Genomic DNA, 57,671 nt, shown 5'->3' with positions numbered 1-57,671 from the left:
CCAGCACCAGCGCGGCTTTGCCCCCTTCCTGCTGCGCCTTGTCGAACTTACGACGCGCAACCAGAGTTGCCAGCCCAAGAGCCAGCGGAGGAACCATGCCTGCCGCCATAATCGCCGCCATCGGCGCATAAGTCTGGGTACTCAGCAGACCAACACCGAACGCATACGCCGCTTTGTTAACCGGGCCGCCCATATCAGTACACATCATACCGCCGAGGATCGCGCCCAGCAGTACCGCATTCGCCGTCCCCATCGTTTGCAGCCAGTGAGTCAGCCCTTCCAGAATGCCGGCAACCGGTTTACCGATAAGGTAAATCATCGCCAGACCGACAATCAGACTGGAAATCAGTGGAATGATCAGGATCGGTTTCAGCGCTTCCATACTCTGCGGAAGTTTTAGTTTAGTGCTGATAAGTTTCGCGACATAACCGGCCAGGAAGCCCGCGATAATACCGCCGATAAAGCCAGATCCGGTGCTCACCGCCAGCATACCGCCGATAAGACCCGGCGTCAGGCCTGGACGATCCGCAATGGAAAACGCGATATATCCCGCCAGCACTGGCACCATTAGCGCGAAGGCGGAACCGCCGCCGATCTGCATCAGCGCCGCAGCCAGCGTACCTTCTTCTTTAAACGCCTCAATACCAAACGCAAAGGAGAGCGCGATACACAACCCACCCGCAACCACCATTGGCAGCATGTAGGAAACGCCCGTCAGCAGATGGCGATATGCGCCAGCGCTCTCTTTTTTCCCTTCTGTCGCAGCGGCCTGCGCTTTGCCCGTAGGCGCATACGGCGTCGCTTCCGCTACGGCTTTGTCCAGTTCCTGCGCGGTTTTCTTCAGCGCCAGGCCGGTTGATGTACGGTACATCGGTTTTCCGGCAAACTTCGCCAGATCCACTTCGATGTCAGCCGCCACGATCACCAGATCCGCTTCCGCAACCTCTTCCGGCGTGATGGCATTGCCTGCGCCCACGGAGCCACGGGTTTCGACCTTCACCCACCAGCCACGTTTTTTCGCTTCGGTTTCAATCGCTTCAGCCGCCATAAAGGTATGCGCGACGCCTGTCGGACACGCCGTCACCGCCACGACGCGTTTCGGGCCGCTGGCCGCTGCCGGGGCGGCAACCGCTGTCGGCGCGCTGTATGGCGTCGCGTGTCCTTTCGCTTCATTGAGGAACAGTTCCGGGTGCGCCACGGCACGGGCAATATCGCCCAACCAGACTTTTTTACCGTTCAGCGCGCTGTCGTTCGGCACAGCGTCAGCCAACACAATGGCTAACTCTGCGTCATTCGGATTGTCGATAATTTCCAGATTTGCTTTATGTGCCGCCGCGCCGAGCAGGGTCTTCGCCATGTAAGCGCGAGCCTGGCCGAGATTGGCGTCAATAATCAGCAGCGTTTTCATTATGCCTCTCCTGCTGTCAGTTAAACGGTTTTAAGTCGACGCGCGCCATCATTGCGGCCAACTGAGGACGATCGGTAATGCCCACATTGCTCTGGCTTACCGCAAGCGCGGCAACGGCTGTCGCCAGACGCAACGTATGTTCACTGGATTCACGCATCAGCAGGCCGTAAATCAGACCGCCAACCATAGAATCCCCTGCACCTACGGTACTCACCACATCAACGGACGGTGGCTTCGCGATCCATTCGCCGGATGCGTTCACCCACAGCGCCCCTTCCGCACCGAGAGAGATCACCACATGCGCAATACCTTGCTCACGCAGGGCGTGCGCCGCGTCGATCACATCTTTCATTTCCGGCAGCTTACGGCCTGCCCAGATTTCTAATTCACGGCGGTTCGGTTTCACCAGCCACGGCGCCGCTTTCAGACCCGCCACCAACGCTTCGCGACTACTATCAAAGATAATGCATGGGCACTGGCTACGCAGACGCGTCATCCAGTCGGTAAACGCTTCCGGGCTGACGCCTGTCGGCAAGCTGCCGCTGACGCAGACCATATCGAACTGACCCAGCCAGCTCAGCGAATCGTTCACAAAACGTTCCCAGTCAGCCGGAGTCACGTCAAAACCGGAGAAGTTAAAGTCGGTCACTTCACCGTCTTTTTCCGTCAGCTTAACGTTGATGCGGGTGCGCCCCTGCACCACCTGAAAACGGTTGGCAATGCCCAGCTCGCTGAACAACTGCTGGAAACCGTCCTGGTTGTCTTTACCCAGGAAACCGCCAACCGTGACATCAATACCTAAATCTTTCAGAACCCTGGCAACGTTGATGCCTTTACCCGCCGCATGCAGACCCGTGGTTTTCACCAGGTTCACTTCGCCGCGTTCAATCTCCGGGCAGAAACCGACCAGGTCGTATGCCGGATTAAGGGTGATAGTAGCAACACGTCTGCTCATTACGCGCCCTCCCCAAGACCAGCGGCAATGGCGTCGCCAATCGCTTTCAGCGCCTGTTCAGCATCTTCGCCCTGCGCCGTAAAGCGCAGGCGATGGCCTTTCTTCACGCCCAACGCCACCACTTTCATCAAACTACGTCCATTTGCCGGTTTTCCGGTTCCATCAAGGTTTGCCACGGTAATTTCGCTATTAAATTGTTTAATGGTATTCACCAGCATGGTGCCCGGACGGGCGTGTAAGCCATGCTCATTGCGCACGACAAATTCGGCGCTCAGCACGTCGTCAGTCAATGCTTCATCACTGGTCAGCAGCGCCAGCACGGTGGCGGCATCCGCTTTCAGCAAACGGTCAGCTTTATTGTTCAGCAGCAGATCGCCAAGGCGCTTCAGCACGGCGACGGGCTGATCGTCATTCATCGCGACGGTCACCAGCAGCGCAGCCGCTTCGCCCTCTACGTCAAACGCCGTAGCCGCACGGCTCACAGCGATAGCGCTGCGCAGGTTGCCGTCCGCGCTGTCGTTCAGCCAGATGCCCTGGCCGAGATTCATCGGCTGTTCATTGATGGTTCTGGCGACAAACGCGGCATCCACAGCGCCTGCTTCTTTCAGGCGCGCGGCGTTCAGCGCCTGTAGCGTCACCAGGTCGCTGGCCGTCACATCCAGCGTCAGGGTGTCGTTATCCAGCTTCAGCTGTTCGCTCTGCTTTTCACCCATCAGCAACGCGCGCAGTTCTTCTGCCGTCGTGGCGGATTTCAGCTGTTCAGCCACAGCGTCATCGCTTAATACGTGCGTCAGCTGACGCAGCAACCCGAGATGCTCATCGGAGCTGGCGGCAATACCAATCGCCACATAGGCCACTTGCCCTTCGCCCCAGGTTACGCCCTGCGGAAACTGGAACACCTGCACGCCAGTTTTCAGCACCTGATCGCGCGTGTCGGTCGTTCCGTGCGGAATGGCGATACCGTTGCCAAGGAAAGTGGATGTCTGTTGCTCACGCGCCAGCATGCCGTCGACATAGCCGTCTGCGACGTTGCCCGCCTGCACTAACGCAGCGGCAACCTGGCGAATGGCCTCTTCTTTGTTTCCGGCCTGTTCGCCCGGATGAATGTCCTGAACCGATAACTGGAACATAGTTCTCCTCTCCTGCTGAACTTGAAACGATTCAGCTAACATGAGAAAAAAGGCGCTAATCTGACTTGTAACCAAAAACAAAATAGCGCTGAAACGTTTCAAGAAGTCTTGCGCTTTCTGCTTCAGCACGCAAGTAAAGTCGTAAAATTGATGACAGAATTTAGAGATAAAGCACACTTTTCATTCAGGCAGGTAATAAATGCTGAAGTGAATTGCCCGTAAAACGATCTGTTTCAGCACCGTCAGCATCTTCCCTTCATAGACTGAAATGCTATTTTGATTTTTTGTGGCGATTTTGATTTGGGCACCTGTTTATTTCCTGACGAGCAGCGTAAACTCCGCGTCTCTTCACACCACTGATACAGAAACATGCATAACACCCCCGTTGCCGCCACACCAAAAACGTTTGATTTGACGTCTTCGGCATTCCTGCTCGTCGCGTTTCTGACGGGTATCGCCGGTGCGTTACAGACGCCGACGCTCAGTCTTTTTCTGACGGATGAGGTACACGCTCGTCCGGGGATGGTTGGCTTCTTTTTTACCGGCAGCGCCGTTATCGGCATTCTGGTGAGCCAGTTTCTGGCCGGGCGCTCCGACAAAAAAGGCGATCGCAAAAGCCTGATCGTTTTTTGCTGTGTGCTGGGCATGTTGGCCTGCGTACTGTTTGCCTGGAACCGCAACTATTTTATTTTGCTGTTCGTCGGCGTTTTCCTGAGTAGTTTTGGTTCGACCGCGAACCCGCAAATGTTCGCCCTTGCCCGCGAACATGCCGATCGCACCGGTCGCGAAGCCGTGATGTTCAGCTCGATATTGCGCGCCCAGGTTTCGCTGGCGTGGGTGATCGGGCCGCCGCTGGCCTATGCGCTGGCGATGGGGTTCAGCTTTACCGTGATGTACCTGAGCGCGGCGGCGGCGTTTGTCGTCTGTGGCGTAATGGTCTGGCTGTTTTTACCGTCAATGCGTAAAGATGCGCCACTTGCTGCCGGAACCCTTGAAGCGCCGCGCCGTAATCGCCGCGATACGCTGCTGCTCTTTGTTATCTGCACATTAATGTGGGGAACCAACAGCCTCTATATCATTAATATGCCGCTGTTTATCATTAACGAACTGCATCTGCCGGAAAAACTTGCCGGCGTCATGATGGGGACTGCCGCCGGGCTGGAAATTCCCACCATGTTGATTGCAGGCTATTTTGCTAAACGTCTGGGGAAACGCCTGCTGATGCGGATCGCCATCGTGGCGGGGTTCTGCTTTTACGCGGGTATGCTGCTGGCGCACTCGCCTGTCGTTCTGCTCGGCTTGCAGTTGCTGAACGCAATTTACATCGGCATTCTCGGCGGCATCGGGATGCTCTATTTTCAGGATCTGATGCCCGGCCAGGCGGGTTCAGCAACCACGCTGTATACCAATACCATCCGCGTAGGCTGGATTATCGCCGGATCGCTGGCGGGGATTGCGGCGGAAATCTGGAATTACCACGCCGTATTCTGGTTTGCGCTGGTGATGGCCCTCGCGACGATGGTTTGTCTGGCACGCATTAAAGACGTTTAAGGCGCAGTAAGCGTTTCCAGTTCAATGAGGTAGATCATTGCCTGCGCCCTTGTCTGACCGCACATATCGGCGCTGGGTTGCAGGCCTGCGCAGACCTTTGGACGCAGCGGCGAACCGAAGATCTTACAGCGTTGATGTTCATCAAGCTGGACACACGGCGTGTTTGCGGGTTTACCGTCAGGCATACCCGGAATGGGGCTGGAGATTGAAGGCGCGGTGCAACATGCTCCGCAATCCGGGCGGCATTCCATACAGTATTCTCTATTCGTAAGCCACCGGACTGAAAGTGGGCGAACAGTATACACAAAATCATCCGGGATATGTGAATTCCACTTGCCTGAATCGCCCGGCGCGAGTAGTTTGACGCGATATTTTAGACATTCTCTACAACAGGATTTTTTCGATGCCAAGAGCGAACGAAATTAAAAAAGGTATGGTACTGAACTACAACGGCAAGCTGCTGATTGTAAAAGATATTGATATTCAGTCACCGACCGCCCGCGGTGCCGCGACGCTGTACAAAATGCGTTTTTCCGACGTCCGTACGGGTCTGAAAGTCGAAGAGCGTTTCAAAGGCGACGACATCGTTGATACCGTCACCCTGAGCCGCCGTGGCGTCGATTTCTCTTATATCGACGGCAACGAATATGTGTTCATGGATAAAGAAGACTATACCCCGTATACCTTCACCAAAGATCAGATTGAAGAAGAGCTGCTGTTTATTCCTGAAGGCGGAATGCCGGATATGCAGGTGCTGACCTGGGACGGTCAGTTGCTGGCGCTCGAACTGCCGCAGACGGTTGATCTGGAAATCGTGGAAACCGCACCGGGCATTAAAGGCGCGTCAGCCAGCGCCCGCAACAAACCCGCAACGCTGAGCACCGGTCTGGTGATTCAGGTGCCGGAATACCTGAGCGCCGGTGAAAAAATCCGTATTCACATTGAAGAACGTCGCTACATGGGCCGCGCGGACTAAGCGCCCGTTGCCGACGCACCAACAAAAAAGGACAGCCCTGGCTGTCCTTTTTTATGACCAACAGGTGTTACAGCAAATCGCGGAACTGGGTCTTTTTCAGCGCCAGTTCAACGCCACGAATTTCCGCCAGCCCTTTCAGACGACCAATAGCGGAGTAGCCGGGGTTGGTTTTCTTATGCAGATCGTCAAGCATCTGATGACCGTGATCCGGGCGCATTGGGATCGGACGCAGATCGCCTGCCAGCTTACGACGCTGTTCTTCCGTAAGAATTGCGGTAATCACCGCGACCATATCGACATCCCCTTGCAAATGCGCGCCTTCGTGGAAGGTTTTCGGGTTATCTTCACGGCAGGTTGAGCGTAAATGGGTAAAGTGAATGCGGTCGCCAAACGTCTCGATCATTTTCACCAGGTCGTTATCCGCGCGTACGCCGTACGAACCGGTACACATGGTGAACCCGTTGTTAATGCTGTCTACGGTTTCTTTCAGCCACTGCATATCTTCAATGGTAGAAACGATGCGCGGCAGGCCGAGGATGGGGCGCGGCGGATCGTCAGGATGCACCGCCAGGCGCACGCCGACTTCTTCTGCCACCGGCACAATCGCACGCAGGAATACCGCCATATTTTCGCGTAAATCCTCTTTGCTGATACCGTTATATTCCGCCAGACGCGCACGGAACTGATCCAGCGTATAACCCTCTTCAGCGCCAGGCAGCCCGGCGATAATATTCCGGGTCAGTTTTTCGATATCCGCAGCGCTCATGGCGTTGAAGTAGTCCAGCGCCTGGCGCTGTTCTTCTTCGCTGTAGTCCGCTTGCGCGCCGTCACGCTTCAGGATGTGCAGTTCGAAAGCCGCAAAGGCAATCTGATCGAAACGCAGCGCTCTGGAACCATCGGGCAACGGATATTCAAGGTCGGTACGCGTCCAGTCGAGAATCGGCATAAAGTTGTAGCACACGGTATCAATACCGCAGGCGGCCAGATTACGGATGCTTTGCTGATAGTTTGCAATCCAGGTCTGGTACTGCCCGGAGCGGGTTTTAATCTCTTCATGCACCGGAATACTTTCGACAACAGACCAGGTCAGCCCTTTCTCAGCCAGAATGGCCTGGCGCTTTTTAATCTCTTCAACCGGCCACACATCACCGTTCGGAATGTGGTGCAATGCCGTCACAACCCCCGTTGCGCCAGCCTGACGCACATCATCAAGCGATACCGGATCGTTAGGCCCGTACCAACGCCAGGTTTGTTCCATTGCTTCACCTCACAAGTTGTTATACCAAATTAGTTTACCTGAGTGATGACTACCATACAGGTATCGCGTAAATGGTCAACGCAGGGCGCATGATTGATTGATCCAGCTCACAATCCCCGGATAAATTCGGCATACCAATTCAATTTGGTGTCATATAACTTTACACTACCATTGTTAATTAATGGTTAATCAGGTGTGTTCTTAATGAAGACTATTGCCTCTGCCCCACTCCCGGAAGGCGTACTGACGCCCCGCTACGATCGACAACAACTACAAACCCGGATTGTGCACTTCGGTTTTGGCGCGTTTCACCGCGCCCATCAGGCATTATTGACCGACAGAGTGCTGAATGCGCAAGGCGGAGACTGGGGGATCTGCGAGATCAGCCTGTTCAGCGGCGATCGCCTGATGAGCCAGCTTCGCGAGCAGAATCACTTGTACACCGTGCTGGAAAAAGGCGCGAACGGCAATCAGGCGATTATCGTCGGCGTGGTCAAGGAGTGTCTGAACGCAAAGCTGGATTCGCTTGCCGATATTATCGAAAAGTTCTGCGAGCCGCAGGTGGCGATAGTGTCACTCACTATCACCGAAAAAGGATATTGCATCGATCCGGCAACCGGTTCGCTCGACGTGTCAAACCCTCGCATTATTCACGATATGCAACACCCCACGGAGCCGCACTCGGCGCCGGGGATTCTTGTGGAGGCCCTGCATCGTCGGCGTGAGCGCGGGTTGTCACCTTTCACGGTTCTCTCCTGCGATAACATCCCGGATAACGGCCATGTGGTTAAAAACGCCGTTCTGGGCATGGCGGAAAAACGCGCGGCGGAGCTGGCGGCGTGGATTCAGCAGCACGTCAGCTTCCCGGGAACGATGGTAGACAGAATCGTGCCTGCCGCCACAGAGGAATCACTGGACGAAATTACCCGCGAGCTGGGCGTCGCCGATCCCTGCGCCATCAGTTGCGAACCGTTTATACAGTGGGTCATTGAAGATAACTTTGTGGCAGGCCGCCCGCAGTGGGAAGTCGCTGGCGTGCAGATGGTTGATGACGTGCTGCCCTGGGAGCAAATGAAACTACGCATGCTCAACGGCAGCCATTCGTTCCTTGCGTATCTCGGCTATCTGGCCGGGTTCCAGCACATCAGCGATTGTATGCAGGACAGCGCGTTTCGCGAGGCCGCTTACCGCCTGATGATGAATGAACAGGCGCCGACATTGCGCATCACCAACGTCGATTTATCCCGCTATGCCGCCAGCCTGATTGAACGCTTCGCCAATCCGGCGCTGAAGCACCGGACCTGGCAAATCGCGATGGACGGCAGCCAGAAATTACCGCAGCGGATGCTGGAAGGCATTCGCGAACATCTGGCGCGTGGGAGTGACTGGCCGCTGCTGGCGCTGGGCGTCGCAGGCTGGATGCGCTACGTCAGCGGCGTGGACGACGCTGGTGCAACGATTGATATTCGGGACCCGCTCAGTGAAAAAATTCGCCTGCTTGTTGAAAGCAGCAGTGACGCGGAGCGGGTTAGCGCGCTGCTGTCGTTGCAGGAGGTTTTCGGCACGGATCTCGTGAAAAATCCCCTGTTTGTGCAGGCCATTGAGCAAGCCTGGCGGCGCATTGCGCAACATGGCGCGCATCAGGCGGTCATTGATACGTTAAAAAATTAACAATTTCTGTCTTTCCAGCGGATGAAAAAATTCTTCGTCCGCTCTGCCCTTCTCTTTTTCGTTTTTTTTCGCCAGGATTAGCACGAGCCGTTACGGCATATCATTATTCTGGAGCAGACGTGACCAAAACCAACCTCATTACCGGCTTTCTCGGCAGTGGAAAAACAACCTCTATTCTTCATCTGTTAGCCAACAAAGATCCTGCGGAAAAATGGGCCGTGCTGGTCAACGAATTTGGCGAAGTGGGCATTGACGGCGCACTGCTTGCGGACAGCGGTGCATTGCTGAAAGAGATCCCCGGTGGTTGCATGTGTTGCGTGAACGGATTACCAATGCAGGTGGGGCTAAATACCCTGCTGCGCCAGGGCAAGCCGGACCGCTTGCTGATCGAACCGACAGGACTTGGCCATCCGAAACAGATCCTCGATTTGTTAACCGCGCCGGTTTACGAGCCGTGGATCGACCTGCGCGCCACGCTGTGCATCCTTGATCCGCGTTTACTGCTGGATGAAAAGAGCGTCGCCAACGAAAACTTCCGCGACCAGCTGGCTGCCGCCGATGTCATCGTCGCGAATAAAACCGATCGCGCTACGCCGGAAAGCGAAAGCGCCCTGCAAACCTGGTGGCAACAGTACGGCGACAATCGTCAACTGGTTCATGCCGACCACGGGCAAATCAACGGACAGCTGCTGGATTTACCGCGCCAGAACCTGGCGGAACTGCCCGCCAGCGCCGCCCACACGCACCAGCATGCCGAAAGAAAAGGGCTCGCCGCGCTTAGCCTGCCGGCGCAACAGCGCTGGCGTCGCAGCCTGAACAGCGGCCAGGGGCATCAGGCCTGCGGCTGGATTTTTGATGCGGATACCGTGTTCGACACCATCGGCCTGCTCGAATGGGCGCGCCTCGCGCCGGTTGGACGAGTGAAAGGCGTTATGCGCATTAAGGAAGGTCTGGTGCGTATTAATCGTCAGGGTGACGATCTTCATATTGAGACCCAAAACGTCGCGCCGCCGGACAGCCGCATCGAACTCATCTCAGACCGTGAAACAGACTGGAACACATTACAGACCGCATTGTTGAAGCTTCGTTTAGCCGAGGACGCGTAAGGTTGCCTCCGTTTTACTGAATGGCGAGATGATAATGAAAACCCGGTATCCCCTCATACTGCTGATTAACGCTGCGGGTCTGGCGTTGTTTTTGTCGTGGTATATTCCAGTCAATCACGGATTCTGGTCTCCTCTCGACGCGAACATTTTCCACTTCTTTAACCAGAAGCTGGTTGAAAGCCGCGCATTTCTCTGGCTGGTGGCGATCACCAATAACCGGGCGTTTGATGGTTGCGCGCTGCTGGCGATGGGCTGCCTGATGCTGAGTTTCTGGTTAAAAGAGACCCCGGCGGGCCGTCGGCGTATTATCATCATCGGCCTGGTGATGCTTTTATCTGCGGTTGTGGTGAATCAGTTAGGCCAGGCGTTTATTCCGGTCAAACGCGCCAGCCCTACGCTGACGCTTGAAAATATTCACCGCGTCAGCGATCTCCTGCATATTCCCACCAAGGATGCGTCAAAAGACAGTTTCCCTGGCGATCACGGAATGATGCTGCTTATTTTTTCCGCATTTATGCTGCGTTATTTCGGAAAAGTCGCAGGTTTCATCGCCCTTATTATATTTGTGGTTTTTGCCTTTCCGCGCGTAATGATCGGCGCCCACTGGTTCACGGATATTGCGGTCGGTTCGCTGACAACGGTGCTGATTGGATTGCCCTGGCTGTTAATGACGTCGTTCAGCGATCGCGTGATACGGTTTTTCGATAATTATCTGCCCGGTAAAAACAAACAAAATTTAAACAAATAAATCACATCAATTAACATCGTCATCAGAGAGCGTTCTCACTCCTGATGGCGATCGTCGATTATTTCCCGCCCCGCCGTCATCTTCCTGTCATCTTCTTCCCGTTGAAAATGAACGCATTGCCTGTTATTCGCCTCATTTGCGTTTAATTTAGCCAATGCCACTAATTCACTTTCAGTATCATAATTTCTTATAAAAAATCCCGCCAAACTGCTCGCAATGGCAGCAACGATCGGGTAATCTTGAACTCGTTTTGCCTCGCTGGATAATTATTCTCTTTGCGAATAAATTTGTGCGTTCCGCCACAGATTTGACCTTAAAGAATTGTCTCATTGTGCGCAGGTAATTAGTCTCGTCACGTTTGGCATTTTTATAACGATATTTGTCGTTAAGGACTTCAAGGGAAAACAAACAACATGGTCAGGTCTCAACCGATTTTGAGATATATCCTGCGGGGAATTCCCGCGATTGCAGTGGCGGTTCTGCTTTCTGCATGTAGCACTACAAATACCGCAAAGAACGTGCATTCTGAGACGCATGCTGTGGGCAATGGAGATAACTCTTCACTGCAAGCCTCTCAGGATGAATTTGAAAATATGGTGCGTAACCTCGATGTTAAATCGCGGATTATGGATCAGTATGCTGACTGGAAAGGCGTGCGTTACCGCCTTGGCGGCAGCACCAAAAAAGGTGTCGATTGTTCCAGCTTTGTACAGCGTACATTCCGTGAACAATTTGGTTTAGAACTGCCTCGCTCAACCTATGAGCAGCAGGAAATGGGCAAATCCGTTTCGCGCAATAACCTGCGCACGGGCGATCTGGTTCTGTTCCGCGCCGGTTCGACGGGCCGTCATGTAGGCATCTACATCGGCAACAACCAGTTTGTTCATGCGTCTACCAGTAGCGGCGTTATTATTTCCAGCATGAACGAGCCTTACTGGAAAAAACGTTACAACGAAGGGCGCCGGGTTCTGAGCCGCAGTTAATTTTTCGTCTGACCGCTATCCCTTGGCAATCCTGACGAGACACATAAAAAGCACTGCTTCGGCGGTGCTTTTTTTGCGTTCTATCGCATCCCTGTAGAAAAGAATGACGATGCGGTTTAATCCAGGTTATAGTCTTTTAAATCAAGCATTTTAATCGCATTCGGTTACCTCAGGTAGAACCAGTAACTATGTTCACACGCGCCTCCTCGTCCTCGCGAAAAATCCTGCTCACCTGCATTCTCACAGGGGTCATCGTCGCGTTACTTATCAGTAGCCTGCAATTTTTAATGTCATGGCATAAACGTGAAGTCAAATACGACACGCTGATATCCGACGTACAACATTATCTGGTGAGCTACTTCGCCGACCTTAAAGCCACAACGGATGTGTTACAGCCCCTGACGCTTAATGACTGCCAGCAAGTCTCTTCCGAGCTGACCTCCCGCGCCGCTTTTAGCCTGAATGTGCGCGCCTTTTTGCTCGTCAAAGACAAAATCGCCTTCTGCTCGTCGGCAACCGGATCGATGGACACGCCGCTTACCGACCTGGTATCCAATATCGACATCCGCAAAGAGATTGATATGGCGATACTTCCCGGCACGCCGATGATGCCGGATAAACCGGCGATGGCGATTTGGTATCGCAACCCGTTATTAAAAGAGAGCGGCGTATTTACCTCGCTGAATATCAACCTGACGCCCTACCTTATTTACACCGCCCGACAGGAAGATTTTGATGGCATCGCATTAATTATTGGCGATACCGTGCTCTCGACGTTTTCTTCGCATTTAATGACCGTGAAAGAGCTGTCGGGCACGCCTTCGCGCCAGGCGACAATAAAAGGGCTGCCGCTGAAGATACAGCTATACGCAGACAGCTGGACCTATAACGACGTGGGCTATGCCCTGCTGCTGGGCAGTATGAGCGGTATCATCGCCGCCCTGCTCTGCTACTACATCAGCTCTATCCGCCTGAAACCGGGACGAGAGATCCTGGTGGCTATCAAGCGCGAACAATTTTATGTGGTCTATCAACCGGTCGTTGATACCCAAACGCTCAGGGTCACGGGTCTGGAAGTGCTGTTACGCTGGCGTCACCCTACGGCAGGCGAAATCCCGCCTGACGCGTTTATTCATTATGCGGAAGCCCAGCAGCTTATTGTGCCGCTCACCCAGCATCTGTTTAAACTCGTGGCGCGCGACGCCCCCGCGTTGCAGACGGTACTGCCTGTCGGGGCAAAGTTTGGCATCAATATCGCGCCTGACCACCTGCACAGCAACAGCTTTAAAGAGGACATCCGTCTCCTGGCGGAATCCTTACCGCCGCATCATTTTCAGATCGTACTGGAAATTACCGAACGCGATATGCTCAATCAACATGAAGCGGCTAAATTATTTGAGTGGCTGCACTGCGCTGGATTCGAAATCGCAATTGATGATTTTGGCACCGGCCATAGCGCCCTCATCTATCTGGAACGCTTTACGCTGGACTACCTGAAAATCGACCGGGGCTTTATTAATGCGATTGGTACGGAAACCGTGACCTCTCCAGTTCTGGATGCGGTTTTGATGCTCTCTAAGCGCCTGCATATGCTGACCGTTGCGGAAGGAGTGGAAACCCCGGAGCAGGCCCGATGGCTACGCGATCATGGCGTCAACTTCCTCCAGGGGTACTGGATTAGCCGCCCTTTAGCGCTTGAGGACTTCGTTCACTGGATGAATACCCGGCCCGCGCCGAAATGGTGACGGCACTCTTCTGCCCGAATGGATTCACAACAGAGGCTGCGTCACTTATTATTCAGGATTGACGCTTGCCTGACGGTGGCAGGTGATAAGAAAAGGAAACCATTTTCCGATGATTGCTCGCGTAATGCTTCTGTTTGTCGCCCTGGCCAGCTTTGGCGTACAGGCTCAGGCCATCAAAGAAAGTTACGCCTTTTCCGTGCTTGGCGAACCCAAATACGCCTTCAATTTTAATCATTTCGATTATGTCAATCCGGCGGCGCCAAAAGGGGGGCGGATAACGCTTTCCGCGACCGGGACATTCGATAATTTCAACCGCTATTCCATGCGCGGTAATCCTGGCGCACGTACCGAGCAGCTTTACGACACGCTTTTTACCACCTCTGACGACGAACCCGGCAGCTACTACCCGCTCATTGCCGACAACGCGCGATATGCGGAGGATTACTCCTGGGTGGAAGTGACCATCAACCCACGCGCCCGTTTTCATGATGGTTCGCCCATCACTGCCCGCGACGTCGCCTTCACCTTCCATAAATTTATGACTGAGGGCGTGCCGCAATTTCGTCTGGTGTACAAAGGCACGACCGTCAAAGCCATCGCTCCGCTTACCGTCCGCATTGAATTAGCCAAACCCGGTAAAGAGGATATGCTCAGCCTGTTTTCTTTACCGGTCATGCCGGAAAAATTCTGGAAGGATCATAAGCTCAGCGACCCACTCTCTAAGCCTCCTCTTGCCAGCGGCCCGTACCGCATAACCCAGTGGAAAATGGGCCAGTATATTGTCTATTCCCGGGTAAAAAACTATTGGGCTGCTAACCTGCCGGTAAACCGGGGGCGCTGGAACTTTGATACCATCCGCTACGACTATTACCTTGATGACAACGTTGCGTTTGAAGCCTTTAAGGCCGGGGCGTTTGACCTGCGTCTGGAGAATGACGCGAAAAACTGGGCAACGCGCTACACCGGTAAAAACTTTGATAACCATTACATCGTTAAAGACGAACAGAAAAATGAATCCGCACAGGATACGCGCTGGCTGGCCTTTAATATTCAGCGTCCGGTATTTAACGATCGTCGCGTGCGTGAAGCGATAACCCTGGCATTTGATTTCGAATGGATGAACAAGGCATTGTTTTATAATGCCTGGAGCCGGGCAAATAGCTATTTCCAGAATACCGAGTATGCCGCCAGAAACTACCCCAGTGCGGACGAACTGGTCTTACTCGCGCCCATGAAAAAGGATCTGCCGCCGGAGGTCTTTACCCGGATTTATCAGCCGCCAGTCTCAAATGGCGATGGCTACGATCGGGAAAACCTGCTGAAGGCCGATAAATTACTCACAGAGGAGGGATGGGTACTGAAAGGCCAGCGACGCGTTAACAGCGCGACCGGCAAAACGCTGAGCTTTGAACTGCTGCTTCCGGCAGGCGGCAACAGCCAGTGGGTTCTTCCCTTGCAGCATAATTTGCAGCGTCTTGGCATCACGATGAACATCCGCCAGGTTGATAACTCGCAAATCACCAACCGTATGCGCAGTCGCGACTACGACATGATGCCGCGACTGTGGCGCGCCATGCCGTGGCCCAGCTCCGATCTACAAATATCCTGGGCGTCTGAATACATTGACTCCAGCTATAACGCGCCAGGCGTGCAAAGCCCGGTCATTGATAAACTGATTGCCCAAATCATTGCCGCCCAGGGCGATAAAACGAAGCTGGTTCCCCTCGGGCGGGCGCTGGATCGGGTATTGACCTGGAATTACTACATGCTGCCAATGTGGTATATGGCGGAAGACAGGCTCGCCTGGTGGGATAAATTTTCCCATCCGGCCATTCGGCCGATCTACACCATTGGACTGGATACCTGGTGGTATGACGTCAACAAAGCGGCAAAACTTCCCGCCGCCAGACGACAGGGAGAATAAATGGGCGCCTACCTGATTCGACGTCTGTTACTGGTGATCCCGACGCTGTGGGCCATCATTACAATCAACTTTTTTATTGTCCAGATCGCACCGGGCGGCCCGGTTGACCAGGCGATCGCGGCCATTGAATTCGGCCAGTCTGGCGCCCTGCCCGGCGCCGGTAGCGAAGGCGTTCGCGCCAGCCACGCCCAGACCGGCGTAGGGAATATTAGCGACAGCCACTATCGCGGCGGACGTGGGTTAGATCCCGAGGTGATCGCGGAGATCACGCATCGCTACGGCTTTGATAAGCCTGTTCATGAGCGCTACTTTAAAATGCTCTGGGACTATGTTCGTTTCGATTTCGGCGACAGCCTGTTTCGCAGCGCATCCGTACTGACGTTAATCAAAGACAGTCTGCCCGTGTCCATTACGCTCGGATTGTGGAGTACGCTCATCATTTATCTGGTGTCGATCCCGTTGGGCATCCGCAAAGCGGTATATAACGGCAGCCGTTTCGACATCTGGAGCAGCGCTTTTATCATCGTTGGCTACGCTATCCCCGCCTTCCTGTTCGCCATCTTATTGATCGTTTTCTTTGCTGGCGGTAGCTATTACGACCTCTTCCCGCTGCGCGGCCTGGTATCCGCCAATTTTGATTCCCTGCCCTGGTATCAGAAAATTACCGACTACCTCTGGCATATCACGTTACCGGTACTGGCGACGGTGATCGGCGGGTTCGCCGCGCTGACCATGTTGACCAAAAACTCTTTTCTGGATGAAGTCCGCAAACAGTACGTTGTCACCGCGCGCGCAAAAGGGGTGAGCGAAAAAAACATTCTGTGGAAGCACGTTTTCCGCAACGCCATGCTGCTGGTGATCGCCGGTTTTCCGGCCACCTTTATCAGCATGTTTTTCACCGGTTCGCTGCTCATTGAAGTGATGTTTTCCTTAAACGGGCTGGGGTTGCTGGGCTACGAAGCGACCGTGTCACGCGACTACCCGGTAATGTTTGGCACGTTATACATTTTCACCCTGATCGGCTTGCTGCTGAATATCCTGAGCGATATCAGCTATACGCTGGTTGATCCACGCATTGATTTTGAGGGACGCTGATGCCGCGATTAAGCCCTGCAAACCAGGCCCGCTGGGCGCGTTTTCGTCATAATCGCCGGGGCTACTGGTCACTATGGATTTTCCTGGTGCTGTTTGGCCTGAGTCTGTGCGCCGAACTGGTCGCCAACGATAAACCGCTGCTGGTGCGCTATGAGGGAAGCTGGTACTTTCCGCTGGTCAAAAACTACAGCGAAAGCGATTTCGGCGGGCCGTTCGCAACGCAGGCGGATTATCAGGACCCCTGGCTGCAAAAGCAGCTTGAAAATCACGGATGGGTGCTGTGGGCGCCCGTGCGTTTTGGCGCCACCAGCATCAACTTTGCCACTGATAAACCCTTCCCCTCTCCGCCGTCCGCACAAAACTGGCTGGGAACCGATGCGAATGGCGGCGACGTGCTGGCGCGCATCCTCTACGGCACGCGAATCTCTATCCTGTTTGGTTTGATGCTTACCCTCTGTTCCAGCGTAATGGGCGTGCTGGCGGGCGCGTTGCAGGGGTATTACGGCGGAAAAATCGACCTGTGGGGGCAACGGTTCATCGAAGTGTGGTCAGGAATGCCGACGCTGTTTCTGATTATTCTGCTCTCAAGCGTGGTGCAACCCAATTTCTGGTGGCTGCTGGCTATTACCGTCCTGTTTGGCTGGATGAGCCTGGTCGGGGTGGTTCGCGCGGAATTCCTGCGCACACGCAATTTCGACTACATCCGCGCCGCGCAGGCGCTGGGCGTCAGCGATCGCAGCATTATCCTGCGTCACATGCTGCCCAACGCGATGGTCGCCACGCTGACCTTTTTACCGTTCATTTTGTGCAGCTCGATTACCACATTGACGTCGCTGGATTTTCTCGGATTTGGCCTGCCGCTCGGTTCCCCTTCCCTCGGCGAATTACTCCTGCAAGGTAAAAATAATTTGCAGGCGCCGTGGCTTGGGATCACCGCGTTCCTGTCCGTCGCGGTGTTATTGTCGCTGCTGATTTTTATTGGCGAAGCAGTACGCGACGCGTTTGATCCCAACAAGGCGGTATAAGATGACGCATCCTCTGTTAACTATTGAGAATTTATCGGTAGGTTTTCGCCATCAGGAGAACGTGCGCACGGTTGTTAACGACATCTCTCTACAGGTTGACGCAGGCGAAACGCTGGCGCTGGTGGGCGAATCCGGTTCCGGTAAAAGCGTCACCGCGCTGTCGATTCTGCGGTTGCTGCCCTCTCCGCCTGCGGTGTATCTCGCGGGCGATATCCGTTTTCATGGCGAGTCATTGCTCCACGCCAGCGAGCAGACGCTGCGCGGCGTACGGGGCAATAAAATCGCCATGATTTTTCAGGAACCGATGGTATCGCTAAATCCGTTGCATACGCTGGAAAAACAGCTCTACGAAGTGCTGTCCCTGCACCGGAGAATGCGCCGTGAGGCCGCCAGGGCCGAAATCCTGAGCTGCCTGGATCGCGTAGGGATTCGTCAGGCTGCGAAACGGCTGAGCGATTATCCCCATCAGCTCTCAGGCGGTGAACGCCAGCGCGTGATGATCGCAATGGCGTTGCTCACGCATCCTGAACTGTTAATCGCCGATGAACCCACGACCGCTCTGGATGTCTCCGTACAGGCGCAAATCCTGCAACTGCTGCGTGAACTGCAACGCGAACTGAATATGGGTATGCTGTTTATCACCCATAATCTCAGCATTGTGAAAAAACTGGCGGACGCCGTGGCGGTGATGCAAAACGGACGATGCGTGGAGCAAAACCGTGCGTTGCCGTTGCTTAGCGCGCCTGAGCATCCCTATACGCAGAAGTTGCTGAACAGCGAACCCACCGGCTCTCCGGTTCCATTGCCCGGTGAGTCGTCGCCGCTGCTGGAAGTGAGCCAGCTTCGCGTCGCATTCCCGATTCGAAAAGGAGTTCTGAAACGCGTGGTGGATCATAACGTCGTGGTTAACGAGGTGAGTTTCGCGCTTCGACCTGGTGAAACGCTGGGGCTGGTCGGTGAGTCCGGGTCAGGGAAAAGCACCACCGGCCTGGCCTTACTGCGGTTGATTCGTTCGCAGGGCAGCATCACTTTTGACGGCCAGCCGTTGCAAAATTTAACCCGCCGTCAGTTGCTGCCGGTTCGTCACCGTATTCAGGTGGTATTTCAGGACCCGAACTCATCGCTGAACCCCCGCCTCAACGTACTGCAAATTATTGAAGAAGGCTTACGCGTTCATCAACCGGCCCTTTCTGCCGGGCAGCGCGAAGAACAGGTTATCGCCGTCATGAAGGAAGTGGGTCTGGATGCTGAGACGCGCCATCGTTACCCGGCGGAATTTTCCGGCGGCCAGCGCCAGCGTATCGCTATCGCCAGGGCGCTAATACTGAAACCGTCGCTGATTATTCTGGATGAACCGACATCATCGCTGGACAGAACGGTTCAGGCACAAATCCTGGCGCTGTTGAAATCTTTACAACAAAAGCATCGCCTGGCTTACATTTTCATCAGCCACGATCTGCATGTTGTGCGCGCATTATGCCATCAGGTCATTGTACTGCGACAAGGAGAAGTGGTGGAACAGGGGCAATGTGAGCGTGTCTTTACCGCTCCGCAACAGGAGTATACGCGTCAGTTGCTCGCGCTAAGCTGACGCTCAAAAAGGATTGTTGTTCGAAAAGGGTTCCGCTATCGCTACGCCGAAATTTTTCAGGCGGCAGGTCGCGGCAAATTCGTCCTGACGATTAACAAACAGGCACGGCTCGCCTTCGCACTCCAGAACGGAGCAAGGCACTTCGATGTCGCTAAGCGCCTGGCTAAGTGTATGCATCACCGGCCATGCGCTGTCGCCATCGGGACTCAGGAGTTTGAGCGCCACCAGACTGTTTTCTGTGTTCTGCCCGTTTTGCGGAATCGGTTCAACTTTTGAACCTGCAAAACCCGTTGACCACCGATAGTTCTGCGGTAAACGATGAATGATTGAGAGTTGTAATGTAGTCACTTTCTTTCCCCGGAAGCACATTCACTTCACAATTTATTTACATCCATATTAACACATCATTGACAACCCGTCCTTAAACAGATCGAAAACGCTTACATCCCTGGTCTGAGCGGCCTGTACAGCCCGTTATTAAAATATTTTTTGCCAGTGCCGGACGTATTTGCGGGCTATATGTACCCGTTTCTGCGATCTAACTCAACCTTTTTAACTACAATGATGTGACTTTTTACATAAATTGATTTTACATAAAATAAACATAAATGGAAAAAATGATGGATTTGACGTTGATGTACGTCAACAAAGGAAGCCTTCCGGCTTCCATGTTGTGTATTAGATCACCGTTTTTTCGGACGGCTGGCGTAGAGATAGAAGAGAATGGAGCAGGTTGCGCAGAAAGCAATCGACCAAATCATCGGCCAGGCGGAGGTAAAGGTTGCCAGCGACAGCAGCGCCCCGACAATCGCGCCAATGCCAAACCGGAACGTACCGGCCAGCGACGAGGCGGTGCCCGCCATATGCGGAAATTCATCCAGAATAACGGCCATCGCGTTTGAAGAGACCATAGAAACGCATCCGACAAACGCCGCGACGCCAACCACCAGCGCCCAAAAGCCCACGCCAAACAGCGCGCTGAATACCATCCAGGCCGCCATCACAAACTGAATCCATAGCCCGGTACGGAACATATTCAACGCCCCAACCCGGCGCACGAAGCGGCTGTTGATAATGGTCATCACAAACAAGAACACAATGTTCAGCGCAAAGTAATAGCCAAAATGCTGCGGCGACACATGGTTAATCTCGATGTACACAAACGGGCCGGCGCTGAGAAACGAGAACATTCCCGCAAAGCTAAATCCGCTGGCCAGCATATAGCTCAGTACGCGTTTGTGTCGGAACAGCGAGGCAAAGTTCCCTATCGTGGTACGAATATGGAACGGCTGACGGCGTTCAACGGGAAGTGTCTCGTTAATCAACAAGAAGATCATCACCGATGCCAGAATCGCTGCCACCGCCAGAATCCAGAAGATGTAATGCCAGCTCAACCACACCAGAACCCACCCACCAATAATCGGCGCCATCAGCGGCGCGATTGTCGTCACCAGCATGACGAATGACATCATGCGGGAGAACTCTTCTTTCGGGTAGATATCGCGCATCAGAGCATTGATCACCACGCTCGCCGCAGCGGCGGCAAGACCGTGGAAGAAACGCATGATGATCAACTGGTCGATAGTCTGCGCCAGCGCGCATGCCACCGCCGCCGCCGCAAACACCAGCGTCCCGCCGAGGATCACCGGCTTGCGCCCGAGACTGTCCGCCATCGGGCCGTAAATAAGCTGCCCCACGGCGAACCCCAGAATATAGGTGCTGAGGGTCATCTGGGCGCTGCCCGCCGGTACGCCAAACTGGGCAGAAATCACCGGCAGCGCCGGAAGATACATATCAATCGACAGCGGCATCAGCATGGCTAACAGGCCAAGGATAAAAACAATGGCAAAGGATGAGTGCTGCCGGGTGGTCACAAATGAACTCCTGAATTTAGCGGGACGTAAAGCGCCTGGCTCACCGGGTCTATAAACCGACGCTGGCGATTTCTTCTTCGGTCAACGGGCGATACTCGCCAGGTTCGAGGTCGTCATCCAGCACAATTGCGCCGATGCGTTCGCGGTGCAGTTCGACAACATGGTTCCCCACGGCGGCGAACATCCGCTTCACCTGGTGGTAGCGCCCTTCGCTAATAGTCAGACGCACCTGCGTCGGGGTGATCACCTCCAGCACGGCCGGTTTGGTGAGATCTTTCTCATTATGCAGTTGCACGCCTTTGGCAAACTGTTCGGCGGTATCCGCAGCTACCGGCGATTCCAGCGTGACCAGATAGGTTTTCTCACAATGATGGCGCGGAGAGGTGATCCGGTGCGACCACTGGCCATCATCCGTCATCAACACCAGTCCCGTGGTGTCGATATCCAGCCGCCCGGCGGCATGCAGCTTGTACGCGACAGGTTCATCAAGGAAATAGAGTACCGTGGGATGATCCGGGTCGTCCGTTGAACAGACATAGCCCTGAGGCTTATTAAGCATAAAGTAGCGCGGGCCATTTTGCTGAACCAGCGTGTTGCCATCGTACTCGACATTATGTTCTGGCAGGAGTTTAAACGCCGCGTTTCGGATGATTTCGCCATCGACGATAACACGGTTACTACGAATCTCACGCCCGGCAATAGCACGGCTGACGCCGAGTTGCTGAGCGATAAATTTATCAAGTCGCATGAGTTTGATTTTGCCTGTAATAATACGGAAATCGGGCATAACGCCCGAAAAATGAAGCCGTTGTCCATCCAGTATAACGGGCTCTAACCATCGCTCAAGGGAAATGATTCATGGCATACTATTCCCTGTACCGTTCATCGTAGTGAGACCATGATTTTTACACTTCGTCCTTACCAGCAAGAAGCCGTGGATGCCACGCTCAACCATTTTCGCCGCCACCGCACGCCTGCCGTGATTGTCCTGCCAACCGGCGCAGGCAAAAGTCTGGTGATTGCCGAGCTGGCACGGGTGGCGCGTGGGCGCGTGCTGGTGCTGGCGCACGTAAAAGAGCTGGTCGCGCAAAACCATGCCAAATATTGCGCGCTGGGGCTGGAGGCCGACATTTTCGCCGCCGGTCTGAAGCGTAAAGAGAGCCACGGCAAGGTGGTGTTTGGCAGCGTGCAGTCGGTCGCCCGTAACCTTGACGCCTTCCAGGGCGAGTTTTCGCTGTTGATTGTCGATGAATGTCACCGCATCGGCGACGATGAAGAGAGTCAGTATCAGCAAATCCTGGCGCACCTGAGTAAAGTGAATCCCCACTTACGTCTGCTCGGCCTGACGGCCACCCCTTTCCGGTTAGGCAAAGGCTGGATTTATCATTTTCATTACCACGGCATGGTGCGCGGCGACGAAAAAGCGCTCTTTCGCGACTGCATTTATGAGTTACCGCTGCGCTACATGATTAAGCATGGTTATCTGACGCCGCCGGAGCGTCTGGATATGCCCGTGGTGCAGTATGATTTTAGCCGCCTGCAGGCACAGAGTAACGGCCTGTTCAGCGAAGCTGACCTCAATCGCGAGCTGAAAAAGCAGCAGCGCGTGACCCCGCACATCATCAGCCAGATTGTTGAATTTGCCCAAACCCGCAAAGGGGTGATGATTTTCGCCGCCACCGTTGAACATGCCAAAGAGATTGTGGGTTTGCTGCCCGCCGATGATGCGGCGCTGATTACCGGGGACACGCCGGGCGCAGAGCGCGACGTGATGATTAACGATTTCAAAGCCCAGCGCTTTCGTTATCTGGTGAACGTCGCCGTGCTGACGACCGGGTTTGACGCGCCGCATGTCGATCTTATCGCTATCCTGCGCCCGACAGAGTCAGTCAGTCTTTACCAACAAATCGTGGGGCGCGGTCTACGGCTTGCGCCTGGAAAAACCGACTGTCTGATCCTCGACTATGCCGGAAACCCGCACGATCTGTATGCGCCGGAAGTGGGCACGCCAAAAGGCAAAAGTGACAACGTTCCCGTACAGGTGTTCTGCCCTGCCTGCGGGTTCGCCAATACCTTCTGGGGGAAAACCACCGCTGACGGCACGCTGATTGAGCATTTCGGTCGCCGCTGCCAGGGCTGGTTTGAAGATGATGACGGGCATCGCGAACAGTGCGATTTTCGCTTCCGCTTTAAAAACTGCCCGCAGTGCAACGCGGAAAACGATATCGCCGCCCGGCGCTGCCGGGAGTGCGACACGATTCTGGTTGACCCGGACGATATGCTGAAAGCGGCGCTAAAACTCAAAGATGCGCTGGTATTGCGCTGTAGCGGGATGGCGTTACAACACGGGCATGATGAGAAAGGCGAATGGCTGAAAATCACCTACTACGATGAGGACGGCGCCGATGTGAGTGAGCGCTTCCGATTGCAGACGCCCGCCCAACGCACCGCCTTTGAACAGTTGTTTATTCGCCCGCATACCCGCACGCCGGGTATTCCGTTACGCTGGATCGCTGCGGCGGATATCCTGACGCAACAGGCGCTGCTTCGCCCCCCTGATTTTGTCGTCGCCCGCATGAAAGGCCAGTACTGGCAGGTGCGCGAAAAAGTCTTCGATTATGAAGGCCGCTTCCGGCGGGCACATGAATTGCGCGGTTAATCGTACTTTTGATTGATGTGATAGCCATTTGAGTATAGAATCTCGCCCGCTTTTGCATACGCAAAGCAGATCACTTACCTGTTGCTGGGTCGCCTGTAACAGGAATTATTTAAGAGAGATTTAAATGTTTACTATCAACGCAGAAGTACGTAAAGAGCAGGGTAAGGGTGCGAGCCGCCGCCTGCGCGCCGCTAACAAGTTCCCGGCAATCATCTACGGTGGCGCTGAAGCCCCGATTGCTATCGAACTGGACCACGACCAGGTTATGAACATGCAAGCTAAAGCTGAGTTCTACAGCGAAGTTCTGACCATCGTTGTTGACGGTAAAGAAGTCAAAGTTAAAGCTCAGGCTGTACAGCGTCACGCGTTCAAGCCGAAGCTGACTCACATCGACTTCGTTCGCGCGTAATCGCCAACAAGTTGAAGAAAAACCCCGCCACGGCGGGGTTTTTTTATGGTGCGCGACAAGGCGATGAACCGTAAGCCGAATAAGGTGCCTGCACCGCTATCCGGCGTTACAACACATAACGTCAAAACCGTTAATTACCGCCGGACGTCCGACGCTGGAGCTGATCGCGCAGGTTTGGCGGCGTTCCCTTGATCGTCAGCGTATCGGTCGCCGGGTCCCAGAAAATCCGCTCACCTAACAGCATGGCGTCGAAGTTGATGGTTAACCCACCGCCGCTCCCGGCATATTTCGTCAGCTGACGCAGCGTGCTGCGGTCCGCCGGGAAACTCTCTTCCAGCTCATAGCCTTTGTCAGCGGTAAATTCTCTGAAGCTGACTTCGCTGACGCCGGATAACTCTTTCGACAGCGATTCAAGCTCAATCTCTTCACCAGACTGCAATTGCTCATTGCAGTAGCTGTACACCTGCTGACGGACATTCTGACGTTCAGCTTTGTCCAGCTGCGCTTCTGCGGTGAAATCGTCCACCGCCTGCAACAGCCCCCGGTTTTGCGCTTTCGCGTTCAGCCCTTCGCTGGCGCCCAGGAAATCCATAAAGAAATCGGCCACTTTGCGCCCTACCCGGCCTTTCAGGAAGGTCAGATAACGGGTGGATTCCGGGTTCGTTTCCCATTCGGTCAAATCGATACGCGCCACAATATCCGCATGGTTAATATCCAGATAGTGCGTCGGGTTGATATCCAGGTTCTCATTCACGCGCATGCTGCTTAAGTTGTTCAGCACCGCCACCAGCAGATACTCCACCGCCAGATAACGGTAATGGCAGAACAGGACAATACCGCCGTCCGCAAACGGGTATTTCGCCAGTTCGTCGCGTAAACGGCCGGTCGCCGCACGGCTAAAGGCAAGAAAATCCTCCTCGCCCTGACGCTGCAACCGCAGCGTTTGCGCCAGTTCACTCTCTTCGCTGAACAGGCCGTACGCTTTGTTCTTGGCGCTATAGACCCGGTGCAGTTCAGCCACCATATCGACAACGGTGGTTGTCGGCTCCAGTAATGAATCGCGCAAGACCAGCTCAAGATTTTGCTCATCACGTTTGATAAGCTGGTGCAGGGCAATCTGGTTGATATCCAGACTCATGATAAACTCTCCTTTATGACCGGGCGGTATTCAATCACCTGACGGGCGGTGACGCAACAGGAGATAAAAAAGCAGAAAAAAAACTGTTGCTACGGTAATATGTTGCCCTTTCATGAACAAACTGATTGCGATTTATGCCACAACACTCCCGCTATAGTGACGAACACGTTGAACAATTACTGAGTGACCTGCTCAACGTACTGGAAAAACATAAGGCACCGACCGACCTTTCCCTGATGGTGCTGGGAAACATGGTCACCAACCTTATCAACACCAGCATCGCACCGGCTCAACGCCAGGCGATTGCGAACTCTTTTGCCCGCGCATTACAGTCTTCAATTAACGACGACAAAGCGCATTAAGGGAAACGAACGGCTATTTATGGTAACTCATCGTCAGCGCTACCGTGAAAAAGTCTCCCAGATGGTTAGCTGGGGGCACTGGTTTGCACTGTTCAACATTCTGCTGGCCATAGTGCTCGGTAGCCGTTACCTGTTTGTCGCAGACTGGCCGACAACGCTCGCAGGACGTATTTACTCGTACCTGAGCATTGTCGGGCACTTCAGCTTTCTGGTGTTCGCCGCCTACCTGCTGATCCTGTTTCCTCTGACATTTATTGTCATGTCCCAGCGGCTGATGCGTTTTTTGTCAGCCATCCTGGCAACGGCGGGCATGACGCTGTTGCTGATCGACAGCGAAGTTTTTACCCGCTTCCACCTGCACCTGAATCCCATTGTCTGGGAACTGGTCATTAACCCCGATCAGAACGAGATGGCGCGCGACTGGCAGCTGATGTTTATTAGCGTGCCGGTCATCCTGTTAATCGAAATGCTGTTTGCGACCTGGAGCTGGCAAAAGCTGCGCAGCCTGACGCGACGTCGCCATTTCGCCAAACCGCTTGCCGCGTTCTTTTTCGTCTCATTTATCGCTTCGCATGTGGTGTATATCTGGGCAGACGCCAACTTCTATCGCCCAATCACCATGCAGCGCGCGAATTTACCGCTGTCATACCCGATGACGGCGCGCCGTTTTCTGGAAAAACACGGTCTGCTGGATGCGCAGGAGTATCAGCGCCGTCTGGTGGAACAAGGCAACCCGGAAGCCGTTTCCGTTCAGTATCCGCTGAGCGATTTGCAATATCGCGACATGGGTACCGGCCAGAACGTACTGTTAATTACGGTCGACGCGCTGAACTACTCCCGCTATGAAAAACAGATGCCCGCGTTGGCCGCATTCGCCGAACAGAATACGTCGTTCACGCGCCACATGAGTTCAGGCAACACGTCTGACAATGGGATATTTGGTCTGTTCTATGGCGTATCGCCCAGCTATATGGACGGTATTCTGTCGACCAGAACGCCTGCCGCGCTGATCTCGGCGCTGAACCAGCAAGGCTATCAGTTAGGGCTATTCTCTTCTGACGGCTTCACCAGCCCGCTCTACCGCCAGGCGCTGCTGTCAGACTTCTCCATGCCAACCGTGCAAACGCAGTCCGACGAGCAGACGGCGAGCCAGTGGATTAACTGGTTAGGACGTTACGCCCAGGAAGATAACCGCTGGTTCTCATGGGTTTCCTTCAACGGCACAAACGTTGACGACAGCAACCAGAAAGACTTTGCGAAACGGTATGCCCGCGCCGCAGAGAACGTGGATGCCCAGATTAACCGGGTGCTCAGCGCACTGCGTGACGCAGGGAAACTCAACAACACCGTGGTGATCATTACGGGCGGTCGCGGCGTACCGTTAGCGCAGGAAGAGAGCCATTTCGCCTGGTCTCGCGGCCATCTGCAAGTACCGTTGATCATTCACTGGCCGGGCACGCCAGCGCAGCGAATCAACACTCTGACCGACCATACGGATTTGATGACGACGCTGATGCAGCGACTGTTGCACGTCAGTACGCCAGCCAATGAGTACTCGCAGGGACAGGATCTGTTCAACGCCACGCGCCGCCATTACTGGGTGACCGCGGCGGACGGCAGTACGCTGGCGATTACCACGCCGGAAATGACGCTGGTACTGAACAATAACGGCACCTATCAGACATACGATCTACACGGCGAGAAGATCAAAGACCAGAAGCCGCAGCTGAGCCTGTTGTTGCAGGTACTGACCGACGAGAAACGATTCATTGCTAACTGATTAATTATAAATCAGTTAGCAAGACATCCCCTTGCATTCGTGGTGGAAAGCGGTAGTATTGGCATCCACAAGTCGGCACGTAGCGCAGCCTGGTAGCGCACCGTCATGGGGTGTCGGGGGTCGGAGGTTCAAATCCTCTCGTGCCGACCAAAATCCCTTAGAAAAACCAACCTCTTACGGTTGGTTTTTTTATGCCTGCCGTTCTCTTCCAGTACCGTGCTAACACCGCATAATCAAAAGGTTTTACTACTTACCCATGCCCAAAATAGGGTAAAATTTATTCTCTCATCAACGCGATGAATCTGGACGATTTTCGCGCTAAAAACAATAATGATACGAGTATGTACTCAGGAGAATAGTATGCCTGAAGCAACGCCTTTTCAGGTGCTTATTGTGGACGATCATCCACTTATGCGACGAGGTATTCGTCAATTACTGGAACTGGATACCGCATTTAATGTCGTTGCCGAAGCTGGCGATGGGGCGAGTGCTATCGATCTGGCAAGCCGTCTCGATCTTGATCTGATCCTGCTTGACCTGAATATGAAAGGCCTGAGCGGGCTTGATACGCTGAATGCGCTGCGTCGGGATGGCGTCACCGCACAGATCATTATCCTGACGGTTTCCGACTCTGCCAGTGACGTGTACGCGCTGATTGATGCCGGAGCGGACGGCTATTTACTGAAAGACAGCGACCCGGAAGTGCTGCTGGAAGCGATTCGTGCTGGCGCCAACGGCGGCAAGGTATTCAGCGATCGCGTCAGCGAATACCTGCGCGAACGGGAACTGTTTGGCGCAGAGGAAGATCCCTTTAGCGTGCTCACTGAACGCGAACTGGACGTGCTGCACGAACTGGCTCAGGGACTGTCGAACAAACAGATTGCCTCCGTGCTGAATATTTCTGAGCAGACGGTTAAGGTGCATATTCGTAATTTACTGCGAAAGCTGAACGTGCGCTCGCGCGTCGCGGCGACCATTCTCTTTTTACAAACACGCGGAATGCAGTAACAAGATATGCCCGATGGCGCTACGCTTATCGGGCCTACAAGTCGCGTGGCAAGTACCATCCGGCCTTGCCACACTCATTTATTCCGCCTGCGGCGAAAGCTGCGCTAATGCCTGCTTAATACTGCGTTCAATCACTGCCCGGCGGGAATCATTGGCGGGCAGCAATTTCAGCATCATCTCCCAGGCCGCAACCGCCTCGCCGAAACGCTGCTGCTCGAAGGCATTAAACGCATACATACTCAACGTCCGAATGTTGGCATGATCGCTTCTCACCAGCTGGCGCAACAGCTCCCCTCCCCGACGATTATCATCAGGATCGGAAGAACGGGTCAGCGCTTCCGCATACCCTAATGCGGCATCGCTATTTTTGGGGTCCAGTCTGTACGCATTGGCATACGCTTCCGTCGCCGTGCTGGCGTTCCCCAGCACCATGCCGATACGCCCAAGCATAATCCAGCCTTCCACATTGCCAGCATCGCTTTGCAGTCGGGTACGTAAACCAAGCGCCAGGCGTGTCATCTCTTCTTCATTCAGCGGCTGCGCGTCAGGGTCCAGCGCGCGCTCCAGCAGCGCTGGCGTCTGCGCCGTAGCCTGTTGCCAGATTTTTACCTGCTGATAGTTACCGGTCTGGTAGTAACTTACCGCCCCGACAATCAGCGCGATCACAACCCCGGGAGCAAACAGCCATAATCCTGCCTGGCGTCCCTTCGGCGTCACCTCATCAGAAAAGGTTTCCTGTTTTACACGTACGCGCCGCCGCGAACGGGCGAAGATAATCCAGCCGCCAGCGCCAATAGCGGCGATCGGCAAGATCCACAACAGCACGGTAAGCGGTGTCAGCGGCGGATCGTAGGTGACGAAGTTACCGTAGCGCGCCACCATGTAATCAACGATCTCCTGCTTGCTTTTACCTTCCTGCATCAGTTCATAAACCTTCTGACGCAGGTCGGTGGCAATCATCGAGTTAGAGTCCGCAATGCTGTTGTTCTGGCATTTCGGGCAGCGCAGCTGCTCGGTGAGCTGGCGGAACTGCTGCTCCTGCGCTTCATCTTTGAACTGCATAACATCAATGGCAGCCAGCGACGAGCCGGAGATCACCAGCATCAGCACGCCCAGTAAGAATCTCATTGCGCGGCCTCCTTGCTGTACTGCTCCCAGAGCGGTTTTATTTCACTTTCCCATACCCTGGCGTTCAGATCGCCTGCATGGCGATAACGAATGATCCCTTTGCCGTCGATCAGAAAGGTTTCCGGCGCGCCGTAAACGCCCAGATCCAGCCCAAGCATACCGTCGCCATCAAACAGGCTTAACGCATAAGGATTCCCTAACTCTTTCAGCCAGGTAATCGCTTTCTGGCGATCGTCTTTGTAATTCAGACCAACCACGCGAATTCCCTGCGCAGACAACTGATTCAGATACTGATGTTCAGCGCGGCAGGTCGGGCACCAGGTCGCCCACACGTTGAGCAGCACCGGTTTCCCCTGCGTTAGCACGTCTGCCTGATAATGCTGACCAGGATTTTCCAGCGATTCGAGACGGAAGGTCGGCACCGGTTTGCCAATCAGCGCCGATTCCAGATTCGTCGGATCGTCCCCTTCCGCATTACGCGCCAGCTGCCACAGCAACGCCGCCGCAATAACCAGAAAAATGACGAAAGGTATTAACAGTACGTTGCGCTTCATACAGCCTCCGGCGCGGTTTTTTGCGGGCATGAACGCTGGCGATAGCGCGGATCAAACAGGCAGAACAACCCGCCAAGCGCCATCAACAGCCCTCCCGCCCAGATCCAGCGGATAAACGGTTTGTAATACAGGCGCACCGCCCATGCGCCATTGTCCAGCTCTTCGCCGAGAGCGGCATACAGATCGCGGGTGATCCCGCCATCGATCGCCGCTTCCGTCATCATTGAGCTGGTGCTGTTATAAAAACGTTTTTCCGCATGCAGCGTCGCTTCTGCTTTACCTTCCCGCGTCACGCCAATAATCGCCACCCCGCCGCGATAGTTCGGGCCGGTAATCTCCTTCACTTCACGGAAGGTGAATTGATAGTCGTGGATGCTGACGCTGTCGCCCGCTTTCATGCGGACATCACGTTCCACGCTGTAGTTTTGGCTAAACGCGATGCCGACAATCGTCACCGCCAGCCCAACGTGCCCGGCGACCATTCCCCAGTAGCTGAGCGTCATTTTCGTACCGCGCGAAACGCGCTGCGCGACTTCCGCTACCGCCAGCACAAATACCCAGCACGCCATCGCCAGCCCGACCACCGTCATGGCGGCAATCTTGTCTTCAAACAGCCACGGCAGCAGCATCGACAGCACTAACGTGCTCACCAGCGCGATAACCAACAACCGCTGCAATTTGCGCGGTCTGTCACGTCCCCAGCGAACCAGCGGCCCGATGCCCAGCAGCAGCGCGAACGGCGCCATCAGCCAGGTGAACATGGTATTAAAGAACGGTTCGCCGATTGAAATACTGCCCAGACCGAGCTGTTTATGCACCAACGGCAGCAATGTTCCCAGCAACACCACCAGCATGGCGGCGATAAGCAGGACGTTATTGGCTAACAGCAGTGATTCACGCGACCAGAGCGCGTTATTCACCCGCGAGCGAACCTTGTGTCCGCGCGTCGCGAACAGCAGCAGCGAACCGCCGATCACCAGTACCATAAAGGCGAGAATAAACATCCCGCGCGATGGATCGGAGGCAAAAGCATGCACCGACACCAGCACGCCAGAACGCACCAGGAAAGTACCGAGCAGGCAGAGTGAGAAGGCGCATATTGAAAGCAGAAGCGTCCAGGCTTTGAAGCTGGCGCGCTGTTCAGTCACCGCCAGGGAGTGCATCAACGCGGTGCCCACCAGCCACGGCATAAATGAGGCGTTTTCCACCGGGTCCCAGAACCACCAGCCGCCCCAGCCCAGCTCGTAATAGGCCCAGGCAGAGCCAAGCACGATACCCAGCGTTAAGAATACCCATGCGGCCAGCGTCCAGGGACGGGAAAAGCGGGCAAAGGTGCTGTCCAGACGCCCACTCATCAGCGCGGCGATCGCGAACGCGAACGCCACCGAGAAACCGACATAGCCCATATAGAGCAGCGGCGGGTGGAAGATCAGCCCCGGGTCCTGCAACAGCGGGTTCAGGTCGCGCCCTTCAATCGGAAAGTTGGGCAACGTACGGGAAAACGGGTTGGAGGTGAACAGAATAAACAGCAGAAAACCGACGCTGACCATCCCCATCACCGCCAGTACGCGGGCGACGATATCCAGCGGCATCCGCTGACTGAACACGGCCACGGCAAACGTCCAGCCGCTCATCAGCAATACCCATAGCAGAAGCGACCCTTCGTGCGCTCCCCAGGTCGCGGCGACGCGATACCAGACCGGCAGTTGCGTGTTGGAGTTGCTGGCGACATAGGTAACGGTAAAATCATTCACCACGAAGGCATTGATCAGCACCAGAAACGCGCCCATCACCAGGATAAACAGCAGCCAGGAGAATGGCCTCGCCGAGGCCATCATGCGCACATCGCCGCGCCCCACGCCCCACAGCGGATAAACGGACAGCAGCAGCGCCACGCCGAGTGCGAGACACAGCAGCGCGTTGCCAATTTCAGGCATCATGATGCTTTATCCTTATAAACGCTTTCCGGGCGACGATGGTTTTCCTGCATCGCTTTTTCAACTTCCGGCGGGGTATAGTTTTCATCATGTTTGGCGAGCACCTCTTTCGCCTGCACATGGTTTTTCTCGCCCAGTTCCCCCTGCACCACCACGCCCTGCCCTTCGCGGAACAGGTCCGGCAGAATGCCTTCGTACGTCACATCCACCACGCCTTCGGCGTCGTAGATGCTGAAATTCACTTTCAGCGAATCCGGGTCGCGCTTCACGCTTCCGGGCATGACCATGCCGCCGACGCGCAGGCGTTGCCCCACTTCAGGCAGTTGGTGCGTTTCGCGTTTACCGTAGAGAATTTCGCCTGGCGTATAGAACAGGTCGATATTGGAACGCAGCGCATAAAGTACCAGCGTGATAGTCAGAGCCAAACCGGCCAGCACCGCGCAGGCTATCCACAAACGATTTTTACGACGGATATTCATGCCGCCTCCCGCTGCGCCTGCGCCGCACGCATCCGCGCTTCACGCGCTCGCTGCTGCGCCACACCGCGCAAAATCACGCGGTGCTGCATGGCGGTATGCACCACCAGCGCCGCCAGCGGGATTACGGTCATCACAACCGCCAGCCAGACATAAAAGGCGTAACCGCCCATAGCAAAGAAATCACTCCAGGATGCAAATGCGCTGGTCATTGGCGGCCTCTTTTTAAAATCAGTTCACTCACCCACGGGCGACGTTTTTCCATTAACAAAATCAGGTTACGCATCCGCATCAGCGCCAGCGTGATAAACAGCAGCAGATAACCGATAATCGCCAGGCGCAGCGGCGCGCGCATCGCCGGGTCAATGCTCTGCTGCATACGAGTTGATCCCTGATGTAGCGTATTCCACCACTCCACCGAGTAGTGGATGATCGGCAAATTAACAACGCCAATCAGCACCAGAATGCCCGCTGCGCGCCCCGCCAGGCGGCGATCGTCAAAGGCGTGCCACAACGCTATCGCCCCGACGTACAGGAACAACAGCACCAGTTCAGAGGTCAATCGCGCGTCCCATACCCACCAGGTTCCCCACATCGGTTTTCCCCAGGCGGAACCGGTAACCAGCGCGATAAAGGTAAACACCGCGCCAACAGGCGCCATCGCCGCCACCGCCAGGTTAGCCATTTTCATTTGCCAGACCAGACCGATGAATGCGGCGACCGCCATCGAGGCGTAAATCCCCATCGACCAGATCGCCGCCGGGACATGCAGGTAGATGATGCGGTAGCTTTGCCCCTGCTGATAATCCGCAGGCGCGAAGCCAAATCCCCAGACCCAACCCGCCGCCAGCACCACCACGCTGGCTATCGCCAGCCACGGGATGAACCAGCCACAGACCTGATAAAGCCGTGGGGGAATCGCCAGTTGATGAAGTGTTTTCCACATAGTTCAGTCACCAGATTCAATCAAAACGAATGAAACTTCAGTTATGCCGGATGATGGCAAAGACGCCTTATCAGACCTACAGACTTTCCTGATAAGCGTAACGTCATCCGGCATCCTACAGTTTGTCGCCAGTCAAAGACCGCGCTACTGCATGCTGATACGTAACGCTGCCGCCGTAGCAAAAGGGCTTAACGTTGCGCTGCCCGCCAGCAACGCGCCCAAAATCGCCATGTATCCCTCAACGGGCAAATGCATGGAGGCCGCATCCATCGCCGCAGTGGCGAAAATCAGTAACGGAATGGTCAGCGGCAGCACCAGCACGCTCAGCAATACGCCGCCGCGCTTCAGGCCCACCGTTAACCCCACGCCCGGCGCGCCAAGAAAACTCAGGGTCGGCGTGCCAAGCAGCAGAGTCAGCGCCATGATTTGCCAGCCGTACATATCCATTCCCAGCAATAACGCCACCAGCGGAGAGAGGATCAGCAGCGGCAGACCGGTCACCACCCAGTGCGCCATCACTTTCGCCAGCACCACCGCCGGTAACGGCAGCGGCAGGAGCATCAGTTGCTCCAGGCTGCCGTCCTGTAAGTCATCGCGAAACAGACGCTCCAGCGCCAGCAGCGAGGAGAGCAACGCCGCCACCCAGATAATGCCGGGAACAATGCGCGCCAGCAGCTGCGGCTCCGGGCCAATGCTCAGTGGGAAAAGCGTGATAACAATCAGAAAAAACCACAACGGGTTAGCGATTTCCGCGCTATGACGAAACGCCACGCGCAGCTCAAGACGAAAGATTTGCCACATCATTGCGCTACCCTCTCGCCGGTCAGCGCGATGCGCCGTATTTTGTCAGTCGCGACATTCAGCGGCTGGTGTGTGGTGAGGATGACGATCCCGCCCTGCTGTGTATGTTCAGCCATGCGCTGCGTCAGGCGCTCAACGCCATTGACATCAATGGCGGTAAACGGCTCGTCGAGGATCCAGAGCGTCGCGCGGGTCAGCCACAGACGCGCCAGCGCCACGCGCCGTTGCTGTCCAGCGGAAAGCTGGTTGACGGGGATGTCTTCGTATCCGGCCAGCCCCGCCTGCGCCAGCGCGGCCAGACACTGCGCCGTATCGCCGTCATGGTGGAAAAAGCGCAGGTTCTCCAACGCCGAAAGCCGGGTTTTAATCCCCGGCTGATGTCCAATCCACAACAGATTTTGATGGTAGCTGTCGCGCACGCGGTGCAACGCCTGCTCTTGCCAGCACACTTCCCCTGCGTCGGGGCGCGCCAGCCCGGTGAGCAACCGCAAAAGGGTGGTTTTCCCCGCGCCGTTGCCCCCGGTAATTTGTACCCATTCCCCTGCGTTCACGCGAAACGACAGCCCACTGAACAGTATTCTGTCATCCCGCTCGCAGAGCAGTTCTCTGGCTTCAAGCATACCCACTCATTATTAAAAGCCCGGTTTCACTTCGCGCATATCCGGGAGTTTATGCGCAATCCCTTTGTGGCAGTCGATACAGGTTTGCCCCTCTTTCACTGCCTGGTCGTGCATTTTGGCGGCAACGCCTTTCTGAGCGGTGAGATCCATAAATTCGAAGTTGTGGCAGTTACGGCACTCCCGCGAATTGGTGTCTTTCATCCGTCGCCACTCGCTCTGCGCCATTGTCAGGCGGTGATCTTCAAACTTCTGCGGAGTATCGATAATGCCGAACACCTTCCCGTACAGCTCTTTACTGGCCTTGATCTTACGGATCATTTTCGGGCCCCACTCGTGCGGAACGTGACAGTCAGGACAGGTGGCGCGAACACCGCTGCGGTTGTTGTAGTGCACGGTTTCCATGTATTCCTGATAGACGGTGTTGCGCATTTCGTGGCAGCTGATACAGAACTCTTCGGTGTTGGCCTTTTCCATCCCGGTGTTGAAACCGCCCCAGAAAATAATGCCGCCAACAAAACCGATTAACAGCAACGTGCCGATCGCCAGGCGGCTGGGGCGACGCCACCATTGCCAGACCCGCTTAATCACGCCAGGTTTACGGTTAGAATTTTCCATAGTGACCTCTTATTTCCCGTAACCTTTCGACGGGGTAAAGGTATTACCCACGATCGGCGCGGCATCCGCCTGCGGCACATGGCACTGCAAACAGAAGTAACGACGCGGCGCGACTTCGCCTAAGACTTTGCCGTCGCTGTCCATAAAGTGCGTTGGGCTAATACGCGGCGCGCCGGTCGTACGGTAGCTTTCCACACCATGACATTGCAGGCAGCGGTTGGTATTGGTCGTTACCTGATAACCTTCAACGCTATGCGGGATCATCGGCGGCTGATTAACATAGTTCAGCGGCATACGTTCCTGCTCTTTCGGCATGCGAATCGCCCCTTCCTGCGTCCCCGAAACTTCCGGCGACTGGCTCAGATCCACTCCGTTTGCTGCCCAAACCGCACCACTCACCGCCAGGGCAAGCAGGGCCGTCCATTGACACAGCGCTTTCTTCAGGTCATGGCTTTTCATGATTTCGCTCCCGAACTCCATCGTGTTGTTATTGTAAATACGTCCTCAGAACAGACATCCACGCAGCGACCGCACGTCATGCAATCGCGGCTGGTGACCTGCACCGGGCTTTGCTCATCCAGCACCGGCGCACGCAGGACGTGCGGTTCCGGGCAAACATGAAAACAATCCATACAGCGGTTACATTTCTCGCGATCTTTCGCCGCCACCGTTAGCGCGCCTTTACTTCCCAGCACGCCATACAACGCGCCCAAAGGGCAGATATGTCCGCACCAGCCGTGTTCAACGACCAGTAAATCAAATAAAAACAGAGCGATAATCAGCAGTGCGCCGCTACCGAATCCCATCACCAGGCTACGCCCCAGCAGGGAAACCGGGTTTATCCATTCCCACAGTAGCGTTCCGGTTAGCGCCGATCCCACCAGCACGACAACCAGAAGGACGTACCGTATATGACGCGGAATCGTTGCGGACTGATTCAGGTCAAACCTTCTGCGTAGCCAGTTCGCAAAATCGGTAATTGGGTTCAGCGGACAGACCCAACTGCAAAATAATCGCTTTCCTGCCAGGGCATACAGCACCGTAATAATGGCGGCGCCGGTCAGCGCAACGGCGGCAGGTAAATGCCCGCTGGCAAGGCTTTGCAACGTTATCAGCGGGTCGGTTAAAGGAATGGTATCCAGCAACAAGCTACTGCTGTAGTTACCGTGCAGAATCCAGACGCCCGCCCACGGGCCACTGAGAAACATTCCCAGCACCAGAAACTGACTTATCCGCCGCAAAACCAGCCAGCGATGGCTGCGCCACCAGCCTTTTTTCGCTCGCGCTTCGCGCCCGGCATCGCGTTTACGATTTGCCATCTTTCCCCTCCAGCCAGCCGAAGCGGTAGTGGTGCCCCAACTCCCCTTTCGCCAGCGACAGCGGCAACACTTTTATCGCCGGTTGTTCCAGCACACAGACTTTTTCGCACTTACCGCAGCCGGTGCAGGCGTCGCTGTGAACGGTGGGAAGAAAGCGCGCATGTTTGCCGGTGCGCATATTGCGATCCAGCTCCAGCGTGATCGCCTCATCGATTTTTGGGCACTCGCGATAACAAACGTCGCAGCGCAGTCCCTGAAAGTTAAGGCAGTTCTCCTGATCCAGCAGTACCGCCAGCCCCATGCGCGCATCGTCAATGGATTCGATCTCTCGATCCAACGCCCCACTGGGGCAAACTTTGGCGCATGGAATGTCTTCACACATTTCGCAGGGAATATCGCGGGCGACAAAGTAAGGCGTACCGGCAGACAAACCCGAAGCCAGCGTCGCCAGCTTCAGGGTGTCATACGGACACGCCTGAACGCACTGCCCGCAGCGCACGCAGGCGCTGGCGAACGCGTCTTCACTCAATGCCCCCGGTGGGCGCAACCGCACGCCCGTTGCGCGAGCGGTTTGCTGCTGTAACCCCAGCGCCACGCCAACGGCAGCCAGCCCGCCTGCCGTGCGAACCATATCGCGCAAAAAGCGGCGGCGGCCATTTTGGGGTTTCGCTGACCGGGACATGGTGTGTTACACCTTCGCCAGTTTGACGGCGCACTTCTTGAAATCCGTCTCTTTAGAGAGCGGGTCCGTCGCATCCAGCGTCAGGTTGTTCACCAGCTGTGCGGCGTCGAAGAACGGCATGTACACCAGTCCCTGCGGCGGACGGTTACGCCCGCGCGTTTCGACAACCGAAATCACTTCCCCACGGCGGGAGATGACTTTGACCTTATCGCCACGGCGCAGGTCACGCGTTTTCGCGTCCAGCGGATGAATAAAGAGCACCGCTTCCGGGAAGGCGCGATGCAGCTCAGGCACGCGGCGCGTCATGCTGCCGGTGTGCCAGTGCTCCAGTACGCGACCGGTAGAGAGCCACAGGTCATACTCTTTATCCGGCGCTTCCGCGGCGGGTTCAAACGGCAGGGCGAAAATCACCGCTTTGCCGTCCGGCTTACCGTAAAACTTGTAGCCTTCTCCCGCTTTGACATACGGGTCATGGCCTTCGCTGTAACGCCACTGGGTCTCTTTACCATCAACCACCGGCCAGCGCAGACCGCGCGCTTTGTGATAATCATCGAACGGCGCGAGATCGTGGCCGTGTCCGCGACCAAACCAGGCGTACTCTTCAAACAGCCCTTTTTGCAGGTAGAAACCCAGCTCACGGGATTCATCGTTCAGCTGGTCTTCCGCCAGATCGGTCAGAGGGAATTTGCTGACCGCAGGCGTGGCAAACAGAACGTCGTAGAGGGTTTTGCCGCGCAGTTCTGGTTTTTGCGCCAGCAGATCTTCCGGCCAGACCTCTTCCGTTTTGAAACGACGAGCGAACTGCACCAGCTGCCACAGGTCTGATTTCGCTTCACCCGGCGCTTTAATTTGTTGACGCCAGAACTGGGTACGACGCTCAGCGTTACCGTAGGCCCCTTCTTTCTCCACCCACATCGCCGTTGGCAGAATCAGGTCAGCGGCCAGCGCGCTGACGGTCGGGTACGGATCGGAGACGATGACGAAGTTACGCGGATCGCGCCAGCCCGGCATACGCTCTTCATTGATGTTCGGCCCGGCCTGCATGTTGTTGTTGCACATCACCCAGTAGACGTTCAGCTTGCCGTCTTTCAGCGCACGATCCTGCGCTACGGCGTGCAGACCGATTTTCGCCGGGATGGTGCCCGTTGGGATCTGCCAGTGTTTTTCGCAGATATCACGGTGTTTTTCATTAGTGACCACCATGTCCGCAGGCAGACGATGGGAGAATGTCCCAACTTCACGCGCCGTACCACAGGCGGAAGGCTGACCGGTCAGGGAGAACGGACCACAGCCTGGCTGGGAGATCTTGCCGGTCAACAGGTGCAGGTTATACACCAGGTTGTTGGCCCATACGCCACGCGTATGCTGGTTAAAGCCCATCGTCCAGTAGGAGATCACTTTTTTCTTCGGATCGGCATACAGCTGCGCCAGCTGCTCCAGCTGATCTTTCGGCACGCCGGTCATTTCTGCGGTTTTCTCCAGCGTGTACTCCGCGACAAACGCTTTGTACTCGTCGAAGCTCATCGGCTCAGAGGCGTCGGAGCCCGGATTCTTCGCCGCTTTTTCCAGCGGATGCGTTGGACGCAGACCATAACCGATGTCGGTCGTCCCTTTACGCAGGTTGACGTATTTGCTGAAGAAATCCTGATTTATCGCATTGTTTTGAATGATGTAATTGGCGATATAGTTGAGGATCACCAGATCGCTTTGCGGCGTAAAGACGATGCCGTTATCCGCCAGCTCAAAGCTACGATGCTGGAAGGTTGAGAGAACCGCGACATTAACGTTCGGATCGGACAGACGGCGGTTGGTGATGCGCGACCACAGGATCGGGTGCATCTCCGCCATGTTAGAGCCCCATAGCACAAAGGCGTCGGCTTGTTCGATATCGTCGTAGCACCCCATCGGCTCATCCATACCAAAAGTACGCATGAAGCCCACCACCGCCGACGCCATGCAGTGGCGCGCGTTCGGGTCGATATTGTTGGAACGGAAACCGGCTTTGAACAGCTTCGCGGCGGCATAACCTTCCCAGACCGTCCACTGCCCGGAACCAAACATACCAATCGCTTCCGGCCCTTTTTCTTTCAGGGAGGCCTTAAATTTCTCTTCCATCACATCGAAGGCCTGATCCCAACTGATTGGGGTAAATTCGCCTTCTTTGTTGTACTGGCCGTCTTTCATGCGCAGCATCGGCTGCGTTAAACGATCTTTGCCATACATGATCTTGGGCAGGAAGTAGCCCTTAATGCAGTTAAGGCCACGGTTGACCGGCGCATCAGGATCGCCCTGACAGGCCACAATACGGCCCTGCTGAGTACCGACCAGCACGCCGCAACCCGTTCCGCAAAAACGGCACGGGGCTTTGTCCCATTTGATGGCTTCCTGCTGACCAACCACTGCGCGGGCGACGCCCGGCACGCTTAGCCCGGCAGCCGCCGCAGCGGCCGCAACGGCGTTAGCTTTCATAAAGCTACGACGACTGAGTTTCATGGTGTTTCCTCACCTTGCTCATCCTGCTGGTGATAAACCAGCGACACCGCCAGCACGCCCGCAACGTTGCGTACCGACTCAATTGTTTGCATCAGCGTTCCGCTGTGTTCTGCTTCCACCACCACGATCAACTGACCGCTGTCGACATCGCTCAGCGCGACTTCACAGCCCGGAAACTGGTGCAATTGCGTGCTGATGTCGGTGATGTGCTGACTTTTGGCCTGGACGACCAGGCTACAGACCTGCCAGTTACTGTGCTGCATGGTTGTACTCCGCATTGATCGCTGATGTCGGGCAAATGGCGACACACGCCCCGCATCCGCTGCATGCCTGATTGTCGAGTTGCGGCTGATAAATGCCTGACAGCGTGGGGCGAAACGTTATCGCCAGTGGTTCGCAGCTATCCTGGCAGCGATGACACTCAACGGACTGATACGCCAGACAATTCTGCCCAATCGTAAAGTTCAGATCCCAGGCCCTGGTGTGGCGCGGAAGGAAGAGTGATTCAGGACAGGCTTGCGCGCAGGCATAACAAAAGCTGCATTCACCCTGCTTAAAATTAACGCCCGGATAGCCGCCCTGCCCCCGCTGTAAAATGTCGGTTTCACATGCCTGAATGCAGGCGTCGCAACGGATGCAGTGCGTCAGGAAGTGTGATTCGTCCCCAGACCAGGGCGGACGGAGCCCGCTGTTGGCTTTGCGCCAACTGCCTGTCAGTATTCCTCGACGGGATAGATCAACCATGACATCGCCCTTCCATCACGACGCTCACACCGGAAGGTGAACGACTAAATAAACCGCACTACCACTAAGTCATTATTATGATCGGTAAGATATTTCAGGATGTGTTAGAGGTGCATACCCCGATTGGGGTAAATGCTGTCGCCGGATCAAAAGAGTGTGGGGTTAGCGTATCTGAATGTGCTTTTGTTCACATTTCAAAGGGTTATATCAATAAGTATATAACGAAAGACTTAATTGGAGAATAATCCTATTTAACATGTAAGAAATGGAATATATCGCTATCAAACAAGTAAACACTCAATTAACCATCTTAAAATATAAGTAAATTTAGATTAATAGCCAATATGAATGTGTTAACCTGCCGGGAATCGTTCAGAAGACAGAAGAAAGGAAACGCTGTGAACTCGAAAATGAAGACAATTGTACCTGCCGTACTGTTAGCGGCTTTCGCCAGTACCTCCGCATGGGCGGCGACCAGCGATGCCAGTACGCAACCTCTGGAAAAAATCGCGCCGTATCCGAAAGCGGAAAAAGGGATGAAGCGCCAGGTTATCCAGCTTACTCCCCAGGAAGATGAGTCTACCCTGAAAGTGGAACTGCTGATCGGCCAGACGCTGGAAGTGGATTGCAACCATCACCGTCCTGGCGGCGAACTGGCGAGCAAAACGCTGGAAGGCTGGGGTTACGACTACTACGTCTTTGATAAAGTAACCTCCCCGGTTTCTACCATGATGGCCTGCCCGGATGGCAAGAAAGAGCAGAAGTTTGTGACGGCCTATCTGGGCGATGCCGGAATGGTGCGTTATAACAGCAAGCTGCCGATCGTGGTGTACACCCCGGCTAACGTGGAGGTGAAATACCGTATCTGGAAAGCGGAAGATAAAGTACAGGACGCAGTGACGCGTTAAGGAACGTTTTGCCGGATGGCGGCGTACCGCCTATCTGGCCTACATAATGCTCGTTGTAGGCCGGATAAGTGCAGCGCCATCCGGAATGCCGCAATACGTTTTTACAGCGCGATATCCGCGACAGCTTTATGCGCCGGCTGCGGTTGAGCCTGCGGCTTAAGCTGCGGTTTTGGCGCTTCGTCCACCACCTGCGGCTTGTCATATTTCAGCCCCAGAACGTCGCTGGTGTATTGCAGCTCTTGTTCCGTGGCCTCAATATTGCCGTTCAGCTTAGTCCCGTAAGACGGAACAATCGTTTTCAGCTTCGCCTGCCATTCCGGGCTGGCCACTTTCTCTTTAAACACTTTTTCCATCAGATGCAGCATGATCGGCGCAGCAGTGGATGCCCCCGGAGACGCGCCCAGCAGCGCGGCAATCGTACCGTCTTTGTCGCTGACCACTTCAGTGCCCAGACGCAGTACGCCGCCCTTGTCTTCATCACGCTTGATGATCTGCACGCGCTGGCCCGCCTGCCACAAACGCCAGTCTTCTTTCTTCGCCTGCGGATAGTACTCTTTCAGCGCTTCAAAGCGTTCATCATCGCTCAGCATCACCTGGCTAATCAGGTATTTCACCAGATCGAAGTTATCCATCCCTACGTTAACCATCGGCATAAAGTTAGAGGTCGTGGTCGAACTCAGCAGATCCCACAGCGAACCGTTTTTCAGGAACTTCGTAGAGAACGTCGCGAACGGCCCAAACAGCACGACGCGTTTGCCATCCAGGATACGGGTATCGATGTGCGGTACGGACATCGGCGGTGCGCCGACCGACGCCTGGCCGTATACTTTCGCCAGGTGGTTGTTAACCACATCCGGGTTCTCTGAAACCAGGAACTGGCCGCCAACCGGGAATCCCGCGTAATCTTTCGCTTCAGGAATGCCCGTCTCCTGCAACAGCTTCAGCGCCGCGCCACCCGCGCCGATAAAGACAAATTTAGCCTTAATCGCATGTTCCGCTTCACCGTTTTTCAGATCGGCGACGGTCACGGTCCAGGAGTTATCCGCGTTACGTTTAAATCCACGGACTTCGGTACTCAGTTGCAGCGCAAAGTTCGGTTTTTTCTGCAACGATGCCACCAGCTGACGCGTGATTTCCCCGTAGTTCACGTCAGTACCGATTTCAGTGCGGGTCGCGGCAACCTTCTGTTTCGGGTCGCGACCTTCCATGACCAGCGGCGCCCACTCTTTAATTTGCGCATGATCTTCGGAGTAACGCATACCGCGGAACAGCGTGCTCTGCTGCAACGCGGTATAGCGGGCGCGCAGGAAATTGACGTTATCATCGCCCCAGACAAAGCTCATGTGCGGAACGGTATTGATAAACGAGTGTGGTTCGTGCAGAACGCCGCTCTGTACCTGATGCGCCCAGAACTGGCGGGAAACCTGGAAGGCTTCGTTAATGTCGACTGCCTTTTCGATGCTGACGGAACCGTCGGCTTTTTTCGGCGTGTAGTTCAGTTCCATCAGCGCGGAGTGGCCTGTTCCGGCGTTGTTCCAGCCGTTGGAACTCTCCTGTGCAACCCCATCCAGTCGCTCAACCATGGTCATTGACCACTCCGGTTCCAGCTCCTGCAAATAGGTTCCCAACGTGGCGCTCATGATGCCGCCGCCAATCAACAGTACATCCGTTTCCTGCTCTTCGGTCGCTTTCGCTTTTGCCGCCATCGAGACAGCATTCAGCCCCACAGCCATGGTGAAGAGCATGGCAGTCACTTTTTTCATAATGTTAATGCCTTACTTTTAGTATCGTTTTTTTTGCTTTTTGCAGGTGAAAATCGAGCGGCATCAACGTTAACACTTCAGGTAAAAGATTTAAATATTGTTTATAAATTATATTAAGATTTTAAAAACGTTAGTAATACGTTGAATATTTATGAGGTTATTGACAATTAACGGGGCAACAGCATTTCCGCATCGCTAATCGCCATGCTTTTGCTGCTACGGATGATCAGGCGTAATCAGGCGGTTAAAGCAGAAATACCGTCGCCAGCCCCAGAAAAATAAAGAAACCGCCGGTATCGGTAATGGCGGTAATCATCACGCTTGAGCCGACCGCCGGGTCGCGCCCGAGCTTTACCATCGTCATCGGGATGATCACGCCCATCAGCGCCGCCACCAGTAAATTCAGCACCATCGCCAGCGTCATAACGCCGCCAAGGGCGATATCGTCGTAGAGCCACCAGGTCACGCCGCCCATGATGCCGCCCCAGACAAGGCCGTTGACCAGCGCCACGCCCATTTCACGCAAAATGAGAAAGGTCAGGTTGCCGGGCTGAATATTTTGCAGCGCCAGCGCGCGAACAATCATGGTAATGGTTTGATTCCCGGTATTACCGCCAATCCCGGCGACAATCGGCATGAGAGAAGCCAGCGCCACCAGTTGCGAGATCGTGTGTTCAAAGCCGTCGATCACCCGGGAGGCGATAAACGCCGTGCACAGGTTTATCGCCAGCCATGCCCAACGGGTTTTTACCGCTTTGGCGACGGGCGCAAAGACATCTTCTTCGGCGCTCAGGCCCCCCATGCGACGCAGATCGGTGTCGGTTTCTTCGTAGACCACATCAACGATCTCATCGATGGTCAGGCGTCCCATCAGTTTGCCGGAAGGATCGATCACGGCGGCGCTGACCAGGTTGTCACGTTCAAAGGTGCGCGCCGCATTCTCAGAGATATCTTCCGGGGCAAAGGTCAGCGGATCGTCATCCATCACGTCGCTGACTTTACGCTGCACGTCACTGAGCAGAATACGCGTCAGAGACAGCTCGCCGACCAGTATTTTATTCCGGTTCGTTACAAAGAGTTTGTCGGTGTTTTCCGGCATTTTTCCCAGACGGCGTAAATAGCGCTGCACCACCTCCAGCGTCACGTCCGGGCGCACGGTGATGACCTCGAACTCCATGATCGCCCCGACGCGATTCTTCTCGTAGTGCATAACCTGACGGACGCGGGCGCGCTCCTCCGGCGGCAGCGTCGCCAGCAGTCGCCCGGTGAGGTTACGCGGCAGGTGCTGAACGAGATAAATCTGTTCGTCAATGTCGAGGTATTGCAGCGCATCCAACAGCGCGCGGTCGGTCATTTCATCAATCAGGTCATCCCAGACGTTTTCGGACGCTTCCAGCAGCACTTTGCCGCGTTTTTCATTCTCGACCAGCCGCCATAAGGCATGACGTTCTTCGGAAGGCAGCGCTTCAAGGGTATCCGCCAGGTCCGGCGGCGGCAGGTGAGCCACCAGCGCCCCTACCTCAGCAATATCGTCGGCCAGCGTACCGACATCATATTGCTCAGCCAGGGTGAGCTTGCCTGACAGGGCGGAAATAATCGCTTTATCGGTGGTGAGCAGCCAGATAAGACGCGCACGCTCTTCATCGCGCAGTCTGGCGCTGTTTTTGGTCATTGCGGACATTAATTATAAATCCATGAAATGAGATGCCATTAAGCATGGCGCGAGGTTATGTAAATAACAATAAACGGCGCCGCGAGTGGATAAAAAATCAGCATCATGCAGGGAATGGCAGGCCCGATAAGCGTCGCGCCATCGGGCAACCAGGCCGGATGCGGCTACGCCTTATCCGGCCTACAGGATCAGGCGGTACGCGCAACCGCATCGCGGGAGGCGGCGTCGCGTTCATCGCCGACCAGTTCACTCAACTGTCCGTTACGCATCTCCAGCAGGCGATCGGCGTGAATAAAGTAATGATCGTCATGACTGATCGCAAAGATGGTTTTGCCCATCTCCTGCATCAGCGGCAGCAGCACCTGATAAAATTCACGGCGGAAATGCGGGTCCTGATCGGCGGCCCATTCATCCAGCAGAATGATGTCACGCTCCTCCGCCAGCGCCAGCAGCAACGCCACGCGCTTTTTCTGCCCTTTCGACAGCTTCAGGTTCAGAATCCGGCCATCGCGCAGCTCCAGCTTGTGCGCCATTTTCAGTTGCTCAAGCCACTTTTCCACCAGTTCCGCTCTGGCCGGTTTGCCTTCCGGCCCCAGCAGTTGATCAAACAGCCAGACATCGGTAAACACGGCAGAAAAGAGTTTCCGGTAATCCTCAGGACGCTCTGCGGAAAGCGTTTTGCCATCCAGTAAAATTTCGCCTGACTGAGGCTGGTACAGCCCCGTCAGCAGCATCGCCAGCGTCGATTTCCCGCTGCCATTGCCGCCAATCAGAAACAGCAGTTCCCCGCGCTGGATGGTCAGGTTGATCGGCCCTACTGAAAACGCATTATCCTGATAATGGAAAACGACATTGCGTAACTCCAGCGTTTTCCAGTCAGGAAAGGCGTCAGGACGAGGAAATTCCGCTTTAAACGGCGCCAGTGAAAATTTATTCAGCTTGTTGAAAGCCACCTGCGCGGTGAGCAGCGTCGGCAACGCGCCAACCGCAGAGAGCAGCGGCGTGCGCAGGAACAGCAGCGTCAGCGAATAGATCGCCGCCACGTTGGTATCCGCCCAGCCCAGGCTGTTCGCCATCCAGAACACCAGACCAATCGCGCCCAGCATCATAATGTTTGACCAGTTAACGGCGCTCAGGTGGAACGTATCGGCGCGAATAATATGGTGGCGATACTCTTTCGCATCCGGGATATACGAATGGTTAAAGATATGTTCCGCGCGCTCACGGTTCAGGGTCAGCTCTTTGCGCCCTTCCAGCACCGTCTGAAAATCCTGATACAGCTTATCTTCCGTTTCGCGCAGCGTCGCCATGTGCTTATACACGCGCGCCACCAGCACAAACCCGCCCCAGATGGTAATTGCCATCCAGACTGCCGTCACCAGCAGCATTTTGGTGGATAACATCGCCAGATACGCGGCGGAACCCACCGTCAGGATGATCCCCTGTACCAGCTCCGGCAGGCGTACGAACGCGATCGTGATGTTGCGGATATCACTGGTTAACCCTGCCAGCAGCGAGGCGCTGCCCAGTTGTTCGATGCGCTCAACCTGCGTGTCCAGAATACGTTTGATAAATTCGCTGCGCAGGCGATAGACAAAATGGTGCCCTAACGCGGTTAAGGCCAGTTGGGAGCCCAGCGTCACCGCCATCAGTAAAAGCAGCAGCGCGAGAAATTCCGGCAGCACCATCAGCGTGGTATCCACCGTTTCGATGAGGCGCTGATTGATAAAGGCAATCAGACCAATCCCCAGCGCAGCGCTGGCGAGGCTGAGCGCCATCACGCTGATAAATGGCCAGCGATACTGCCGCCAGACAAGAAGAAGTAGTTCCATTCATACAACCCGGGCAAGGAATAACAGCCCGCAGTTTAAACATCTCAACGCCGACAGCAATAATAATTCTTATTTTTATTCTTTTTTACCCGCCTGGCGAAACGTCAGGTTGTAACGACAGTCCGCCGTCAGCGGATGAAAGCCCGCTTTAAGCGGTTGTATACCGTGGTAAAACAGTCGCGATTCACCGCCCCAGACCACCACATCGCCGTGCTCCAGCAAAAGGCGTTTTAACGGATCGTTACGACGCAGGCCGCCAAACTGAAAAATGGCCGGAAGGCCCAAAGAAACCGACACAATCGGCGCGCGCAGATCCGGTTCGTCTTTATCCTGATGCAACGACAACTTTGAGCCGGGCGCATAGCGATTGATAAGACAGGCATCCGGCTGAAAATCAGCATAGCCCGCCGCGATCGCCGCGCGATGGCACAGGCTGGTAAAGACCTCAGGCAGCGGCGGCCAACGCCGCCCGGTTAACGGATCGACGGGAGAATAGAGATATCCATGTTGATCCGTCGTCCAGCCGAGCTGACCGCAATTTGTCATCGCCACCGACATGGTATAGCCGCCGGGCGTTACCATCTGGCGAAATGGCGACTGCGCGGCGACCGCCGTGATAGCCTCAATCAGCGATGGCGCCTCGCGAAAGGCGAAACGGCGCAAGATAACCGCGCCGGACGCCAGCGGCTCTTGCCAGGGTTCAGCATCCGCAAATAAGTCCAGCATCATTTATCCTCATGTCGCGCCTCTCGTTGCAGAAGCTGCGCCTTGCGCGCCACGCCCCAACGATAACCCGATAGCGCGCCGTCGCCGCGCACCACCCGATGGCACGGGATCACAATCGCCAGTTTATTTGCCCCGCAGGCGCTGGCAACGGCACGAACCGCCTTCGGCTTGCCGATTGCGCTGGCGATCTGCTGATAGCTGACGGTTTCCCCACAGGGAATCGCGCGCAGCGCCTGCCAGACCTGCTGCTGGAACGCGGTGCCCTGAATATCTAACGGCAGTGACAGCGGCATATCGCGTGCATTAATACTGGCGATAACCTGGCGCACGCGCTGCTGGAAAGAGCGATCAGCGGGTTCATCCTGCGCGGCGGGAAACAGTTCATGCAGGCTGGCGATAAGCCCGGCATCATCATCGCCCAGCAAAATCGCGCAGATTCCCCGCTCGCTCTCCGCAACCAGACAGCGTCCCAGCGCACAATCCGCGAGGGCATAGCGAACGGGGAGATTATCGCCGCCCTTACGAAACTGCTTCGCCGTCATGCCGAGCGTCTCATCCGCTTTGCGATAGTAACTGCCGCTGTCGGGAAAACCGGCGTTCAGGATCGCCTGCGTTACCGTCTCTCCTTTCGCCAGCGCATCGCGCAGACGGCGGGCGCGCCAGGATTGCTGCCAGGCTTTTGGCGTCATTCCCGTCGTGGCTTTGAACAACCGGTGCAGATGAAATGGGCTCATTGCCACCTGCTGCGCCAGGGCGTCCAGCGTGATGGGGGCATCCTGTTCCAGTAAACGACAGGCGTGCGTGATTTTATCCAGTTGATGCTGTCGGGCGTTGTCTTTGTCTGGCTGGCAGCGTTTGCAGGGGCGGAATCCTGCGGCCAGCGCCTGCTCCGCACTGGCAAAGAAACGAACGTTTTGCCGCAACGCGTGTTTTGCCCGACAGGACGGTCGGCAAAAGATGCCGGTGGTCTGTACCGCAAAAACAAACTGACCATCGGCGTCAGGATCGCGATCCAGCACCGACTGCCAGCGGGCATCGTCATTTATGCGTGAGAGATTTTTCATCATGGACTCCTTCATTAAGCATAGTGCTTAGTCTCAGTGTGTCCGTAAGTCAGCGCACGAAAACCCGAAATCTTGCTTTTTAATTTTTATCACTCACGAGGAAGCTTTTGAACTGCGGCGACATCCAGGTTTTAAAACCCTCGCCCTCTTTCATGATCATGTACACCGCCAGCCCTTCCCGGCGCACCACCTCTTTAGCCTTTTCCGTGCCGAGCACCATCAACCCGGTATCCCAGCCGTCCGCTTCCAGCGCCGTCGGGGCGATAACCGTCACGGAGACCAGATTGTGTTCTATGGGACGCCCGGTCTGCGGATCAATAACGTGAGACAGGCGCTTCCCGTCCAGTTCGTAATAGTTACGGTAGCTGCCGGAGGTACTGATGCCATGCCCGTTAATATCGACAATCGCCTGTACCGCGTTTTCTTGATCGGTCGGTTTTTGGATCGCCACACGCCAGGGTTGCCCCTGCGCATTCATGCCGCGACTGTTCAGGGCGCCGCCGACGGAGACCAGATAGCGGGCAATGCCTTCCTGTTCCATCAAGCGCGCCAGATGATCGGCCGCATACCCTTCCCCCACTGTTGAGAGATCGACGAACAGATCCGGCAGATCTTTTTGCAGATATTGCTGTCGCGCCTGATTGATGACCCGCAGATGTTGCAGCCCGGTCTTTGCTTTTGCGCTGTCAATCTGCGGCTGTGTGGGAACATGTAGCGGCTGTTGCTCCGGGCCGAACCCCCACAGATTCACCAGCGGCCCCACGGTGATATCCATCGCGCCGTCGGTTTTAGCGCCAATGCGCAGCGCCGAGGTAATGATATCGGCCATTGCTTCGCTAACCGGCCAGGGAGAAAGACTCTGCGAATGGTTGAAGCGCATCAGCGCCGAGTCATTTTTGTACGTGGACAACAGCTGATCGTCGGCATCAAGCTGCGTCTGAATTCTGTTACGTAATTCCTCAGCACGGCTGCCGTCCACATCCACCACGCTGACTCGCCAGAAGGTGCCCATCGTTTTCCCTTCCAGTACGGTTGCAGCAGGTGACGCTGTATCAGCCGGTTTTGGGGCATCATCGCACCCCACAAAAAAGATCGTCGTGGCCAGCAGCGCTGCCCGACAAAAGGTCATTTCCATACGTGATTATCCTCATGCGAACGCGCGCAAGAGTACACCAAAAATCGCTATTTGTACGCCGTAAAAAACGCATTAAAAAAGGGCCCGCAGGCCCTTTAGTTGACATTGTCCGCAATCAGAACTGGTAAACCAGGCCCAGAGCAACGATGTCATCAGTGCTGATACCCGCGTTACGGGTAAAGGTGTTGTCATCCAGCAGGTTGATTTTGTAATCAACGTAGGTAGACATGTTTTTGTTGAAGTAGTAGGTCGCGCCAACATCAACGTATTTCAGGATATCCTGATCGCCGTAGTTGGTGGTGCCGTTGGAGATGTCCTTACCTTTAGATTGCAGGTAAGCCACGGACGGACGCAGACCGAAGTCGAACTGGTACTGTGCAACCACTTCGAAGTTTTGCGCTTTATCAGCGAAGCCATAAGAGTCGCTACGGCTGTTCTGGGAAGAACCAAAGCGGGTTGCGTTGTAAGTCTGAGAGTACTGCGCTGCCAGGTAAACGTTGTTAGCGTCGTATTTCAGACCACCGGTATAAACGGTCGCACGATCGCCGCTGCCGTATACGCCAGCCGAATTCTGGTCAGCAGTACGTTTGGAAGAGGTGATTGCACCACCAACGCTGAAGCCTTCGCCGATATCATAGGTCAGAGATCCGCCGAAGCCGTCGCCGTTCTGTTTCAGCAGGCTACGACCATCCGCAACGTCGTTTTCACCGCTGGCGCTGCCGTTTTTACCCTGATACTGCAACGCAAAATTCAGACCTTCAACCAGACCGAAGAAGTCAGTATTACGGTAGGTTGCCAGGCCGTTAGCACGCTGCTGCATGAAGTTATCAGCACCGTAGGTGTCGCCGCCGAATTCCGGCAGAACGTCGGTCCAGGCCGTTACATCGTAGATTACGCCGTAGTTACGACCGTAGTCGAAGGAACCTGCATCGCCAAATTTCACACCAGCAAACGCCACACGGGTCCAGGAGTTGTTAGTGGTTTCAGCGTCGTTACCCTGAATCTGATATTCCCACTGACCGTAGCCGGTGATTTGATCGTTAACCTGGGTTTCGCCTTTGAAGCCGAGACGCATATAGGTCTGATCGCCGTCGTTGCCATCGTCATCAGAGAAATAGTGCAGACCGTCGACTTTACCGAACAGGTCCAATTTGTTGCCGTCTTTGTTATAAACTTCAGCCGCATTTGCTGCGCCTGCTACCAGCAGAGCCGGTACCAGGAGGGACAGTACTTTAACTTTCATGTTATTAACCCTCTGTTATATGCCTTTATTTGCTTTTTTATTGCCACTGCATACTGATTAACCCTCTTAACCAGTCGGCAATTTCATTCTCCGCAAAAATGCAGAATAATCCAACACGGATATGATACTAAAATCTTTAAAATGTTTCATTTATCGCCATAGGTGTTTCAAATTATTAATGGCATGGAACTTTTTTAAAAGCAAAAAATGGGACAAATAAGCACGAATCATCAAAACATATTTATTTTTCATTATAATTCAATGCATTATATTCATGAAAATCATAGCACTGAATGATAAAACAAAATCTTCACTCGCAACTAAAATAGTCAGCGCTATCATCATTAACTTTATTTATTACCGTCATTCATTTCTGAATGTCTGTTTACCCCTATTTCAACCGGATGCCTCGCATTCGGTTTTTTTTACCCTTCTTTACACAACTTTTATCTTCTTGTGCTACCGGATTTAAATAATCACAACGGTTTACTACCCCCCTCGTGATAATCACCAGTCATGCCAACAAATAATTTCTTGTTATTTAGTGCTAAATTTTATTTCATTGTGTTTATATTTATACATCTGCGCCAACGCTGTACACGTTTTGCTTAGGGAAACGCCTTCGCGGCTCGGGCGGAAAAATGCAGCGTGTCTGATGAGCGAGAGTATGGAAATTCACACAGTACCCTTTATACTGCCCTTTCCTCTTTAGCGTTGTTTTAACAGGTCATAAACACGAATGAGTCAGTCTGATACAACGGTTTCTACCCGATTCTCCCTTCTGCCGGGAAGCATTACCCGTTTCTTCTTATTACTGATCATTGTGTTACTTGTAACGATGGGCGTGATGGTGCAAAGCGCGGTCAACGCCTGGCTGAAAGACAAGAGCTATCAGATTGTCGATATCACCCATGCTATTCATAAGCGCGTAGACACCTGGCGCTACGTGACCTGGCAAATCTATGACAACATTGCCGCAACGGCTAGCCCATCCACGAGCGAGGGCTTGCAGGAAACGCGTCTGAAACAAGACGTCTACTACCTTGAAAAACCGCGCCGTAAGACCGAAGCGCTTATCTTTGGCTCGCATGACAGTTCAACGCTGGAAATGACCCAGCGGATTTCCACCTATCTCGATACGCTGTGGGGCGCGGAGAACGTGCCCTGGTCGATGTATTATCTGAACGGGCAGGACAACAGCCTGATTCTCATCTCCACCCTGCCGCTCAAGGATCTCTCCTCCGGCTTTAAAGAGTCCGCGATTGGCAATATTGTCGATTCCCGTCGGGCGGAGATGCTGCAACAGGCGAATGCGCTGGATGAACGCGAAAGCTTCTCTTCGTTACGTCGTCTGGCGTGGCAAAACGGCCATTACTTTACGCTGCGCACTACTTTTAATCAGCCGGGGCATCTGGCGACGGTTGTGGCGTTCGATTTGCCGATCAACGACCTGATCCCGCCGGGAATGCCGCTGGACAGCTTCCGCCTGGAACCCGACTCCTCAACCACGACGGTACGTAATACGGAGAAAGAGTCTCCAGACAGCGTCAGCATCAGCTTCAACAGCGCCAAAATTGAGATTTCTTCCGCGCTGAACTCAACCGATATGCGGCTGGTCTGGCAGGTTCCTTTCGGCACGCTATTGCTTGATACGCTGCAAAATATCCTGCTGCCGTTACTGTTGAATATCGGCCTGCTTGCGCTGGCGCTGTTTGGCTACACCACCTTCCGCCACCAGCCTGGCCGTTCAACGGAAGTGGCGACAAGCAATACCGCAAATAATGAACTGCGTATTCTGCGCGCGATTAATGAAGAGATCGTCTCCCTGCTGCCGCTGGGGCTGCTGGTGCATGACCAGGAGGCCAATCGCACCGTCATCAGCAATAAAATCGCCGACCATTTGCTGCCGCATTTAAATCTGCAAAACATCACCAGCATGGCGGAGCAGCATCAGGGCATCATTCAGGCGACGATCAATAACGAGCTGTATGAAATTCGCCTGTTCCGCAGCCAGGTCGCCCCTCGCACGCAGATCTTTATTATTCGCGATCAGGACCGGGAAGTGCTGGTGAACAAGAAGCTCAGGCAGGCGCAGCGTCTGTATGAGAAAAACCAGCAGGGCCGCGCCGCGTTTATGCAAAATATTGGCAATGCCCTGAAAGAACCCGTGCGGATACTGGCGATCAACGCCGCTGCCGCAGACACGCCGGAAAGCCAGAAGCTGGCGAACCAGGCGGATGTTCTGGTGCGTATGATAGATGAAATTCAGTTGGCGAATATTCTGGAGAATGATACCTGGAAAAGCGAGCCGACGCTGTTCTCCATTCAGGATCTGATTGACGAAGTGGTGCCGGACGTTCTGCCTGCGATTAAGCGTAAAGGTCTGCAACTGCTGATCAAAAACCACCTTAGCGCCAACGATGAACGCCGTGGCGACCGTGACGCCCTGCGCCGCATTCTGCTGTTGCTGATCCAGTACGCGGTCACGACCACGCAGATTGGGAAAATCACGCTGGAAGTCGATCAGGATGAGTCGGCTGAAGAACGCCTGACCTTCCGCATTCTGGATACCGGTGAAGGCGTGACGCTCAATGAGATCGACAATCTCCATTTCCCGTATATCAATGAAACGCAAAGCGACCGCTACGGGAAAGCGAATCCGTTAACCTTCTGGTTGTGCGATCAGCTGGCGCGTAAGCTCGGCGGGCATCTGAATATTAAAGCACGCGATGCGCTGGGGACGCGCTATACCGTACATGTTAAAATGACCCCGCATGACCAGCATGTAAATGATGAAGAGCGCTTGCTGGATGACGTTTGCGTAATGGTTGACGTCACCTCTAATGACGTGCGCAATATTGTGTTGCGTCAGCTGGAAAACTGGGGAGCCACCTGCATCACGCCGGATGATCGGCAAATAAGTCAAGAATATGATCTCTTTTTAACTGATAATCCGTCTAATCTTACTGCCTCCGGCTTGCTTTTAAGCGATGATGAGTCAGGCGTGCGGAAAATGGGTCCTGGCCAACTGCGCGTCAACTTTAATATGAGCAACGCTATGCAGGAAGCTGTACTACAACTGATAGAAGAGCAACTGGCGCAGGAAGAGATTCCAGAGTCGCCCCTCGGCGGAGATGAAAACGCCGAACTTCATGCCAGCGGTTATTACGCGCTCTTTGTAGACACAGTACCGGATGATGTTAAGAGGTTGTATACTGAGGCAGCGACCAGTGACTTCGCTGCGCTGGCGCAGACAGCCCACCGCCTGAAAGGCGTGTTTGCTATGCTTAATCTGGTACCCGGCAAGCAGTTATGTGAAACGCTGGAACATCTTATTCGTGAGAAAGATGCTCCAGGTATAGAAAAATACATCAGCGACATTGACAGCTACGTCAAGAGCTTGCTGTAGCAAGGTAGCCCAATACATGAACAATATGAACGTAATTATTGCCGATGACCATCCGATTGTACTGTTCGGTATTCGCAAATCACTTGAACAAATCGAGTGGGTGAATGTTGTCGGCGAGTTTGAAGATTCCACAGCACTGATCAACAACCTGCCTAAATTAGATGCGCATGTGTTGATTACTGACCTCTCCATGCCGGGAGATAAATACGGTGACGGGATTACCCTCATCAAATACATTAAACGTCATTTCCCGAGCCTGTCGATCATCGTTCTGACGATGAACAACAACCCGGCAATTCTGAGCGCGGTGCTGGATCTCGACATTGAGGGGATTGTGCTGAAACAAGGCGCGCCGACTGACTTGCCTAAAGCGCTGGCCGCGCTGCAAAAGGGCAAGAAGTTTACCCCGGAAAGCGTCTCCCGCCTGCTGGAGAAAATCAGCGCGGGCGGTTATGGCGACAAACGTCTGTCCCCGAAAGAGAGTGAAGTCCTGCGTCTGTTCGCAGAAGGTTTCCTGGTGACGGAAATTGCCAAGAAACTGAACCGCAGCATTAAGACCATCAGTAGCCAGAAAAAATCGGCGATGATGAAGCTGGGCGTCGAAAACGATATCGCGCTGCTGAATTACCTCTCTTCCGTCACGCTGAGCCCGGCGGACAAAGACTGATCAAACGTCAGGTGCCTGATGGCGTTGCGCTTATCAGGCCGACGTTGATGACCGCAGTAGGCCGGAGAAGGCGAAACCGCCATCCGGCCTTTTTTATGCCCGCGTCTTTCTCACTCGCTCCGCATACACCGCCAGCGTCTGCTTAAGCACATCTAACGTCACCGGCTTGGACAGGCAGCTATCCATACCAGACTCCAGACAACGCTGTTTCTCTTCCGCCAGCGCGTTAGCCGTGACGCCGACCACCGGCAACGTCAACCCCAGTTGGCGAATGCGCTGCGTCAGACGGTAGCCGTCCATATTCGGCATGTTGACGTCGCTCAGCACGATATCAATATGGTTTTTACTCAGCACGTTCAACGCATCGACGCCGTCATTCGCGGTCTTGCATTGATACCCCAGCGATCCCAACTGATCGGCCAGCAAACGACGGTTGATCGGATGATCGTCCACCACGAGGATCATCATGTCGTCATTCGTCGCGTCGGTTTTATCCGGCGCAGGCAGCGCCGTTGCAAGCGCGTCGTTATCAAGCTCAATACTGTAAATCCGCGCCAGCAGCGCAGGCAATTCATGCGGCGACGCCACGCTGTGTACCCACTCGCCCGGCGCTCTTTCCTGCGGAATACCAATATGGCGGCGACTGAAAACAACCGCCGCACGCCCCTGCCATGCCAGCTCCAGCACATCGTCCGTAATAAGAATATCTTCCGGCGCCGGTTTTTGCCCTTCGTAACGAAGCACATCGACACCGCTTCGCGCCAGGCTGGACTCAATAAAATGACACAGCGACGCGTTGCGTACCGCCAGCCAGCAACGCGTTTGAGCCAGCCCTTCGACGCCTTTTTTCTGCGGGTACTGCGCACCATAAAGTGGAATGCGTAACGTAAACTGGCTGCCCATCCCGGGCTCTGAATCGACGGAGATATCCCCATCCATCATGCTGATCAGTTTTTCACAAATCGCCAGCCCCAGGCCGGTTCCCTGGAAATTACGCTGCACGCCGGTTCCCACCTGGAAGAAAGGATCGAACAAACGCACAACCTCTTTCGCCGGAATCCCCACGCCGGTATCGCGTACCTGAATACTGAGATAATCGCCATCACACTGCACATGCAGCACAATACAACCGGTATCGGTAAATTTGATGGCGTTACTCAGCAGGTTAGAAATCACCTGTTGCAGACGCATCGGGTCGCCGTTCAGCGCAACCGGTACATCCGGTTCAATAAAGCAGTACAGGCCAAGCTGTTTTCTCACCACCAGCGGTAAATAGTTGGCCGTAATATGGTTCATCACCTCACGCGGCGAGAACTCACGCGGTTCAATCTTCAACTGCTCGGATTCGATTTTTGAGAAGTCGAGAATATCGCTGATGATTTTCAGCAGCAGGCTGGAGGAGTTGTTCATCGCCGTAACCAGCCTGTCGACCCCTTTCGGCAGCGCTTTGGTTTGCAGCAGATCGAGGTTACCGATAATCCCGTACAGCGGCGTGCGCAGCTCGTGGCTCACGGTCGCAAGGAACATTGATTTGGACTGGCTCGCCTGCTCCGCCGCCTGCGCCATCTCCTGCAACGACTCTTCCATTTTGACGCGCGCGCTCACATCCACCAGCACGCAAATCGCCACGTTTTCATTACGATAGCGCGAATGGACAAAGCTGATTTGCAGATTGGTATTGTTGCTGGTCAACACATCGACGAAGTTAACCTGCTGACCACAGATAATTTGCGTCAGCCTTTGCCGGTCCTCATGGGTGAGCATATTGAGGTAGGTATGCGCCAGTTCATTACTGAGAATATTGACCCCGTCAATGGTGCGCAGGATGCAGATCCCCACCGGCGCGGAAGCGACGATTTTCCGGTTAAACTGCTCATGCTCTTCCAGCCGCTGAGCGTCGCTTTCCGCCGGAATAAAGATACGCCGTTCATACATGCGCGCCAGCGTGAACAAGGCGGCGCCCACCAGCACATTCAGCAGAATGGCATTCAAAATCAGCATTCGAATATGCTCCAGCACCTGATCGACCGGTACGGAGTAGACAATGCTGAGCGACGATGGCGGCAGGCTTTTCTTCAGAACCAGCTCACGGAACCCTGGCGTGTAACCAAACCAGGAGCGCTCCTGCATCCAGCGTGGTTCCGGCCTGATGTTGCTTTCCGGCCCGGTCAGCGAAATCAGCGGATGACCATTTTCATCGAGGATCGTCACCCCCATAGGCAAACTTCCCGGCGTGAAAAAGTTCTCCATCCGAATGGACTGCTCGACGCCCAGCAGCGCCTGCAAGCGGTTGGCCAGATAAACCGGCGTCAGGGCATAAAAATAGCCGATGCCGGGGCGCGGCCCCTGGCTAATCCAGAAAAGGTTATTCCCGCTCTCTTCCTGCGGGGCATTGCGGTACTTAACAATGCGCTCATGCAGCGTTTTCAGCGCATTATCACGTTCGACCGGCATATCGCGCAGGCCGAAATTCGCCATACAGAGATTGTCGCTGCCAATCAGGAAAACACGATTCAGATCGTAGGCCGCAGAAAAATTGTC

General features: G+C 54.8%; 52 protein-coding genes and 1 tRNA gene (2 of these 53 cut by a window edge). 21 read left to right on the top strand and 32 right to left on the bottom strand.

Annotated elements, in window-relative coordinates; all coding sequences use genetic code 11:
• The 3 genes in view from fruA to fruB are tightly spaced (at most 16 nt apart) and all read right to left on the bottom strand, a layout consistent with a single transcriptional unit that may run on beyond the window.
• Positions 1-1,408 carry the 5' portion of a PTS fructose transporter subunit IIBC gene (gene fruA / locus OGV83_RS11830; protein ID WP_012131593.1) on the bottom strand. The gene continues 284 nt to the left of window position 1, outside the view, so only the first 1,408 of its 1,692 coding nucleotides appear in the window; its start codon is at positions 1,406-1,408; its stop codon lies off the left edge, out of view.
• A gap of 16 nt (positions 1,409-1,424) precedes the next feature.
• On the bottom strand, positions 1,425-2,363 hold the full coding sequence (fruK, locus tag OGV83_RS11825) for a 1-phosphofructokinase (RefSeq protein ID WP_012131592.1): 939 nt from the start codon (positions 2,361-2,363) through the stop codon (positions 1,425-1,427).
• Positions 2,363-3,493: a fused PTS fructose transporter subunit IIA/HPr protein gene (fruB, locus tag OGV83_RS11820; protein WP_110494021.1), complete on the bottom strand. Its 1,131-nt coding sequence runs from the start codon at positions 3,491-3,493 to the stop codon at positions 2,363-2,365. The genes fruK and fruB overlap by 1 nt, the downstream gene beginning before the upstream one ends.
• Positions 3,494-3,862: 369 nt before the next feature.
• On the opposite strand from fruB, the gene setB reads away from it, so the two are divergent.
• Positions 3,863-5,044, top strand: coding sequence for a sugar efflux transporter SetB (gene setB, locus OGV83_RS11815; RefSeq protein ID WP_047462472.1), 1,182 nt, complete (start codon positions 3,863-3,865; stop codon positions 5,042-5,044).
• On the opposite strand, the gene OGV83_RS11810 is transcribed toward setB, so the two are convergent.
• Positions 5,041-5,295: a YkgJ family cysteine cluster protein gene (locus OGV83_RS11810; protein WP_024130170.1), complete on the bottom strand. Its 255-nt coding sequence runs from the start codon at positions 5,293-5,295 to the stop codon at positions 5,041-5,043. The genes setB and OGV83_RS11810 overlap by 4 nt on opposite strands.
• 152 nt (positions 5,296-5,447) lie before the next feature.
• Between OGV83_RS11810 and yeiP the strand changes: the two genes are divergently transcribed.
• Complete coding sequence (yeiP, locus tag OGV83_RS11805; RefSeq protein WP_012131588.1) at positions 5,448-6,020, top strand: elongation factor P-like protein YeiP; 573 nt, start codon at positions 5,448-5,450, stop codon at positions 6,018-6,020.
• Positions 6,021-6,087: 67 nt separating this feature from the next.
• Here yeiP and uxuA read toward each other — a convergent pair whose 3' ends face one another.
• The gene (gene uxuA, locus OGV83_RS11800; RefSeq protein WP_012131587.1) at positions 6,088-7,278 is read right to left on the bottom strand and encodes a mannonate dehydratase; all 1,191 of its coding nucleotides are present in this window, start codon (positions 7,276-7,278) and stop codon (positions 6,088-6,090) included.
• Positions 7,279-7,482: 204 nt separating this feature from the next.
• Between uxuA and OGV83_RS11795 the strand changes: the two genes are divergently transcribed.
• From OGV83_RS11795 to yejF, 9 genes are all read left to right on the top strand, one after another.
• Positions 7,483-8,949: a mannitol dehydrogenase family protein gene (locus OGV83_RS11795; protein ID WP_200096714.1), complete on the top strand. Its 1,467-nt coding sequence runs from the start codon at positions 7,483-7,485 to the stop codon at positions 8,947-8,949.
• A 119-nt stretch (positions 8,950-9,068) separates the two neighbouring features.
• Entirely contained in the window at positions 9,069-10,055 is a 987-nt protein-coding gene (locus OGV83_RS11790) for a CobW family GTP-binding protein (protein ID WP_012131585.1), read from the top strand.
• 28 nt (positions 10,056-10,083) lie between these two features.
• On the top strand, positions 10,084-10,803 hold the full coding sequence (locus OGV83_RS11785) for a phosphatase PAP2 family protein (protein WP_047462461.1): 720 nt from the start codon (positions 10,084-10,086) through the stop codon (positions 10,801-10,803).
• A 413-nt stretch (positions 10,804-11,216) separates the two neighbouring features.
• Positions 11,217-11,786: a bifunctional murein DD-endopeptidase/murein LD-carboxypeptidase gene (mepS, locus tag OGV83_RS11780; protein ID WP_012131581.1), complete on the top strand. Its 570-nt coding sequence runs from the start codon at positions 11,217-11,219 to the stop codon at positions 11,784-11,786.
• A 188-nt stretch (positions 11,787-11,974) separates the two neighbouring features.
• Positions 11,975-13,531, top strand: a complete 1,557-nt coding sequence (locus OGV83_RS11775; RefSeq protein WP_286463638.1) for a cyclic di-GMP phosphodiesterase — start codon at positions 11,975-11,977, stop codon at positions 13,529-13,531.
• A 109-nt stretch (positions 13,532-13,640) separates the two neighbouring features.
• Positions 13,641-15,455, top strand: coding sequence for an extracellular solute-binding protein (locus OGV83_RS11770; protein WP_286463636.1), 1,815 nt, complete (start codon positions 13,641-13,643; stop codon positions 15,453-15,455).
• Positions 15,456-16,550 (top strand): microcin C ABC transporter permease YejB, encoded by a 1,095-nt coding sequence (locus tag OGV83_RS11765; protein WP_012131578.1) that lies wholly within the window; start codon positions 15,456-15,458, stop codon positions 16,548-16,550.
• Positions 16,550-17,575: an ABC transporter permease gene (locus OGV83_RS11760; RefSeq protein ID WP_060815836.1), complete on the top strand. Its 1,026-nt coding sequence runs from the start codon at positions 16,550-16,552 to the stop codon at positions 17,573-17,575. Before OGV83_RS11765 ends, OGV83_RS11760 begins: the two co-directional genes overlap by 1 nt.
• A gap of 1 nt (position 17,576) precedes the next feature.
• On the top strand, positions 17,577-19,166 hold the full coding sequence (yejF, locus tag OGV83_RS11755; RefSeq protein ID WP_286463634.1) for a microcin C ABC transporter ATP-binding protein YejF: 1,590 nt from the start codon (positions 17,577-17,579) through the stop codon (positions 19,164-19,166).
• Positions 19,167-19,169: 3 nt separating this feature from the next.
• Here yejF and OGV83_RS11750 read toward each other — a convergent pair whose 3' ends face one another.
• The 3 genes from OGV83_RS11750 to rsuA all read right to left on the bottom strand — a co-directional run bounded on the left by OGV83_RS11750 (position 19,170) and on the right by rsuA (position 21,788).
• Positions 19,170-19,514, bottom strand: coding sequence for a YejG family protein (locus tag OGV83_RS11750; protein WP_024130169.1), 345 nt, complete (start codon positions 19,512-19,514; stop codon positions 19,170-19,172).
• A 335-nt stretch (positions 19,515-19,849) separates the two neighbouring features.
• A complete protein-coding gene (locus tag OGV83_RS11745) occupies positions 19,850-21,040 on the bottom strand; it encodes a Bcr/CflA family multidrug efflux MFS transporter (protein WP_024130168.1) in 1,191 nt (396 codons plus the stop codon).
• 49 nt (positions 21,041-21,089) lie between these two features.
• Positions 21,090-21,788, bottom strand: a complete 699-nt coding sequence (gene rsuA, locus OGV83_RS11740; RefSeq protein ID WP_047463976.1) for a 16S rRNA pseudouridine(516) synthase RsuA — start codon at positions 21,786-21,788, stop codon at positions 21,090-21,092.
• A gap of 150 nt (positions 21,789-21,938) precedes the next feature.
• Between rsuA and radD the strand changes: the two genes are divergently transcribed.
• A complete protein-coding gene (radD, locus tag OGV83_RS11735) occupies positions 21,939-23,699 on the top strand; it encodes a DNA repair helicase RadD (protein WP_049008255.1) in 1,761 nt (586 codons plus the stop codon).
• Positions 23,700-23,823: 124 nt separating this feature from the next.
• Positions 23,824-24,108, top strand: coding sequence for a 50S ribosomal protein L25 (gene rplY, locus OGV83_RS11730; protein WP_012131568.1), 285 nt, complete (start codon positions 23,824-23,826; stop codon positions 24,106-24,108).
• Positions 24,109-24,238: 130 nt separating this feature from the next.
• Here rplY and yejK read toward each other — a convergent pair whose 3' ends face one another.
• Positions 24,239-25,246: a nucleoid-associated protein YejK gene (gene yejK, locus OGV83_RS11725; protein ID WP_012131566.1), complete on the bottom strand. Its 1,008-nt coding sequence runs from the start codon at positions 25,244-25,246 to the stop codon at positions 24,239-24,241.
• A 134-nt stretch (positions 25,247-25,380) separates the two neighbouring features.
• Between yejK and OGV83_RS11720 the strand changes: the two genes are divergently transcribed.
• The 4 genes from OGV83_RS11720 to narP all read left to right on the top strand — a co-directional run bounded on the left by OGV83_RS11720 (position 25,381) and on the right by narP (position 28,396).
• Positions 25,381-25,608, top strand: a complete 228-nt coding sequence (locus OGV83_RS11720; protein ID WP_012131565.1) for a YejL family protein — start codon at positions 25,381-25,383, stop codon at positions 25,606-25,608.
• 19 nt (positions 25,609-25,627) lie between these two features.
• Entirely contained in the window at positions 25,628-27,388 is a 1,761-nt protein-coding gene (yejM, locus tag OGV83_RS11715) for an LPS biosynthesis-modulating metalloenzyme YejM (RefSeq protein ID WP_286463632.1), read from the top strand.
• Positions 27,389-27,461: 73 nt separating this feature from the next.
• A tRNA-Pro gene (locus OGV83_RS11710) sits at positions 27,462-27,538 on the top strand.
• 210 nt (positions 27,539-27,748) lie between these two features.
• Positions 27,749-28,396 carry a nitrate/nitrite response regulator protein NarP gene (narP, locus tag OGV83_RS11705; RefSeq protein WP_012131563.1) on the top strand — a complete coding sequence of 216 codons (648 nt, stop codon included), beginning with the start codon at positions 27,749-27,751 and terminating at the stop codon, positions 28,394-28,396.
• Positions 28,397-28,474: 78 nt separating this feature from the next.
• On the opposite strand, the gene OGV83_RS11700 is transcribed toward narP, so the two are convergent.
• The 15 genes from OGV83_RS11700 to napF form a co-directional block, all read right to left on the bottom strand.
• Positions 28,475-29,524, bottom strand: a complete 1,050-nt coding sequence (locus OGV83_RS11700; RefSeq protein ID WP_047462441.1) for a cytochrome c-type biogenesis protein CcmH — start codon at positions 29,522-29,524, stop codon at positions 28,475-28,477.
• Positions 29,521-30,078, bottom strand: coding sequence for a thiol:disulfide interchange protein DsbE (gene dsbE / locus OGV83_RS11695; protein ID WP_012131561.1), 558 nt, complete (start codon positions 30,076-30,078; stop codon positions 29,521-29,523). The genes OGV83_RS11700 and dsbE overlap by 4 nt, the downstream gene beginning before the upstream one ends.
• Positions 30,075-32,018: a heme lyase CcmF/NrfE family subunit gene (locus OGV83_RS11690; RefSeq protein ID WP_115614674.1), complete on the bottom strand. Its 1,944-nt coding sequence runs from the start codon at positions 32,016-32,018 to the stop codon at positions 30,075-30,077. The genes dsbE and OGV83_RS11690 overlap by 4 nt, the downstream gene beginning before the upstream one ends.
• Positions 32,015-32,494, bottom strand: coding sequence for a cytochrome c maturation protein CcmE (ccmE, locus tag OGV83_RS11685; RefSeq protein ID WP_012131559.1), 480 nt, complete (start codon positions 32,492-32,494; stop codon positions 32,015-32,017). Before ccmE ends, OGV83_RS11690 begins: the two co-directional genes overlap by 4 nt.
• A complete protein-coding gene (ccmD, locus tag OGV83_RS11680) occupies positions 32,491-32,703 on the bottom strand; it encodes a heme exporter protein CcmD (protein WP_012131557.1) in 213 nt (70 codons plus the stop codon). Before ccmD ends, ccmE begins: the two co-directional genes overlap by 4 nt.
• Positions 32,700-33,437 carry a heme ABC transporter permease gene (locus tag OGV83_RS11675; protein WP_199971629.1) on the bottom strand — a complete coding sequence of 246 codons (738 nt, stop codon included), beginning with the start codon at positions 33,435-33,437 and terminating at the stop codon, positions 32,700-32,702. The genes ccmD and OGV83_RS11675 overlap by 4 nt, the downstream gene beginning before the upstream one ends.
• A gap of 144 nt (positions 33,438-33,581) precedes the next feature.
• The gene (gene ccmB / locus OGV83_RS11670; RefSeq protein ID WP_012131555.1) at positions 33,582-34,241 is read right to left on the bottom strand and encodes a heme exporter protein CcmB; all 660 of its coding nucleotides are present in this window, start codon (positions 34,239-34,241) and stop codon (positions 33,582-33,584) included.
• On the bottom strand, positions 34,238-34,864 hold the full coding sequence (gene ccmA / locus OGV83_RS11665) for a cytochrome c biogenesis heme-transporting ATPase CcmA (RefSeq protein WP_101724221.1): 627 nt from the start codon (positions 34,862-34,864) through the stop codon (positions 34,238-34,240). The genes ccmB and ccmA overlap by 4 nt, the downstream gene beginning before the upstream one ends.
• Before the next feature lie 6 nt (positions 34,865-34,870).
• Positions 34,871-35,473 (bottom strand): cytochrome c-type protein NapC, encoded by a 603-nt coding sequence (napC, locus tag OGV83_RS11660; protein ID WP_012131552.1) that lies wholly within the window; start codon positions 35,471-35,473, stop codon positions 34,871-34,873.
• 9 nt (positions 35,474-35,482) lie between these two features.
• A complete protein-coding gene (gene napB / locus OGV83_RS11655) occupies positions 35,483-35,932 on the bottom strand; it encodes a nitrate reductase cytochrome c-type subunit (RefSeq protein WP_047462429.1) in 450 nt (149 codons plus the stop codon).
• The gene (gene napH / locus OGV83_RS11650; RefSeq protein WP_047462425.1) at positions 35,929-36,792 is read right to left on the bottom strand and encodes a quinol dehydrogenase ferredoxin subunit NapH; all 864 of its coding nucleotides are present in this window, start codon (positions 36,790-36,792) and stop codon (positions 35,929-35,931) included. The genes napB and napH overlap by 4 nt, the downstream gene beginning before the upstream one ends.
• Complete coding sequence (gene napG, locus OGV83_RS11645) at positions 36,779-37,474, bottom strand: ferredoxin-type protein NapG (protein ID WP_024130165.1); 696 nt, start codon at positions 37,472-37,474, stop codon at positions 36,779-36,781. Before napG ends, napH begins: the two co-directional genes overlap by 14 nt.
• A 6-nt stretch (positions 37,475-37,480) precedes the next feature.
• Positions 37,481-39,967: a nitrate reductase catalytic subunit NapA gene (gene napA, locus OGV83_RS11640; RefSeq protein WP_012131548.1), complete on the bottom strand. Its 2,487-nt coding sequence runs from the start codon at positions 39,965-39,967 to the stop codon at positions 37,481-37,483.
• On the bottom strand, positions 39,964-40,230 hold the full coding sequence (gene napD, locus OGV83_RS11635) for a chaperone NapD (protein WP_012131547.1): 267 nt from the start codon (positions 40,228-40,230) through the stop codon (positions 39,964-39,966). Before napD ends, napA begins: the two co-directional genes overlap by 4 nt.
• Positions 40,217-40,711 (bottom strand): ferredoxin-type protein NapF, encoded by a 495-nt coding sequence (napF, locus tag OGV83_RS11630; RefSeq protein ID WP_024130164.1) that lies wholly within the window; start codon positions 40,709-40,711, stop codon positions 40,217-40,219. The genes napD and napF overlap by 14 nt, the downstream gene beginning before the upstream one ends.
• Before the next feature lie 77 nt (positions 40,712-40,788).
• Here napF and yojO point away from each other — a divergent pair, with 77 nt between their 5' ends.
• Together yojO and eco are read left to right on the top strand one after the other, a co-directional pair.
• Positions 40,789-40,956 carry a protein YojO gene (yojO, locus tag OGV83_RS21630; protein ID WP_502873447.1) on the top strand — a complete coding sequence of 56 codons (168 nt, stop codon included), beginning with the start codon at positions 40,789-40,791 and terminating at the stop codon, positions 40,954-40,956.
• A gap of 165 nt (positions 40,957-41,121) precedes the next feature.
• The gene (eco, locus tag OGV83_RS11625) at positions 41,122-41,619 is read left to right on the top strand and encodes a serine protease inhibitor ecotin (RefSeq protein ID WP_049008542.1); all 498 of its coding nucleotides are present in this window, start codon (positions 41,122-41,124) and stop codon (positions 41,617-41,619) included.
• 101 nt (positions 41,620-41,720) lie between these two features.
• On the opposite strand, the gene mqo is transcribed toward eco, so the two are convergent.
• The 7 genes from mqo to OGV83_RS11590 all read right to left on the bottom strand — a co-directional run bounded on the left by mqo (position 41,721) and on the right by OGV83_RS11590 (position 51,054).
• The gene (gene mqo / locus OGV83_RS11620; protein WP_047462418.1) at positions 41,721-43,382 is read right to left on the bottom strand and encodes a malate dehydrogenase (quinone); all 1,662 of its coding nucleotides are present in this window, start codon (positions 43,380-43,382) and stop codon (positions 41,721-41,723) included.
• Between the two features lie 244 nt (positions 43,383-43,626).
• Positions 43,627-45,063, bottom strand: coding sequence for a magnesium transporter (mgtE, locus tag OGV83_RS11615; RefSeq protein ID WP_047462415.1), 1,437 nt, complete (start codon positions 45,061-45,063; stop codon positions 43,627-43,629).
• A gap of 179 nt (positions 45,064-45,242) precedes the next feature.
• Entirely contained in the window at positions 45,243-46,886 is a 1,644-nt protein-coding gene (locus OGV83_RS11610) for a multidrug ABC transporter permease/ATP-binding protein (RefSeq protein WP_286463626.1), read from the bottom strand.
• Positions 46,887-46,961: 75 nt separating this feature from the next.
• The gene (gene alkB, locus OGV83_RS11605; RefSeq protein ID WP_198447597.1) at positions 46,962-47,612 is read right to left on the bottom strand and encodes a DNA oxidative demethylase AlkB; all 651 of its coding nucleotides are present in this window, start codon (positions 47,610-47,612) and stop codon (positions 46,962-46,964) included.
• The gene (ada, locus tag OGV83_RS11600; RefSeq protein ID WP_286463624.1) at positions 47,612-48,676 is read right to left on the bottom strand and encodes a bifunctional DNA-binding transcriptional regulator/O6-methylguanine-DNA methyltransferase Ada; all 1,065 of its coding nucleotides are present in this window, start codon (positions 48,674-48,676) and stop codon (positions 47,612-47,614) included. Before ada ends, alkB begins: the two co-directional genes overlap by 1 nt.
• 79 nt (positions 48,677-48,755) lie before the next feature.
• Complete coding sequence (gene apbE / locus OGV83_RS11595) at positions 48,756-49,811, bottom strand: FAD:protein FMN transferase ApbE (protein ID WP_286463621.1); 1,056 nt, start codon at positions 49,809-49,811, stop codon at positions 48,756-48,758.
• A gap of 115 nt (positions 49,812-49,926) precedes the next feature.
• Positions 49,927-51,054 (bottom strand): porin OmpC, encoded by a 1,128-nt coding sequence (locus OGV83_RS11590; protein WP_012131537.1) that lies wholly within the window; start codon positions 51,052-51,054, stop codon positions 49,927-49,929.
• 739 nt (positions 51,055-51,793) lie between these two features.
• Here OGV83_RS11590 and rcsD point away from each other — a divergent pair.
• Positions 51,794-54,463: a phosphotransferase RcsD gene (rcsD, locus tag OGV83_RS11585; protein ID WP_071260253.1), complete on the top strand. Its 2,670-nt coding sequence runs from the start codon at positions 51,794-51,796 to the stop codon at positions 54,461-54,463.
• 16 nt (positions 54,464-54,479) lie between these two features.
• Positions 54,480-55,130, top strand: a complete 651-nt coding sequence (gene rcsB, locus OGV83_RS11580) for a response regulator transcription factor RcsB (protein WP_001061917.1) — start codon at positions 54,480-54,482, stop codon at positions 55,128-55,130.
• 93 nt (positions 55,131-55,223) lie between these two features.
• Here the strand turns inward: rcsB and rcsC are convergent, their stop codons facing one another.
• Positions 55,224-57,671, bottom strand: partial view of a two-component system sensor histidine kinase RcsC gene (gene rcsC / locus OGV83_RS11575; RefSeq protein ID WP_199971635.1) — the 3' portion only. It continues 399 nt past the right edge of the window; 2,448 of the gene's 2,847 nt are visible here — the last part of the coding sequence; its start codon lies off the right edge, out of view — the gene reads right to left on this strand; the stop codon is at positions 55,224-55,226.

The organism is Citrobacter sp. CK189 (genome assembly GCF_030333505.1).
Taxonomy (GTDB): Bacteria; Pseudomonadota; Gammaproteobacteria; order Enterobacterales; family Enterobacteriaceae; genus Citrobacter_B; species Citrobacter_B koseri.
This window is presented reverse-complemented; position numbering and strand designations above follow the sequence as displayed.

Bases quoted from the DNA above. Each gene is read 5' to 3' on its own strand.
- fruK (WP_012131592.1), bottom strand. From the start codon at position 2,363: ATGAGCAGACGTGTTGCTACTATCACCCTTAATCCGGCATACGACCTG.
- fruB (WP_110494021.1), bottom strand. From the start codon at position 3,493: ATGTTCCAGTTATCGGTTCAGGACATTCATCCGGGCGAACAGGCCGGA.
- setB (WP_047462472.1), top strand. From the start codon at position 3,863: ATGCATAACACCCCCGTTGCCGCCACACCAAAAACGTTTGATTTGACG.
- OGV83_RS11810 (WP_024130170.1), bottom strand. From the start codon at position 5,295: ATGGAATGCCGCCCGGATTGCGGAGCATGTTGCACCGCGCCTTCAATC.
- yeiP (WP_012131588.1), top strand. From the start codon at position 5,448: ATGCCAAGAGCGAACGAAATTAAAAAAGGTATGGTACTGAACTACAAC.
- uxuA (WP_012131587.1), bottom strand. From the start codon at position 7,278: ATGGAACAAACCTGGCGTTGGTACGGGCCTAACGATCCGGTATCGCTT.
- OGV83_RS11795 (WP_200096714.1), top strand. From the start codon at position 7,483: ATGAAGACTATTGCCTCTGCCCCACTCCCGGAAGGCGTACTGACGCCC.
- OGV83_RS11785 (WP_047462461.1), top strand. From the start codon at position 10,084: ATGATAATGAAAACCCGGTATCCCCTCATACTGCTGATTAACGCTGCG.
- mepS (WP_012131581.1), top strand. From the start codon at position 11,217: ATGGTCAGGTCTCAACCGATTTTGAGATATATCCTGCGGGGAATTCCC.
- OGV83_RS11775 (WP_286463638.1), top strand. From the start codon at position 11,975: ATGTTCACACGCGCCTCCTCGTCCTCGCGAAAAATCCTGCTCACCTGC.
- OGV83_RS11770 (WP_286463636.1), top strand. From the start codon at position 13,641: ATGATTGCTCGCGTAATGCTTCTGTTTGTCGCCCTGGCCAGCTTTGGC.
- OGV83_RS11765 (WP_012131578.1), top strand. From the start codon at position 15,456: ATGGGCGCCTACCTGATTCGACGTCTGTTACTGGTGATCCCGACGCTG.
- OGV83_RS11760 (WP_060815836.1), top strand. From the start codon at position 16,550: ATGCCGCGATTAAGCCCTGCAAACCAGGCCCGCTGGGCGCGTTTTCGT.
- yejF (WP_286463634.1), top strand. From the start codon at position 17,577: ATGACGCATCCTCTGTTAACTATTGAGAATTTATCGGTAGGTTTTCGC.
- rsuA (WP_047463976.1), bottom strand. From the start codon at position 21,788: ATGCGACTTGATAAATTTATCGCTCAGCAACTCGGCGTCAGCCGTGCT.
- radD (WP_049008255.1), top strand. From the start codon at position 21,939: ATGATTTTTACACTTCGTCCTTACCAGCAAGAAGCCGTGGATGCCACG.
- rplY (WP_012131568.1), top strand. From the start codon at position 23,824: ATGTTTACTATCAACGCAGAAGTACGTAAAGAGCAGGGTAAGGGTGCG.
- yejK (WP_012131566.1), bottom strand. From the start codon at position 25,246: ATGAGTCTGGATATCAACCAGATTGCCCTGCACCAGCTTATCAAACGT.
- OGV83_RS11720 (WP_012131565.1), top strand. From the start codon at position 25,381: ATGCCACAACACTCCCGCTATAGTGACGAACACGTTGAACAATTACTG.
- yejM (WP_286463632.1), top strand. From the start codon at position 25,628: ATGGTAACTCATCGTCAGCGCTACCGTGAAAAAGTCTCCCAGATGGTT.
- narP (WP_012131563.1), top strand. From the start codon at position 27,749: ATGCCTGAAGCAACGCCTTTTCAGGTGCTTATTGTGGACGATCATCCA.
- OGV83_RS11700 (WP_047462441.1), bottom strand. From the start codon at position 29,524: ATGAGATTCTTACTGGGCGTGCTGATGCTGGTGATCTCCGGCTCGTCG.
- dsbE (WP_012131561.1), bottom strand. From the start codon at position 30,078: ATGAAGCGCAACGTACTGTTAATACCTTTCGTCATTTTTCTGGTTATT.
- OGV83_RS11690 (WP_115614674.1), bottom strand. From the start codon at position 32,018: ATGATGCCTGAAATTGGCAACGCGCTGCTGTGTCTCGCACTCGGCGTG.
- ccmE (WP_012131559.1), bottom strand. From the start codon at position 32,494: ATGAATATCCGTCGTAAAAATCGTTTGTGGATAGCCTGCGCGGTGCTG.
- ccmD (WP_012131557.1), bottom strand. From the start codon at position 32,703: ATGACCAGCGCATTTGCATCCTGGAGTGATTTCTTTGCTATGGGCGGT.
- OGV83_RS11675 (WP_199971629.1), bottom strand. From the start codon at position 33,437: ATGTGGAAAACACTTCATCAACTGGCGATTCCCCCACGGCTTTATCAG.
- ccmB (WP_012131555.1), bottom strand. From the start codon at position 34,241: ATGATGTGGCAAATCTTTCGTCTTGAGCTGCGCGTGGCGTTTCGTCAT.
- napC (WP_012131552.1), bottom strand. From the start codon at position 35,473: ATGGAAAATTCTAACCGTAAACCTGGCGTGATTAAGCGGGTCTGGCAA.
- napB (WP_047462429.1), bottom strand. From the start codon at position 35,932: ATGAAAAGCCATGACCTGAAGAAAGCGCTGTGTCAATGGACGGCCCTG.
- napH (WP_047462425.1), bottom strand. From the start codon at position 36,792: ATGGCAAATCGTAAACGCGATGCCGGGCGCGAAGCGCGAGCGAAAAAA.
- napG (WP_024130165.1), bottom strand. From the start codon at position 37,474: ATGTCCCGGTCAGCGAAACCCCAAAATGGCCGCCGCCGCTTTTTGCGC.
- napA (WP_012131548.1), bottom strand. From the start codon at position 39,967: ATGAAACTCAGTCGTCGTAGCTTTATGAAAGCTAACGCCGTTGCGGCC.
- napD (WP_012131547.1), bottom strand. From the start codon at position 40,230: ATGCAGCACAGTAACTGGCAGGTCTGTAGCCTGGTCGTCCAGGCCAAA.
- napF (WP_024130164.1), bottom strand. From the start codon at position 40,711: ATGGTTGATCTATCCCGTCGAGGAATACTGACAGGCAGTTGGCGCAAA.
- yojO (WP_502873447.1), top strand. From the start codon at position 40,789: ATGATCGGTAAGATATTTCAGGATGTGTTAGAGGTGCATACCCCGATT.
- eco (WP_049008542.1), top strand. From the start codon at position 41,122: ATGAAGACAATTGTACCTGCCGTACTGTTAGCGGCTTTCGCCAGTACC.
- mqo (WP_047462418.1), bottom strand. From the start codon at position 43,382: ATGAAAAAAGTGACTGCCATGCTCTTCACCATGGCTGTGGGGCTGAAT.
- mgtE (WP_047462415.1), bottom strand. From the start codon at position 45,063: ATGTCCGCAATGACCAAAAACAGCGCCAGACTGCGCGATGAAGAGCGT.
- OGV83_RS11610 (WP_286463626.1), bottom strand. From the start codon at position 46,886: ATGGAACTACTTCTTCTTGTCTGGCGGCAGTATCGCTGGCCATTTATC.
- alkB (WP_198447597.1), bottom strand. From the start codon at position 47,612: ATGCTGGACTTATTTGCGGATGCTGAACCCTGGCAAGAGCCGCTGGCG.
- ada (WP_286463624.1), bottom strand. From the start codon at position 48,676: ATGAAAAATCTCTCACGCATAAATGACGATGCCCGCTGGCAGTCGGTG.
- apbE (WP_286463621.1), bottom strand. From the start codon at position 49,811: ATGGAAATGACCTTTTGTCGGGCAGCGCTGCTGGCCACGACGATCTTT.
- OGV83_RS11590 (WP_012131537.1), bottom strand. From the start codon at position 51,054: ATGAAAGTTAAAGTACTGTCCCTCCTGGTACCGGCTCTGCTGGTAGCA.
- rcsD (WP_071260253.1), top strand. From the start codon at position 51,794: ATGAGTCAGTCTGATACAACGGTTTCTACCCGATTCTCCCTTCTGCCG.
- rcsB (WP_001061917.1), top strand. From the start codon at position 54,480: ATGAACAATATGAACGTAATTATTGCCGATGACCATCCGATTGTACTG.